The 57671-nt window shown below is 69.4% G+C and carries 48 protein-coding genes (2 of these 48 cut by a window edge); 19 read left to right on the top strand and 29 right to left on the bottom strand.

Going from position 1 to position 57671, the window contains the following annotated elements:
• The 3 genes from ABB55_RS21980 to ABB55_RS21970 all read right to left on the bottom strand — a co-directional run.
• Window positions 1–2172: the 5' portion of an efflux RND transporter permease subunit gene (locus ABB55_RS21980; RefSeq protein ID WP_083463840.1), read on the bottom strand. It extends 1089 nt beyond the left edge of the window; only the first 2172 of its 3261 coding nucleotides appear in the window; its start codon is at window positions 2170–2172; its stop codon lies beyond the left edge, outside the window.
• A 111-nt stretch (window positions 2173–2283) separates the two neighbouring features.
• On the bottom strand, window positions 2284–3399 hold the full coding sequence (locus ABB55_RS21975) for an efflux RND transporter periplasmic adaptor subunit (protein ID WP_054360729.1): 1116 nt from the start codon (window positions 3397–3399) through the stop codon (window positions 2284–2286).
• A gap of 69 nt (window positions 3400–3468) precedes the next feature.
• Entirely contained in the window at window positions 3469–4068 is a 600-nt protein-coding gene (locus ABB55_RS21970; RefSeq protein WP_054360728.1) for a TetR/AcrR family transcriptional regulator, read from the bottom strand.
• Between the two features lie 214 nt (window positions 4069–4282).
• Here ABB55_RS21970 and ABB55_RS21965 point away from each other — a divergent pair, with 214 nt between their 5' ends.
• Entirely contained in the window at window positions 4283–4990 is a 708-nt protein-coding gene (locus ABB55_RS21965) for a class II aldolase/adducin family protein (RefSeq protein WP_054360727.1), read from the top strand.
• 214 nt (window positions 4991–5204) lie between these two features.
• Here ABB55_RS21965 and ABB55_RS29955 read toward each other — a convergent pair whose 3' ends face one another.
• Entirely contained in the window at window positions 5205–5936 is a 732-nt protein-coding gene (locus ABB55_RS29955) for a hypothetical protein (RefSeq protein WP_152982135.1), read from the bottom strand.
• 180 nt (window positions 5937–6116) lie between these two features.
• Complete coding sequence (fdhF, locus tag ABB55_RS21955) at window positions 6117–8888, bottom strand: formate dehydrogenase subunit alpha (protein ID WP_054360725.1); 2772 nt, start codon at window positions 8886–8888, stop codon at window positions 6117–6119.
• Window positions 8889–8973: 85 nt separating this feature from the next.
• On the opposite strand from fdhF, the gene ABB55_RS21950 reads away from it, so the two are divergent.
• Both ABB55_RS21950 and ABB55_RS21945 read left to right on the top strand, forming a co-directional pair.
• Window positions 8974–9303 (top strand): type II toxin-antitoxin system RelE/ParE family toxin, encoded by a 330-nt coding sequence (locus tag ABB55_RS21950; RefSeq protein WP_054360724.1) that lies wholly within the window; start codon window positions 8974–8976, stop codon window positions 9301–9303.
• Entirely contained in the window at window positions 9296–9640 is a 345-nt protein-coding gene (locus tag ABB55_RS21945) for a hypothetical protein (RefSeq protein ID WP_054360723.1), read from the top strand. Before ABB55_RS21950 ends, ABB55_RS21945 begins: the two co-directional genes overlap by 8 nt.
• Before the next feature lie 65 nt (window positions 9641–9705).
• On the opposite strand, the gene ABB55_RS21940 is transcribed toward ABB55_RS21945, so the two are convergent.
• Window positions 9706–11289, bottom strand: a complete 1584-nt coding sequence (locus ABB55_RS21940; RefSeq protein WP_200912131.1) for an NAD(P)H-dependent oxidoreductase subunit E — start codon at window positions 11287–11289, stop codon at window positions 9706–9708.
• A gap of 424 nt (window positions 11290–11713) precedes the next feature.
• Window positions 11714–12481, bottom strand: coding sequence for an SDR family NAD(P)-dependent oxidoreductase (locus ABB55_RS21935; RefSeq protein ID WP_054360722.1), 768 nt, complete (start codon window positions 12479–12481; stop codon window positions 11714–11716).
• Between the two features lie 251 nt (window positions 12482–12732).
• Between ABB55_RS21935 and ABB55_RS21930 the strand changes: the two genes are divergently transcribed.
• On the top strand, window positions 12733–13332 hold the full coding sequence (locus ABB55_RS21930; RefSeq protein WP_054360721.1) for a HupE/UreJ family protein: 600 nt from the start codon (window positions 12733–12735) through the stop codon (window positions 13330–13332).
• A 33-nt stretch (window positions 13333–13365) separates the two neighbouring features.
• On the opposite strand, the gene ABB55_RS21925 is transcribed toward ABB55_RS21930, so the two are convergent.
• Window positions 13366–13770: a globin domain-containing protein gene (locus ABB55_RS21925; RefSeq protein WP_054360720.1), complete on the bottom strand. Its 405-nt coding sequence runs from the start codon at window positions 13768–13770 to the stop codon at window positions 13366–13368.
• Window positions 13771–14002: 232 nt separating this feature from the next.
• Between ABB55_RS21925 and ABB55_RS21920 the strand changes: the two genes are divergently transcribed.
• The 10 genes from ABB55_RS21920 (at window position 14003) to ABB55_RS21875 (ending at window position 27973) form a co-directional block, all read left to right on the top strand.
• A complete protein-coding gene (locus ABB55_RS21920; protein WP_152982134.1) occupies window positions 14003–15190 on the top strand; it encodes an ABC transporter substrate-binding protein in 1188 nt (395 codons plus the stop codon).
• A gap of 93 nt (window positions 15191–15283) precedes the next feature.
• Window positions 15284–16207, top strand: a complete 924-nt coding sequence (locus ABB55_RS21915) for a branched-chain amino acid ABC transporter permease (protein WP_054360719.1) — start codon at window positions 15284–15286, stop codon at window positions 16205–16207.
• 2 nt (window positions 16208–16209) lie between these two features.
• Window positions 16210–17196, top strand: coding sequence for a branched-chain amino acid ABC transporter permease (locus ABB55_RS21910; protein ID WP_054360718.1), 987 nt, complete (start codon window positions 16210–16212; stop codon window positions 17194–17196).
• Window positions 17189–17944 (top strand): ABC transporter ATP-binding protein, encoded by a 756-nt coding sequence (locus ABB55_RS21905; protein WP_054360717.1) that lies wholly within the window; start codon window positions 17189–17191, stop codon window positions 17942–17944. The genes ABB55_RS21910 and ABB55_RS21905 overlap by 8 nt, the downstream gene beginning before the upstream one ends.
• Window positions 17941–18651, top strand: coding sequence for an ABC transporter ATP-binding protein (locus ABB55_RS21900; RefSeq protein ID WP_054360716.1), 711 nt, complete (start codon window positions 17941–17943; stop codon window positions 18649–18651). Before ABB55_RS21905 ends, ABB55_RS21900 begins: the two co-directional genes overlap by 4 nt.
• A 1192-nt stretch (window positions 18652–19843) precedes the next feature.
• Window positions 19844–21421 (top strand): Do family serine endopeptidase, encoded by a 1578-nt coding sequence (locus ABB55_RS21895; protein WP_054360715.1) that lies wholly within the window; start codon window positions 19844–19846, stop codon window positions 21419–21421.
• A gap of 288 nt (window positions 21422–21709) precedes the next feature.
• The gene (locus ABB55_RS21890; protein WP_054360714.1) at window positions 21710–22390 is read left to right on the top strand and encodes a response regulator transcription factor; all 681 of its coding nucleotides are present in this window, start codon (window positions 21710–21712) and stop codon (window positions 22388–22390) included.
• 12 nt (window positions 22391–22402) lie between these two features.
• Entirely contained in the window at window positions 22403–23815 is a 1413-nt protein-coding gene (locus ABB55_RS21885) for an ATP-binding protein (protein WP_054360713.1), read from the top strand.
• A 285-nt stretch (window positions 23816–24100) separates the two neighbouring features.
• Entirely contained in the window at window positions 24101–24835 is a 735-nt protein-coding gene (locus ABB55_RS21880) for a carbonic anhydrase (RefSeq protein WP_054360712.1), read from the top strand.
• Between the two features lie 156 nt (window positions 24836–24991).
• Complete coding sequence (locus ABB55_RS21875; protein ID WP_054362225.1) at window positions 24992–27973, top strand: bifunctional [glutamine synthetase] adenylyltransferase/[glutamine synthetase]-adenylyl-L-tyrosine phosphorylase; 2982 nt, start codon at window positions 24992–24994, stop codon at window positions 27971–27973.
• A 93-nt stretch (window positions 27974–28066) separates the two neighbouring features.
• Here ABB55_RS21875 and ABB55_RS21870 read toward each other — a convergent pair whose 3' ends face one another.
• Window positions 28067–28897, bottom strand: coding sequence for a hypothetical protein (locus ABB55_RS21870; protein WP_054360711.1), 831 nt, complete (start codon window positions 28895–28897; stop codon window positions 28067–28069).
• Between the two features lie 242 nt (window positions 28898–29139).
• On the opposite strand from ABB55_RS21870, the gene ABB55_RS30495 reads away from it, so the two are divergent.
• Both ABB55_RS30495 and ABB55_RS21860 read left to right on the top strand, forming a co-directional pair.
• Window positions 29140–29775 (top strand): EF-hand domain-containing protein, encoded by a 636-nt coding sequence (locus ABB55_RS30495; RefSeq protein WP_160321290.1) that lies wholly within the window; start codon window positions 29140–29142, stop codon window positions 29773–29775.
• A 318-nt stretch (window positions 29776–30093) separates the two neighbouring features.
• Window positions 30094–30552, top strand: a complete 459-nt coding sequence (locus tag ABB55_RS21860; protein WP_160321289.1) for an EF-hand domain-containing protein — start codon at window positions 30094–30096, stop codon at window positions 30550–30552.
• Window positions 30553–30878: 326 nt separating this feature from the next.
• Here ABB55_RS21860 and ABB55_RS21855 read toward each other — a convergent pair whose 3' ends face one another.
• The 20 genes from ABB55_RS21855 to ABB55_RS21760 all read right to left on the bottom strand — a co-directional run bounded on the left by ABB55_RS21855 (window position 30879) and on the right by ABB55_RS21760 (window position 54796).
• Window positions 30879–33152: a PAS domain-containing sensor histidine kinase gene (locus ABB55_RS21855; RefSeq protein ID WP_244472097.1), complete on the bottom strand. Its 2274-nt coding sequence runs from the start codon at window positions 33150–33152 to the stop codon at window positions 30879–30881.
• Window positions 33153–33439: 287 nt separating this feature from the next.
• Entirely contained in the window at window positions 33440–36091 is a 2652-nt protein-coding gene (pepN, locus tag ABB55_RS21850) for an aminopeptidase N (protein WP_152982286.1), read from the bottom strand.
• A gap of 228 nt (window positions 36092–36319) precedes the next feature.
• Window positions 36320–36796 (bottom strand): cytochrome c-type biogenesis protein, encoded by a 477-nt coding sequence (locus tag ABB55_RS21845; RefSeq protein ID WP_244472096.1) that lies wholly within the window; start codon window positions 36794–36796, stop codon window positions 36320–36322.
• A 59-nt stretch (window positions 36797–36855) separates the two neighbouring features.
• Window positions 36856–38853, bottom strand: coding sequence for a heme lyase CcmF/NrfE family subunit (locus ABB55_RS21840; protein WP_054360706.1), 1998 nt, complete (start codon window positions 38851–38853; stop codon window positions 36856–36858).
• A gap of 96 nt (window positions 38854–38949) precedes the next feature.
• On the bottom strand, window positions 38950–39405 hold the full coding sequence (ccmE, locus tag ABB55_RS21835; RefSeq protein WP_054360705.1) for a cytochrome c maturation protein CcmE: 456 nt from the start codon (window positions 39403–39405) through the stop codon (window positions 38950–38952).
• A gap of 64 nt (window positions 39406–39469) precedes the next feature.
• The gene (ccmI, locus tag ABB55_RS21830) at window positions 39470–40669 is read right to left on the bottom strand and encodes a c-type cytochrome biogenesis protein CcmI (protein ID WP_054360704.1); all 1200 of its coding nucleotides are present in this window, start codon (window positions 40667–40669) and stop codon (window positions 39470–39472) included.
• A gap of 362 nt (window positions 40670–41031) precedes the next feature.
• Complete coding sequence (locus ABB55_RS21825) at window positions 41032–42456, bottom strand: hypothetical protein (RefSeq protein ID WP_152982133.1); 1425 nt, start codon at window positions 42454–42456, stop codon at window positions 41032–41034.
• Window positions 42457–42573: 117 nt separating this feature from the next.
• The gene (locus ABB55_RS21820; RefSeq protein ID WP_054360702.1) at window positions 42574–42978 is read right to left on the bottom strand and encodes an RT0821/Lpp0805 family surface protein; all 405 of its coding nucleotides are present in this window, start codon (window positions 42976–42978) and stop codon (window positions 42574–42576) included.
• A gap of 291 nt (window positions 42979–43269) precedes the next feature.
• The gene (locus tag ABB55_RS21815; RefSeq protein WP_054360701.1) at window positions 43270–44646 is read right to left on the bottom strand and encodes an ATP-binding protein; all 1377 of its coding nucleotides are present in this window, start codon (window positions 44644–44646) and stop codon (window positions 43270–43272) included.
• A complete protein-coding gene (locus tag ABB55_RS21810; protein WP_054360700.1) occupies window positions 44636–45307 on the bottom strand; it encodes a response regulator transcription factor in 672 nt (223 codons plus the stop codon). The genes ABB55_RS21815 and ABB55_RS21810 overlap by 11 nt, the downstream gene beginning before the upstream one ends.
• Window positions 45308–45345: 38 nt before the next feature.
• Window positions 45346–45681 (bottom strand): PepSY domain-containing protein, encoded by a 336-nt coding sequence (locus ABB55_RS29940; RefSeq protein ID WP_054360699.1) that lies wholly within the window; start codon window positions 45679–45681, stop codon window positions 45346–45348.
• A 154-nt stretch (window positions 45682–45835) separates the two neighbouring features.
• Window positions 45836–46096 carry a hypothetical protein gene (locus tag ABB55_RS29935; RefSeq protein ID WP_054360698.1) on the bottom strand — a complete coding sequence of 87 codons (261 nt, stop codon included), beginning with the start codon at window positions 46094–46096 and terminating at the stop codon, window positions 45836–45838.
• Window positions 46097–46226: 130 nt separating this feature from the next.
• Window positions 46227–46454 carry a hypothetical protein gene (locus tag ABB55_RS21795; protein WP_054360697.1) on the bottom strand — a complete coding sequence of 76 codons (228 nt, stop codon included), beginning with the start codon at window positions 46452–46454 and terminating at the stop codon, window positions 46227–46229.
• Between the two features lie 8 nt (window positions 46455–46462).
• Window positions 46463–47008 (bottom strand): TIGR02594 family protein, encoded by a 546-nt coding sequence (locus ABB55_RS21790; protein WP_054360696.1) that lies wholly within the window; start codon window positions 47006–47008, stop codon window positions 46463–46465.
• Between the two features lie 89 nt (window positions 47009–47097).
• Entirely contained in the window at window positions 47098–47445 is a 348-nt protein-coding gene (locus tag ABB55_RS21785; protein WP_054360695.1) for a hypothetical protein, read from the bottom strand.
• Window positions 47442–48671: a hypothetical protein gene (locus ABB55_RS21780; RefSeq protein ID WP_054360694.1), complete on the bottom strand. Its 1230-nt coding sequence runs from the start codon at window positions 48669–48671 to the stop codon at window positions 47442–47444. The genes ABB55_RS21785 and ABB55_RS21780 overlap by 4 nt, the downstream gene beginning before the upstream one ends.
• A 3-nt stretch (window positions 48672–48674) precedes the next feature.
• Window positions 48675–49283, bottom strand: a complete 609-nt coding sequence (locus tag ABB55_RS21775) for a hypothetical protein (protein WP_054360693.1) — start codon at window positions 49281–49283, stop codon at window positions 48675–48677.
• A gap of 37 nt (window positions 49284–49320) precedes the next feature.
• Entirely contained in the window at window positions 49321–50454 is a 1134-nt protein-coding gene (locus ABB55_RS30490; RefSeq protein WP_054360692.1) for a DUF2793 domain-containing protein, read from the bottom strand.
• Complete coding sequence (locus ABB55_RS21765) at window positions 50451–54356, bottom strand: baseplate multidomain protein megatron (protein WP_083463835.1); 3906 nt, start codon at window positions 54354–54356, stop codon at window positions 50451–50453. Before ABB55_RS21765 ends, ABB55_RS30490 begins: the two co-directional genes overlap by 4 nt.
• The gene (locus tag ABB55_RS21760; RefSeq protein WP_054360691.1) at window positions 54356–54796 is read right to left on the bottom strand and encodes an NlpC/P60 family protein; all 441 of its coding nucleotides are present in this window, start codon (window positions 54794–54796) and stop codon (window positions 54356–54358) included. Before ABB55_RS21760 ends, ABB55_RS21765 begins: the two co-directional genes overlap by 1 nt.
• 578 nt (window positions 54797–55374) lie before the next feature.
• On the opposite strand from ABB55_RS21760, the gene ABB55_RS21755 reads away from it, so the two are divergent.
• The 3 genes from ABB55_RS21755 to ABB55_RS21745 form a co-directional block, all read left to right on the top strand.
• Window positions 55375–56085: an outer membrane protein gene (locus ABB55_RS21755; RefSeq protein ID WP_054360690.1), complete on the top strand. Its 711-nt coding sequence runs from the start codon at window positions 55375–55377 to the stop codon at window positions 56083–56085.
• A 406-nt stretch (window positions 56086–56491) separates the two neighbouring features.
• Window positions 56492–57127, top strand: a complete 636-nt coding sequence (locus ABB55_RS21750; RefSeq protein WP_160321288.1) for a class I SAM-dependent methyltransferase — start codon at window positions 56492–56494, stop codon at window positions 57125–57127.
• A gap of 114 nt (window positions 57128–57241) precedes the next feature.
• Window positions 57242–57671: the 5' portion of a glycosyltransferase family 2 protein gene (locus ABB55_RS21745; RefSeq protein WP_160321287.1), read on the top strand. Its footprint extends 374 nt past the window's final position; the window shows 430 of its 804 coding nt (coding positions 1–430); the start codon lies at window positions 57242–57244; its stop codon lies beyond the right edge, outside the window.

Raw genomic sequence — 57671 nt, 5'->3', positions numbered from 1 at the left:
GGCACGATCCTGGTCGATCGACAGCTTCAGCGTCGGCACCGGCTCGAGCCAATCGTCATGGATGTTGGACACGCGCGGATCCTCGCGGAACGCCTCCTTGACGCGATCGGCGATCCGCCGCACCTCGGCCCTGTCGGGACCCGAGACGCGCATCTGCACGGCCCAGCCCACCGGCGGCCCGTTGAACAGGCGATCGACCTTGAAGCGCACCGACGGGAAGTCCTCGGCCAGCCAGGTCCGGGTCTTGGCGATCAGCCTTTCGCGGGCCGGCAGATCCTTGGCGACGATCAGCAGCTGGGCGAAGTTCGGATTGCGCAGTTGCTGGTCGAGCGGCAGGTAGAAGCGTGGGGCGCCCTCGCCGATGAAGCTGGCCACGTAGCTCTGATCCGGATCGGCGGTCAGCCGCTTCTCCAGGGCGGCCGCCTGGCGCTCGGTCTCGCCGATGCCGCTGCCTTCCGGCAGCCAGAGGTCGACCAGGAGTTCGAGCCGGGTCGATTCCGGGAAGAAGCTCTTCGGAATGAACTTGAAGCCGTAGAGACTGCCGGCGAAGACGAGGCCGGTCACCATCAGCACCACGATGCGGTGGCGCACCGCCCAGCCGATGCTCGCCTTGAGGCCGCGATAGAAGCGGCTGTCATAGACGTCGTGATGGCCGCCCTCCGGGTGCCGGCGCTCCTTGAGCACCAGGGTGCCGATCCAGGGCGTGAAATAGACCGCCGCGATCCACGAGGTGACCAGCGCGATGCCGACCACCCAGAACAGCGAGTTGACATATTCGCCCGCCGTCGACGCGGCGAAACCGACCGGGATGAACCCGGCCGTCGTGATCAGCGTGCCGGTCAGCATCGGGAAGGCGGTCGAGGTGTAGGCGAAGCTCGCCGCCGACAGCTTGTCCCGCCCCTCCTCCAGCTTGCGCTCCATCATCTCGACCGCGATCATGGCATCGTCGACCAAGAGGCCGAGCGCGATGATCAGGGCGCCGAGCGAAATGCGCTGCAGGTCGATGCCCATCTGGGACATGACCGCGAAGGTCGCCGCCAGAACGAGCGGGATGGTTACCGCGACCACGATGCCGGCGCGCCAGCCGATCGAGATGAAGGAGACGACCAACACGATCGCCAGCGCCTCGATCAGCGCCTCGGCGAATTCGTGGATCGAGCCCTCGACGACCGAAGCCTGATCGGAGATGCGGCCGAGCTTGACGCCGACCGGCAGGTTGGCCTCCACGCCCTTGAGGGCGACGTGCAGCGCCTCGCCGACCACGGTGACGTTCTGCCCCTTGGCCATCACCATGCCGAGCAGGACGGCATCCTCGCCGTTGAAGCGGAACTTGCGATCCGCCGGGTCGATCAACCCGCGGGAGACGGTGGCGATGTCGCCGAGCCGGACCACCTGGGAGCCGACAGAAAGGCGGAGCTCCGCGAGATCCTCGACCGTCACCAGGGTGCCGCCGACGGTCAGCCGCACCGAACGCTCCGCCGTCTCGACCCGTCCGGCCGGATCGATCGAGGTCTGGGCGGCCAGCGCGCTGGAGATCGCCGCCACCGTGAGGCCGCGTTCGGCCAGCGTCCGGGAGGCAATGTCGATATAGACGCGTTCGTCCTGCGCACCGAGGACTTGCGCCTTCTCGATGCCCGGAACGGTCAGCACGACGTCCCGCGCCCGCTTGGCGTAGTCCTCCAGCTCGGGCGCCGAGAAGCCGCGCCCGGTAAAGGCGTAGAGGGCGATATAGGTGTCGCCGAATTCGTCGTTGAAATAGGGGCCGAGCACGCCGGACGGCAGGTCTCCGGCGATGTCGCCGACCTTCTTGCGCACCTGATAGAAGGCGTCGCTCACGTCGCGGCCGGCGGCCGAGCCCTTGATGTTGACCATGATGACCGTGCTGCCGGCGCGCGTGTAGGTCTTCAGGGTCTCCAGGTTGGGGGTTTCCTGGAGCTTGCGTTCCAGCTTGTCGGTGACCTGGTTCTGCATCTCCTCCAGCGTCGCGCCCGGCCAGACCGCCTGCACCACCATCACCCGGAAGGTGAAGTCCGGATCCTCCTTCTGCCCCATGCGGACCATGGCCAGGATGCCGGCCACCAGCGTGATGACGAAGAAGAACCGCGTCAGCCCCGGATGCTCGATGGCCCAGCGCGACAGGTTGAATCCGGAACGGGGATCGGGACGGGCCATGGCGGCCTCCAGCAAACGTCAGGAGGGAGGGTGCGCCCTGCGGCCGGGCCGCAGGGCGAACGAAACGGGGGGCGAACGAAACGGGCAGCGATCCGGGCGGGTCGGGCCGGATCAGGGGGCGGCGTGCGCCGTGGCGATCTCGGAGCCGGCCAGCCTGATCTTGCGGCCTTCGGTCATGAATTGCGCGCCGGCGGTGACGACCAGGTCGCCCGCGCCGAGGCCCTCGACGATGCGCACGCCCGCCGGTGCGGTCGGTCCGATCGTGACGCGGCGCGCCGAAACGGTCTCGCTCGAGCGATCGACCACCCAGACCACGGTCCCGTCGGGGCGCTGCGCGAGCGCGGCGAGCGGGACGACGACGGCCGCCGGGCCGCTCGGCACCGACGCCGTGACGGTCGCGGTCTGGCCGAGACGCAGGCGCTCGTCCTCCGGCAGGGCGATGCGCACCGCGAAGGTCCGCGAGATGGCGTCGGCGCTGCCGGCGACCTCGCGGACGCGGCCGGTCTGGACCAGATCGGGCTCGGCCCAATATCGCACCTCGACCATGTCGCCCTTGCGGAAATGGCGGATGTCCTGCTCGGGCACGGCGATGCGCGCTTCCTTCTCGCCGTCGCGCGCGATGGTCACCACGGCGGCGCCGGCGGCCACGACCTGACCGGCCTCGCCGCGCACCTCGGTGACGATGCCGGGACCGTCGGCCTTCAGGTCGGCATAGCCGATCTGGTTGAGGGCCTGGTCGCGGGCCGAGCCGGCGCTGTCGAGCGCCGCGACGGCCTGATCGGTCTCCAGGCTCGCCTTGTCCAGTGCCGCCTTGGCGACATGGCCCTTCTCGAACAGGCTGCGATTGCGCTCCAGCGCGTCGCGGGCGACCTGCACCCGCGCCTTGGCGCCCTCGACCGCCGCCTCCGCGGCCTGCAGCGCCAGCCGCAGATCGGCGGGATCGAGCCGCGCGACCGTGGTGCCGGCTTCGACGCGGTCGCCGACATTGACCAGACGCGCGACGATCTTGCCGCCGACGCGGAAGCCCAGGCCCGCGCTGATGCGCGCCTCCACGGCCCCCGAATAGCTCAGGTGCCGCTCCGATGCCGCGGTCGAAACCACCATCGCCTTGACCGGGCGGATCGGATCGGGCGCCGCCGCCTGCTCCTTGCAGCCCGCGAGCAGAAGGGCGGCCGCCACGAGGGCCGGGACCGTAACGAGCGCCGACGAACGAATGATCGCTGACATATTCTGATTTTCCTCAGTCCGCGGACAAAAAAACACGCGGGCGCCCGGGGCGTCCGCGCGAGGGTCTGGTCAGGGCCGCAAGGCGCGCAGAATGAAGTCGGCCATCTCCTCGGGACCGGCACGGTCGGAATCCTGAAGACACTGCACGACCAGTTCCGGGTGGATATGGGTGACGAAGCACTGGTGGGTCCGTCGCGCGACCCGCACCGGATCGCCGGCCGCGAATTCGCCGCTTGCCATGCCCTCCGCGATCACCTCGGCGAAGACCGCGGTGGTCTCGTGGATGAAGCGCCGGACCACCTCCCACTGCTCATGGATGGCCACCGAGACCATCTCGTGCACCTTCTTCTCGTCGAGGAAGACTTCGACGGTCTGGTAATGATTGGCGAGCAGCAACGCCCGCACGCGTTCGGCCGGGGTGCCGGGTCCGCGCGCGATCGTGCGGCAGTGGGCGACGCGCGCCGACAGCATCCGGTCCGCGATCGCCTCGTTGATCGCCGCCTTGGAGGGAAAGAACCGGTAGACGTTGGCCGGCGACATGCCCAACTCGCGGGCGATGTCGGCGACCGTCGTCTTGGTATATCCATAGTGGCGGAACAGGCGCTCGGCCTCATCGAGGATTCGGGTCCTCGTATCGTGCCGGGCCTCGTCGATGGCATGCGCGGTCATGGGGCGTTCCAGATTGCAGCAATTGATTTCTGACGAATTTCAAAATTCATCACCCATATAGTCGACGGCTGGCGACCCGTCAATTCCCCGATGGCCGGACGGCATTGAGCGGGCCGGTGCGTTGGGCTAGAGCAGAGGGGATCGGCGCGATGCCGCGCGAAAACCCGCAGCGGCCAAAGATGGCAGCGCTTCCAACTCCACATCAGAGGCCTGCATGCCGACCAAGCACGATGTCGCCCTCCGCACCGAGATCATCGCCGTGGCCTGCGACATGGCCCGCACCGGGCTGACCTTCGGCACCGCCGGCAACATCTCGGTCCGCGTCGACGGCGGCTTCCTGGTGACGCCCTCGGGCATCCCCTACGAGAGGACGACGCCGGACCAGATCGTCTTCTGCGATCTCGACGGCGGCTACGAGGGCGAGTGGATGCCGTCGGTGGAATGGCGGCTGCACCGCGACATCTATCTGAATCTACCGGCCGCCCAAGCGGTGGTCCATGTCCACTCGCCCTATGCGACCGCCCTCTCCTGCTTGCGCATCGACATCCCGGCCTTCCACTACATGATCGGCAAGCAGGGCGGCCCGACGCTGCGCACCGCGCGCTACGCCACCTTCGGCACGGCCGAACTCTCCGACGCGATGATCGAGGCGCTCGCCGACGACCGCACCGCGTGCCTGCTCGCCAATCACGGCCAAATCGCCTACGGCAAGTCTCTCGCCCAGGCCTATTCGGTCGCCGGCGAGGTCGAATATCTGTGCCGCCAATACGCCATCGTCCGCACCCTCGGCACGCCCGTCATCCTCGACGACACCGAGATGACCGAGGTCATGCGCCGCTTCCGCACCTACGGCAAGCAACCCCGCGACTGCACCCCCGAGGAGGTCGCCATGATGGACCGTCCGGTCCGGCGGGATGGGTGAAACTCGGCTTGACGGCTAGTCTTCCAACAGAAACGTCAGGCGATCCCGCGCCAACATCTACTCCTTTCCACGGATTGAAACCGTCACAATCAGGCTAACCCTAAATAACCAGAAGGGAAAGACAGTACGCTATGATCGGAAACTCAACTCTTCACGGCAAGAGAAACGGACACCTTGGCGCTGTTCACGCAAGGCATCGCTATTGATTCACCCTTTATGTCAAAATGACTTTAGCAGCGTCAGTCGCTGTATCCGTGTTACCCTTAAACAGACCCTTTACGAAACTCGAGAACGAACCGACAATTCCACCCGCAAGTTCACTGACGGCCTTGTCGCCGATCTTCCCGGCGAGCTTCATAACAATTTCGGTCATGACGCCGGTCGCGCTCTTGTCAGCAATGATGCCGAATTCGACCAGTCTTGCCGCGACAGTTTCGGCAGAGTCTTTAGCCTCCGTGGCCATGAACTCGGCGAGAGCATCCGGAGAGAGGCATACAATTTCCGAATTGAATGACCCATCGACAGTGTGATGAATTTTTTGCAGTCGCGACGAAAAGTATTCGCGGACGAAGCGATTTGAAATCGTCAGCTTGATTGTCCTTCCATCTTTGCCGTCGCTTAAAAACTTAGCCGAAATGAGAATAGATACAATTTCGTCTACCAGTTCGGCGTCCGTTGGCTGGTTGCGCAGATACCACGCCTGAACCAAGGACTTCACCTTCGAAGGCGGCACCGTCAACAGCTTTGAAATTTCAAAGGCTTGAGCCTTCGGATCGACGATACCTGCCTTTATCATTAAATCGAAGACGAGAAGGTCAATTTCCGTCTTTGAGTGCGCCCCAAACGCCGGATTGGCATAGGTGCTCAGGAATTCGTCAGCAAAGGCTGCCGCAACTTGTGGAGTCGAGAAGAGTGAGCCTGATGGTCCTATCCGCTGGAGTGCCATCCGCGTCCTTCCCCGTTTCTGTTATTTCAGAATCTTTCAAAACCGAAATGACACTGAAATACATCGGTCGAATCAACCGTTGTACAGGGAAACTATACTACTGGTGACGGGGGATAAAGTCACGCCTCGGCCGCGGCCTTTGAGGATCTGAATCCCCCGCCAAAATACAAGGAGCCTCTCCTACTCCGCCGCTTCCCGCACCGAACGCTTGTCGACCCGGGCGGCGCAGTATTTGAACTCCGGGATCTTGCCGAAGGGGTCGAGCTGCGGGTTGGTCAGGAAGTTGGCGGCGGCCTCGTTGAAGCAGAAGGGGACGAAGACGAAGCCTTCCGGGCAGTCGCGGTCGGCGCGCAGCGTCAGTTCGATCTCGCCACGCCGGGTGGACACCTGCACGACCTCGCCGGCCCGCATCTCGCGACGGAGAATCTCGCGCGGGTTCATCAGCGCGACGGGCTCGGGCTCCAACGCGTCGAGCACGCCGGCACGCCGGGTCATCGAGCCGGTATGCCAGTGTTCGAGCATGCGCCCGGTCGAGAGCACCAGCGGGAACTCCACATCCGGCATCTCGTCGGGCGGCAGCACGTCGGCCGGTACGATCCGGGCGCGGCCGTCGCGGGTCGGGAAGCCTTGGGCGAAGATGATCTCGTTGCCGGGCCGGTCCGGCGCGTCGGCCGGATAGGTCACGCTCTCCTCGCGCATCACGCGGTCCCAGGAGATGTTCTTCAGCGACGGCATGGTCGAGGCCATCTCGGCGAACACGTCGGCGACGGTCTCGTAGGACCAGCCGACGCCGATGCGCCGGCCGATATCGTAGAGGATCTCCCAATCCTGCCGCGCCTCGCCCGGCAGGTTGAGCGCCGGGCGGCCCATCTGCACCTGACGGTTGGTGTTGGTGTAGGTGCCGAGCTTCTCGGCATGGGCCGAGGCGGGCAGGATCACGTCGGCATAGAGCGCGGTCTCGGTCAGGAAGATGTCCTGCACGACCAGATGGTCGAGCCGGCACAAGGCCGCCCGGGCATGGTTCTGGTCCGGATCCGACATGGCCGGGTTCTCGCCCTGCACATACATCGCCTTGATCTTGCCCTCATAGGCCTCGTCGATGATCTCGACCACGGTCAGGCCGCGCTTCGGATCGAGCGTGCGGCCCCACAGATCCTCGAAGCGGCCGCGCACGTCCGGGTTCTCGACCGACTGATAGTCCGGGAAGACCATCGGGATCAGGCCGGCATCGGAGGCGCCCTGGACGTTGTTCTGGCCGCGCAGCGGATGCAGGCCGGTGCCGGGCCGGCCGACATGGCCGGTGATCAGCGCCAGCGCGATCAGGCAGCGGGCATTGTCGGTGCCGTGGGTATGTTGCGAGACGCCCATGCCCCAGAAGATGATCGAGCGTTCCGAGGTCGCGTAGGTGCGCGCCACCTCGCGCAGCGTCGCGGCCGCGATGCCGCAGACCGGCTCCATCGCCTCGGGCGTGAAGTCGGCCACCTTGGCCTTCAGCGCCTCGAAGCCGTCGACATTGGCCTGGATATACTGCTCATCATAGAGCTTCTCGGTGACGATGACGTTCAGCATGGCGTTGAGCATCGCCACGTCGGCACCCGGCTTGAACTGCAGCGAACGCCAGGCGAAGCGCGACAGGCCCTGGCCGCGCGGGTCCATCACGACGATCTTCTTGCCGGCCTTGGCGGCCTGCTTGAAATAGGTGTTGGCGACCGGATGGTTCTGCTCGGGGCGCGCGCCGATGACGATGATGAAATCGGCATCCGCCGCCGCCATGAACGGCGCCGAGACCGCACCCGAGCCGACGCCCTCCATCAGCGCCGCGACCGAGGAGGCATGGCACAGCCGGGTGCAATGATCGACATTGTTGGAGCCGAAGCCGACCCGGACCAACTTCTGGAACAGATAGGCTTCCTCGTTGGTGCCCTTGGCCGAGCCGAAGCCGGCGAGCGCATGGGGACCATGGGTGTCGCGCGTGCGGGCGAGCCCGGAGGCCGCCCTCTCCAGCGCCTCCTCCCAGGTCGCCTCGCGGAAATGTGTCCAGGGATTGGCCGGATCCGGCAGGTTGTCGAGCGACTTGGCCACGCCCTCGCGGCGGATCAGCGGCTTCTTCAGGCGCTGCGGATGGCGCACATAGTCGAAGCCGAAGCGGCCCTTGACGCACAGCCGGTTCTCGTTAGACGGGCCGTCGCGGCCATCGACCTGGACGATCCGGTCGTCCTTGACGGCGACCTTGGTCTGGCAGCCGACGCCGCAATAGGGGCAGACGGAATTGACGACCTTGTCGGCCCAGACGGTACGCGTCTTGGCCTCGGCATCCATCAGGCTCTTCTCGAAGAGCGCACCGGTCGGGCAGGCCTGGACGCATTCGCCGCAGGCCACGCAGGTGCTGTCGCCCATCGGATCGTTGATGTCGAAGACCGGCTTCATGGCGTGGCCGCGGCCCGCCATGCCGATCACGTCATTGACCTGGACCTCGCGGCAGGCGCGTACGCACAGGCCGCAGGAGATGCAGGCATCGAGATTGACCGCGATCGCCGGATGCGACACGTCCGCGGCGGGCGCGTGGCCGGCCGGATAGCGCGAGGCTTCGACGCCCATCGCGTCGACCCATTTCCAGAACGAGGAATCCGGGTCGCGGTGGCCCTCGCGGGCCGGCTGGTCGGCGAGCAGGAGCTCGAACACCATCTCGCGCGACTTCTTGGCCCGTTCGGAGGCGGTCTTGACCACCATGCCGGGCGCCGGCATGCGCACGCAGGAGGCGGCCAGCACGCGCTCGCCCTCGATCTCGACCACGCAGGCCCGGCAGTTGCCGTCGGCCCGATAGCCCGGTTCCGGCAGCCAGCACAGATGCGGGATCTCGGTTCCGACGCGCTCGGCCACCTGCCAGATCGTCTCGCCCGGCCGCGCCTCGACTTCACGTCCGTCGAGGGTGAAGGTGATGGTGTCGGTCATGGGTGTCTCCCGCCCTTGCATTCAAGGATTGTGACGCAGGTTGTTGTGGTTGCAGCCGCCGGGCGGCCGGATATAGCGTTGCGCGATGGAGATTCTGTTCTTTGTCGACGAGGACGGCCGCAAGCCTTTCGCGATTTGGCGGCGTGGACTCGACCCGGCCGCCCGAATTCGCGTCGACCGGATGTTGGAGCGTCTCGCCTCAGGCAATCTCGCCAGCCTGAAGGGCGTCGGCGCGGGCGTTCTGGAAGCCCGGATCGACTGGGGACCCGGCTATCGGCTATATATGGGGCGCGACGGCGAGAGGCTGCTGATCCTGCTCGAAGGCGGAACCAAATCGCGCCAATCCGACGATATCGCGACCGCGAAGAAGCGATGGGCGATGTACAAGCGCCAGAAGGGACAAGGCGATGATTAGCACCCATTCCGTCTGGCCCGAGCTCGAAGCCGATGTCGGCGCCGATCCCACCTATCGCGACCTGATGATCGCCGAAGCCGGAACTGCCTTCCTGGAAGGAGAGTTCGAGGTCGCCCGCGGCCTCTTGCGTACCGTTGTCCGGGGCGCGTTCGGATACGACAGCGTGGCCGCCGCGGCGAGCCTGCCGCGAGCAAAACTGGTCCGCGCCCTGCGCCGCTCCGAACCGGCGTCCGCCGCCACCGTGCGGGTCGTTCTGACGGCCGTCAGCCGCCTGGCGGGCATTCGGCTGCAGGTCGAACCGGCCCGGCTCGAAGAGGCCGCGCAAGCCGCCGAATAGCCCCGCACGCACCTGCGCATGCGCCCGCCCCCGCGCGCCGGCCGGGCGGCCCTGGTGCCGGGCGCTCACTTCCCGGCGCCCGCGAAATAGGTCAGCCAGTGGTTGACCGGGTTGGAGGCGGCCTGGCCGAGGCCGCAGATCGAGGCATCGCGCATGACCTGCATCAGGTCGCGGATCGCGCTCTCCTCGACCGGCGCGCCGCTCTTCAGGAGCGCGACCATCTTCTCGCTGCCGACCCGGCACGGCGTGCACTGGCCGCAGCTCTCCTCCTTGAAGAAGGACATCAGGTTCAGCGCCGCCGCCTTGATGTCGTCCTGGTCGGACAGGATCACCACCGCGTGCGAGCCGACGAAGCCACCGAATTTCTCGAAGGTGCCGAAATCGAGCGGCAGGTCGCCCATCTCGGCCGGGAAGATGCCGCCCGAGGCGCCGCCCGGCAGGAAGCCCGCAAAGGCATGACCGTCGAGCATGCCGCCGCAATGCTGGTCGATCAGTTCGCGCACCGAGATGCCGGCCGGCGCGACCTTCACGCCCGGCTGGCGCACGCGGCCGGAGACCGAATAGGACCGGAAGCCCTTGTGGCCTTCCTTGCCTTGCGACGAGAACCAGACCGCGCCCTTCTCGACGATGTCGCGCAGCCAGTAGAGCGTCTCGACATTGTGGTTCAGCGTCGGCCGGCCGAACAGGCCGACCTCGGCGATATAGGGCGGCCGGTGGCGCGGCATGCCGCGCTTGCCCTCGATCGATTCGAGCATCGCCGACTCTTCGCCGCAGATATAGGCCCCCGCGCCGCGGCGCAGTTCGATCGGCGCATGGGCGGCGAGACCGGACAATTCGACGGCGGCGATCTCCTTGGCGAGGATGTCGAGCACGGTCGGATATTCGTCGCGCATGTAGATGTAGATGCGCTCGGCCCCGACCGCCCAGGCGGCGATCAGCGCGCCCTCGATCATCCGGTGCGGGTCGGTTTCGAGATAGTGGCGGTCCTTGAAGGTGCCGGGCTCGCCCTCGTCGCCGTTGACGGTCATCAGGCGCGGGCCCTTGTAGCCGCGCACGAACTGCCACTTGCGGCCGGCCGGGAAGCCGGCGCCGCCGAGGCCGCGCAGGCCCGCATCCGACAGGATCGCGATCAACTCCTCCGGGGTATGCCCGCCCTTCAGACAGGCCTCGAGCAGCCGATAGCCGCCATCGGCGCGGTAGTCGTGGAAGCTGCGGTAATGGGGCACCTCCGGCGCGGTGCGACCGGCCTCGACCGCCGCGGTCACGGTCTCGACGCTGGCATGGCCGAAGGCATGGCGGCCGACCATCACGGCCGGCGCCTCGGCGCAGCGGCCCATGCACGGCGCATGCACGACGCGCACCTCGGCCGCATCGAGCCCCGACTTCAGCGCCGCGGTCAGCGCCTCCGCGCCGGCCAGCGCGCAGGACAGGGAATCGCAGACCCGGATGGTCAGCTTGGCCGGGGCGGGCTCGCCTTCGCGGACCACGTCGAAATGGTGATAGAAGCTCGCCACCTCGAAGACCTCGGCCTGGGCGAGGCGCATTTCGTGGGCGAGCGCGTTGAGATGGCGCGCATGCAGGCAGCCGAACATGTCCTGGATCAGATGCAGATGCTCGATCAGCAGGTCGCGCCGGCGCGGCCGATCCATCAGCAGCGCGCGCACCTCCGCCAGGGCCAGTTCGTCGATCGGCCGGCCCTTGGGCTTGGAGATGTCGCGTCCCTTGCCCGGGCCGCCCGTGATCTTGCGCTGGATGTTCAAGGTTTCCCCCTCAGCGTCTCGTTCTTGGTTGCCGGCCGCCGCGACCGGACCGGACGAACCGGGCCGGCATCGGCCGCCGACGCCCGGGACGCGCCGGACGCGGCGTCCACGACCGAACGATCGGCCCGAGATGCGGCCAGAACAAGATGGCCCGCATCCGGACCCTCCGGCGTGGCGCAGGGAAAATAGCCCCTGGCTATGCCCCGCGCGCCTGGAATTATGATCATTCCAGCGATGAGCGGGAGTTATGGCTGAGGAAACGGAAAGGCCGCCGGACGGAGCCCGGCGGCCTGTCTTCGCGTGGCGATGGCGATCAGCGCGGCGCGAGCCGGATCGCCCCGTCGAGGCGGATCGTCTCGCCGTTGAGCATCGGATTCTCGATGATCGAACGCACCATGGCGGCATATTCCGACGGCCGGCCGAGGCGCGAGGGGAACGGCGTCTGGCGGCCGAGGCTGTCCTGGACCTCCTGCGGCAGGCCCTTGAGCATCGGCGTCTCGAAGAGACCCGGCGCAATCGTCATGACTCGAATGCCGAGGGGCGCGAGGTCGCGCGCGACCGGCAGGGTCAGGCCGACCAGGCCTGCCTTCGAGGCCGAATAGGCCGCCTGGCCGATCTGGCCGTCGAAGGCGGCGACGGAGGCGGTCGCGATCATCACCCCGCGCTCGGCATTCTCGCCGACCGGGTCGAGCGCCGCCATGCCGGTCGCCGCATGCGCCATGGCCCGGAAGGCGCCGGTCAGGTTGATGGCGATGGCCTTCTCGAACAGGCCCATCGGGTGCGGCGCCCCCTTGGCGGTGGTCTTCGCACCCGGCGCGATGCCCGCGCAGGCGACAAGCAGGCGCTCGGGCCCGTGCGCGGCGCGCGCGGCCGCGAAGCCCGCCACCATGCTGGCCTCGTCGGTCACGTCGACCGCACAGAAGATGCCGCCGATCTCGGCCGCCAGGGCCTCGCCCTTCGCCTGGTCGAGATCGAACAGCGCGACCTTGACGCCGCCGGCGGCCAGCATCCTGGCGGTCGCCTCGCCCAGGCCGGAGGCGCCACCGGTGACGACCGCGGCCTTGATCTCGTCGAGACGCATGGATTTCTCTCCCTGATTTGACTTGTCGAGCCTGAAGCGGAGAAACCGCCCGGCGGTCGGCCTTGTCAATGACCCGCTCGTTGGAGAGTCCGAAAGCCGTTCCGGCACCGACGATGCCCGCCCCGCCTACAAAAGAGGCAGCGGACGCCCCGCGAAGGGGCATGACCGGAGCGCCGGATCGAGGCTAGCATGACGCGGATTCCCTATGCCGGGGCTCTTCGCATCCGCCGCCCCTCGTCGAGGTCGTCGCCATGAAACTCGTCTCCCGCTCCCTCTCCGCCGCCGGCCTCGCGCTCGCCGCCCTGCCGGTTCTCGCCACGGCGGCTTCCGCCCATCCGGGCCATGAAGTGGTGGCGAATTTCTCCAGTGGCCTGGCGCATCCCGTCCACGGGGCCGACCATGTCCTCGCCATGGTGGCGGTCGGCCTGCTGGCCGCGCGCTTCGGCGGACGCACGCTGGTCCTGCTGCCGGCCGCCTTCGTCACGGCCATGCTGGCCGGCGGCCTCGCCGGCGTCGTCCTGGGCGGCCTGCCCGCGGTCGAGCCGGGCATCCTGGCCTCGATCGTCGTGCTCGGCCTCGCGGCGGGCGTCGGCGGGCTGGTACCGGCCGGCGCGGCCCTGGCGATCACGGCCGTCTTCGCGGTGTTCCACGGCGCCGCCCACGGCATGGAGATGCCGGCTTCCGGCCCGGCCGCGGCCTATTTCGCCGGCTTCGCCCTGGCGACCGCGCTGCTGCATGCCGCCGGCATCGGGCTCGGCCTGCTGGCCTCGCGCCTGGGCCGGCTGGCCTCGAGCGCCGCCGGCCTGTCGGTCGCGGCGGCCGGCATCGCGATGGCGGCGGGTCTGCTCTGAACGCCGGCCGGGATCAGGCTGCCGCGACCGGGATCAGGCCGCGGCCTGCAGCATGGCGGCGGACAGGCGGCGGTAGAAGGCCTGCCAGGCGGCGGCGGTCTGCGGCGTGAAGGCGGCTCCGAAATGCCGGCCGAGCGCCCAGAGCAACGCCTCCTCGACCAGCGCATAGTCGGCGCTGCCGGCCCCGAGCGCGGCATGCTGGCGCCCGAGCGCCGCGAGTTCCGCCTCGAGGACCGACGGATTGTCGATCATCTGAACCGCAGCGTCGATCATGTCGGCGAACTTGCGGTTCTGCGCGCTCATGTCGTCGGGAAACACGGCCCGGATCCGCGGGGCGATCGCGAACAGGCGCATGTAGAAATTGTTCACGACCGGGATCGGATCGGGCCTGAGGCTTTCGAGGCTGGCCCGCACGAGGGCGGCGTCGTCACGGGTCACGGGGCGGTCTCCGGCTTTCCGCAGCGGCGTCTTGATAGAGGCTGCGACGACGGATCGCCAGCCCAAGCGTTGGGCAGTCCGCGCAGTTGTTTTAATCTTGAAATTTTGAAGGCTGGAGTTAATCTGCCTTCACGAACGGCCGGCACGGGAGGTGCGCAGGCCGCGAATTCGGATAATGTCCGCCGGGAGCCGCCCGGTCAGGCGGCAGTCATCCGTTTGGGAGTGCCAGACCATGAAACTGAAACTGGCGGCTACGGTCGCGCTCGGTGCCCTGCTCGCGTCCGGCGGGGTTGTGCTCGGCACCTCCGCGGCTTCGGCCGACCCGGTCAAGATCGGGCTCGTCTCCACCCTGTCCGGTCCGTCCGCGGCGCTCGGCGTGCATATGCGCGACGGCTTCCAGCTCGCCGTGAAGGAACTCGGCGGCAAGCTCGGCGGGCAGCCGACCGAAGTCGTGGTGGTCGATGACGAGCTGAAGCCCGACGTCGCGGTGACCAAGGTCAAGGCGCTCCTGGAGCGCGACAAGGTCGACGTGGTCGCCGGGGTGGTCTTCTCCAACGTGATGATGGCCGTCGCCAAGCCGGTCTTCGATGCCGAGACCTTCCTGATCTCCGGCAATGCCGGCCCCTCGCCGCTCGCCGGCAAGGCCTGCTCGCCCTTCTTCTTCTCGGCCTCCTATCAGAACGACCAGAACCACGAGGTCATGGGCAAGTTCGCCCAGGACAAGGGCTACAAGCGCGTCATCCTGATGACGCCGAACTACCAGGCCGGCAAGGATTCGATGGCCGGCTTCAAGCGCCACTTCAAGGGCGAGGTGGTCGACGAGATCTTCACCCAGCTCGGCCAGCTCGACTTCTCCGCCGAGCTCGCCAAGATCGCCGCCGCCAAGCCGGATGCGATCTTCACCTTCATGCCCGGCGGCATGGGCGTGAACCTGGTCAAGCAATATGCCCAGGCCGGGCTGGCCGGACAGATTCCGTTCCTGTCGGCCTTCACCATCGACGAGACCACCCTGCCGGCGATCCAGGACGCCTCGATCGGCCTGTTCTCCGGCGCCGAATGGGCACCGAGCCTCGACACGGCCGAGAACAAGGCCTTCGTGGCGGCCTATGAGAAGGAATATGGCGTGGTGCCGTCGCTCTATGCGGCGCAGGGCTACGACGCCGCCAAGCTGATCGACGGCGCCTTGAAGGCGACCGGCGGCAAGGTCTCCGACAAGACCGCCTTCCGCAAGGCGCTGGCGGCCGCCCCCTTCAAGTCGATCCGCGGCGACTTCAAGTTCAACACCAACGGCTTCCCGGTCCAGGACTTCTATGTCGTCAAGGCGGTGAAGCGCGCCGACGGCAAGTTCGCCACCGAGGTCGTCGCCAAGGTGTTCGACGACGCCAAGGACGCCTATGCGGGCGACTGCCCGCTGAAGTGACCCGCCCGCCGGTCAGTCCGGCGTCTCCCTCCGGACGGGCGGCGTTCGGCCGCCGTCCGCCCGGTTCCGGTCGGTCGCATTGAGGTTCAGCGGATGAACACCACCCTCCTCCTCGTCCAGACCCTGAACGGGCTGCAGCTCGGGGTGATCCTGTTCCTGGTCGCGGCCGGGCTGACGCTGGTCTTCGGCGTCATGGACTTCATCAACCTCGCCCACGGCGTCCAGTACATGCTCGGCGCCTATCTGACCGCGACCGCGGTCGCCTGGACCGACCATTTCGGGCTCGGCCTGGCGCTCGGCATGCTGGCCACGCTGGCGGCCGGCTTCGTCCTGGAGATCCTGGTCTATCGTCACCTGACCGGGCGCGACCATCTGGAACAGGTGCTCGCCACCTTCGGGCTGATCCTGTTCATGACCGAGGGCGTCAAGATGGTGTTCGGCGCTTCGCCGATCGCCATGCGGACGCCCGAAATCCTGTCCGGCTCGGTCGTGCTGATGCCGGGCCTGCTCTATCCGGTCTGGCGCATCGCCATCATCGCCTCCGGGCTCGGCGTGGCGCTGCTGCTCTGGCTCCTGGTCGCGCGCACTCGGATCGGCATGCTGGTCCGCGCCGGCTCGACCCATGCGCCGATCGTCTCCGCGCTCGGCGTCGACATCGACCGGCTGTTCATGATCGTGTTCGCCTTCGGGGCGATGCTGGCCGGCTTTGCCGGCTCGATGGCCGCGCCGATCCTGTCGGTCGAACCGAACATGGGCGACGGCGTGCTGATCCTGGCCTTCGTGGTGATCGTGATCGGCGGCATCGGCTCGATCCGCGGCGCCTTCCTGGCCGCCCTGCTGGTCGGGCTGGTCGACACGCTCGGCCGGGCCTTCATGACCGACATCCTGAAACTGTTCTTCGCCAATTCCTCCGCCGCCAAGGCCGGGCCCGCGCTCGCCTCCATGCTGATCTACGTGGTCATGGCGCTGATCCTGTTCTTCCGGCCGCAGGGCCTGTTTCCGGCGGAGCGCCGCTGACCATGGCCACCGCGCCCGCCGCCAACGACAATGCCCGCCCGAGCCGTCTCGGACCGTTCCTGCGCTCGCCGGCCTTCGGGCTGGTGCTGGTCGCCCTGCTGGCGGCCGCGCCCGCGGCCGCTGTCCTGCTCGGCCAGCCCTTCTGGCTGACCATGGCGACCCGCGTCGCCATCTTCGCGCTGGCCGCCCTGTCGCTCTCCTTCATCCTCGGCCAGGGCGGGCTGGTCAGCTTCGGCCATGCCGCGCCCTTCGGCATCGGCGCCTATGCGGTGCTGATCCTGGCCGATCTCGGCTTCACCGATGCGCTCGTCGCCTTCCCCGTGGCCTTCCTGGCGGGCGCGCTGTTCTCCGGCGTGACCGGGACGGTCGCGCTCAGGACGCGCGGCGTCTATTTCATCATGATCACGCTGGCGCTCGCCCAGATGGCCTTCTTCACCTTCACCAGCCTGTCGGCCTATGGCGGCGACGACGGCATGACGCTGTGGGCGCGCTCCACCGTCGCCGGGCAGAAATGGCTGAAGAACGATCTTACCTTCGCCTATCTGGCGATCGGCCTGCTGGCCCTGTTCCTGGTCCTCGGCAACCGCGTGCTGGCCTCCCGCTTCGGGCGCGTGTTCCGCGGCCTGAAGGAGAACGAGAGCCGGCTCGCCGCGCTCGGCTACGACGCCTATCCGGTCCGCCTGGTCGCCTATGCGCTGGCCGGCGGCGTCGCCGCGGTCGCCGGGGCGCTGCTCGCCAACCAGACCGAATTCGTCTCGCCGGCCTATATGGCCTGGCAGCGCTCGGGCGACCTGATCGTGATGGTCGTGCTCGGCGGGCTCGGCCCGCTGCACGGCGCCATCGTCGGCGCGGCCGTGGTGCTGGTCGTCGAGGAGACGCTGTCGCATCTGACCGAGCACTGGAAGATCATCTTCGGCCCGCTCCTGATCCTGATCGTGCTCCTGCGCGGCGGCCTCATCGCCCGCATCCTGGGAGGCCGCCGTGGCTGACCCGATCCTCAAGCTCGACGATCTCTCCAAGAATTTCGGCGCCCTGCCGGTCACCCGCCACGTCTCGCTGGAGGTGCTGCCCGGCGAGATCCATGCCGTGATCGGCCCGAACGGCGCCGGCAAGACGACGCTGATCAACCAGATCTCGGGCGTCCTGAAGCCCGACCGCGGCCGGGTCCTGTTCGCCGGCCAGGACGTGACCCGTCTCGGCGTCGCCGCCCGGGCGCGGCTCGGCCTCGCCCGCATCTTCCAGATCTCCAGCGTGGTCGCCGGCTTCTCGGCGCAGGAGAATGTGGCGCTCGCCGCCCAGGCCAAGGCCGGCTCCTCGTTCCGCTTCCTGAAGCCCGCTCGGGCCGACCGGGCGATCGAGGACAAGGCCGCCGAGAGCCTCGCCGCCGTCGGCCTCGCCCGGCGCGCCGACGTGGCCGCCGCGCTCCTCTCGCACGGCGAGAAACGCGCGCTGGAACTGGCCATGGCGCTCGTCCAGGCGCCGCGCCTCGTGCTGCTCGACGAGCCGATGGCCGGCACCGGCAAGGCCGAAACCGAGCGGCTGACCGAGCTTCTCGCCGGCCTGCGCGGCCGCCTGCCGATGCTCCTGATCGAGCACGACATGGCCACCGTCTTCGCGCTCGCCGACCGGATCACCGTGCTGGTCGAAGGCGCGGTCGCGGCGAGCGGGTCGCCCGAGGCCATCCGCAACGACCCGGTCGTCCGCCGGGCCTATCTCGGCGAGGACGCCCACGCATGACCGCCCCCCTCCTCCGCATCGAGGCGCTCGAAGCCGGCTACGGCGCCGCGCAGGTCCTGTTCGGCGTCACGCTCGACATCGAGGCCGGCTCGGTCACGACGCTGATCGGCCGCAACGGCATGGGCAAGACGACCACCATCCGCACCGTCTTCGGCCTGATCCGGCCCAAGGCCGGCCGCGTCCAGGTCGAGGGCCGCGATCTCGCCGGCGCGCCGCCCTACCGCATCGCCCAGGCCGGGCTCGGCTATGTGCCGGAAGGCCGCCACATCTTTCCGCGCCTCGGCGTGGAGGAGAACCTGACCGCCACCGCCGCCAGCCGGCAGGGCCGCTCGGCCTGGACGCTGGAGCGGGTCTACCAGTTCTTCCCGCGCCTGAAGGAACGGCGCGGCAATCTCGGCACTCAGCTGTCGGGCGGCGAACAGCAGATGCTGGCGATCGGCCGCGCGCTGATGACCAACCCGAAGCTGCTCGTGCTCGACGAGGCGACCGAAGGCCTCGCCCCGGTGGTGCGCGCCGAGATCTGGCAGGTGCTCGAAGCCCTCAAGCGCGAGGGCCTCGCCATCCTGGTGGTCGACAAGAATCTCGAAGCCCTCGCCCGCCTCGCCGACCGCCACGCCATCCTGGAGAAGGGCGAAATCGTCTGGACCGGCACCACCCCCGACCTGAAGGCTCCCGGCGGCCCGATCGAACGCTACCTCGCATTCTGATTTTTCGCCCGGCGCTCCGGCCGGGAGTGTGCTGCACTCCGGTCGGGAATGCGCGGACCCAAAATGCGCCGCGAAATAGCGCATTCATCCCCAGATCCGCAGGCGCCCCCGGATCTCTTCCAAGCCTGAGGGCACCCCCGATCATTCCCGGGCCTGTGGCCACGCGACGATCTCCCGGCCGCATCCCCGGACAAGGCCCGAAGGGCCGCCGATCCGGGGCCTACTCGCCTCGCAACGGCATCAAGATCGGCAGTCCGATCAATAGCTTGTCGCATGTGGCAAGCAGAGTAGGTCCCGGCTCTCCGCTGTCGCTGCGGCCGGGAATGCGGTGCGAGATGGTGCGTCCATCACCGGATCGGCGGACGCCCCCGGATCTCTTCCACAGGCACCCCCGATCTCTTCCGCGGGCGCCCCCCGGATCTCGTCCGCGACCACCCTCTATCTTCTCCGCGGGCGCCCCCCAATCTCCCAGCCGCATCCCCGGACAAGGCCCGAAGGGCCGCCGATCCGGGGCCTACTCGCCTCGCGGCGGCATCAAGATCGCGTGTGGCGACAAGCACTTGCGACGCGTCGCCAGCAGAGTGGGTCCCGGCTCTCCGCTACGCTCCGGCCGGGAATGCGCTGCGAGATGGCGCATCCATCCCCAGATCCGCGGGCGCCCCTCGATCTCTTCCACTGACGCCCCCCGATCTCTTCCGCGGGCGCCCCCGATCTCCCGGTCGCATCCCCGGACAAGGCCCGAAGGGCCGCCGATCCGGGGCCTACTCACCGCGCAGCGGCATCAAGATCGCGTGTGGCGACAAGCACTTGCGGCGCGTCGCCAGCAGAGTGGGTCCCGGCTCTCCGATACGCTGCGGCCGGGAATGCGCTGCGAGATCGCGCATCCATCCCCAGATCCGCGGACGCCTCTCGATCTCGGCCGCGGACGCCTCTCGATCTCTGCCGCGGGCGCCCCTCGATCTCTTCCACAGGCACCCCCGATCTCTCCCACAGGCACCCCCATCTCTCCCGCGACCGCCCCCGATCTCTCGGCCGCATCCCCGGACAAGGCCCACCAGCGCGCGTCCGCAATATTACGAATAATTAATCCGCTCGACAGGGCACGTTTAGGTCCGTTCGGCGATTGTCCAGTCCATCGACGGCGCGCTTCCGCAGCCCGCCGTTCACCGAAACACTGGACGGAGCTCACTCCATGACCCTCGAAGACGTGAAGAAGGCCGGCAGTCTGATCGCGGCACGGCGCAAGACGCTGCTGGCCGGCGTCCTGTCGCTCGGTCTCGTCGGCACGCTGGCCGCCGAGAGCCTGTTCGTCGGGACGCCCGCCGCCAAGGCGCAGACCGTCACGGCGCCCGGCGTGCCGCAGAACGGGCATGCGATCAACACCTTCTCGTTCGCCGACGTGGTCGACCGTGTCGGCCCCGCGGTCGTCTCGATCCGCGTCAAGGCCGACCAGCCGCGCCAGTTCATGAGCGACATCTTCCCGGACGTGCCCGAAGGCAGCCCGCTCGAGCGCTTCTTCCGCGAATGGCAGGATCGCGGCGGCCCCAACGGCGGCCCGGGCGAACGCGGCAACCGGCGCGGCGAAGGCCCGCGCGGCAACAACGCCCCGGTCACCTCGCAGGGCTCGGGCTTCATCATCGCCCCGGAAGGCAAGATCGTCACCAACTTCCATGTCGTGAAGGGCGCCCGCGAGGTCACCGTGGTGACCACCGACGGCAGCGAATACCGCGCCACGGTGCTCGGCTCGGACGAGAAGACCGACGTGGCGCTGGTCCAGATCGACGAGAAGGGCAAGACCTTCCCGACCGTACCCTTCGCCCGCAACGAGATCCGCGTCGGCGACTGGGTGCTGGCGGTCGGCAATCCGTTCGGCCTCGGCGGTTCGGTCACCGCCGGCATCATCTCGGCCCGCGGCCGCGAGATCGGCGCCGGTCCCTATGACGACTTCCTGCAGATCGACGCGCCGATCAACCGCGGCAATTCCGGCGGCCCGACCTTCAACCTCGCCGGCGAGGTGGTCGGCATGAACACGGCGATTTTCTCGCCCTCGGGCGGCTCGGTCGGCATCGGCTTCGCCATCCCGACCTCCACGGTCGAGCGGGTGATCGCCCAGTTGGAGAAGAACGGCCAGGTCGTCCGCGGCTGGCTCGGCGTGCAGATCCAGGGCATCAACCGCGACATCGCCGACAGCCTCGGCATGAAGCAGGCGCGCGGTGCGCTGGTCGCCGAGCCGCAGGCCGACAGCCCGGCCGCCAAGGCCGGCATCAAGTCCGGCGACGTGATCCTGGCCGTCGAAGGCAAGCCGGTGCGCAACCCGCGCGATCTGGCCCGCACCGTGGCCGGCTACGATCCGGGTTCGACCGTCCGCGTGACGCTGCTGCGCGCCGGCAAGGAACAGGACGTGTCGGTGGTGCTCGGCAAGCTGCCGAACGAGCAGCGGCGCGCGGATGCCGGTCGCAGCGGCGATGACGGCGTCCCGGGCTCGACCTCGCTGGCCGATCTCGGCGTGATGGTCTCGCCGGCCTCCGAGGTCGGCCAGGGCGACCGCGGCGTGGCCGTGGTGCGCGTCGACCCGGCCGGTCCCGCGGCGAGCCGCGGCATCGAGGTCGGCGATCTGATCCTGGATATCCAGGGCACGCCGGTCGCCACCGCGCGCGATCTCGGCAGCGCGATCAGCAAGGCCCGCGCCGACGGCCGCCGCAGCGTCCTCGCCCGCGTCGTCAAGAACGGCGAGACCCGCTTCGTGCCGCTGCCGCTCGCCTCGTCCTGATCCGTCCCTTCCCTCGGAGCCGCCGCACATCCTCCCCCGTGTGCTGCGGCGGCCCCACCCGGAAGCCCGTTCCCCGCCCCACCCCCGTGTGGGGTCGCCCTTCCCCTCGGGCCACCCCACCCGATGGGCTTCCGGCCGCGCCAGAGCGGCGTCCGACGCGCCTCCCCGCGCCGGGCGCCGCTCTCGGCGCTTCCATCGCGCGGCCCTGCGCCCCGCCGGCCCGCAATCCCGCCATCCGGCGCCTTGCACGACCTGACGGCGGCCCTCCTCCGGCTGTATGATCGAGCCATGCGGATTCTCATCATCGAAGACGATCGCGAGGCGGCCCAGTATCTTCTGAAGGCGCTTCGCGAAGCCGGCCATGTGCCGGATCACGCGGCCGACGGCGACGACGGCTGGCATATGGCGTCGGGCGGCGGCTACGACGTGCTGGTGGTCGACCGGATGCTGCCGAAGCGCGACGGCCTGTCGATCGTCGAGGCCCTGCGGGCGGACCACGACGAGACGCCGGTCCTGATCCTCTCGGCGCTCGGTCAGGTCGACGACCGGGTCAAAGGCCTGCGCGCCGGCGGCGACGACTATCTCGCCAAGCCCTATGCCTTCACCGAACTGCTCGCCCGGGTCGAGGCGCTCGGGCGGCGCCGGCGGCCCGGCGAGGCGGAAACGACGCTCCGGGTCGGCGATCTGGTGCTCGACCGGCTGTCGCATTCTGTCACCCGCGCCGGCCAGGACGTGCCGCTGCAGCCGCGCGAGTTCCGGCTGCTCGAATATCTGATGAAGCATGCCGGCCAGGTGGTCACCCGCACGATGCTCTTGGAGAATGTCTGGGACTATCATTTCGATCCCCAGACCAACGTCATCGACGTGCACATGTCGCGGCTGCGCGCCAAGGTCGACAAGGGACAGGAGCGGTCGCTGCTGCACACCGTGCGCGGCGCCGGCTACATGATCCGCGATCCTGCGCGCTGAGGACGGAACGCCATGGTCTCCGCCCTCGGCCGCTTCCTTCGGACGACCGCGTTCCGGCTGACCCTGGTCTATCTCGTCGTGTTCTCGATCGTGACCGTGTTCCTGATCGGTTACGTCACCCGGACCACGAACGAGTTGCTGACACGCCAGCTGCGCGAGGCGATCGACCAGGAAGTCGCCGAGCTGGACGAACAGTATCAGGCCGGCGGGCTGCGGCGGCTCCTGACGGCCATCGACCAGAAGAGCCGGGCGCCCGGCGCGGGCCTCTACCTGCTGGCGGACTTCTCCGGCAATCCGGTCGTCGGCAACATCGCCGACATCCCGCCCGCCATCCTGGACGATGCCGCGGAGACGGCGCATCCGATCCGCTACGCCCGCTTCGACGGCGACCGCAAGCAGAACCATGTCGCGCTGGTCCGCGTGCTGCAGTTCGACGGCGGGTTCCGGGCCCTGGTCGGCCGCGACATCGGCGAGCGCGACCGGTTTCGCGACCTGTTCGGCCGCTCGTTCCGGGTCGTGATGGGCGTCATGGTGGTGCTGGCCCTGGTCACCTGGTGGTTCGTGTCGCGCCGGGTGCTGCGCCGGATCGATCAGGTCACGGCGACCTCGGCGCGCATCGTCGCCGGCGACCTGACGGACCGTCTGCCGGTGACCGGGTCGGGCGACGAGTTCGACCGGCTGGCGCTCGCCGTCAACGACATGCTCGGCCGCATCGACGATTTGATGAAAGGTCTGAAGGAGGTTTCCGACAACATCGCCCACGACCTCAAGACGCCGCTGACGCGCATGCGCAACCGCGTCGACGAGGCGCTCGGCGGCGAGCCCGACCCGGCCCGCTACCGGTCGGCGCTCGAGGCGACGATCGAGGAATCCGATGCCCTGATCCGCACCTTCAACGCGCTTCTGATGATCGCGCGGGTCGAGTCCGGCGGGCAGCCGGCCGAGACCGCCACCGTCGATCTGGCCGGGATCGCCCGCGAGGTCGCCGAATTCTACGAGCCGGTCGCCGAGGAGGACGGCGTGCGCATCGAGGTCGACGCCGAACTGGCGGCACCGGTCCTCGGCAGCCGCGAACTGATCGCCCAGGCGCTCGGCAACCTGATCGACAATGCCCTGAAATACGGCCGCGTCGAAGGTCGCGCCGCGGTCATCCGCGTCGCCGTCGCCCGCGACGGCGCGTCCGCGGTGGCAACCGTCGCCGACAACGGGACGGGTGTCGCGGAGGGCGAGCGCGAGCGCGTGCTGTCGCGCTTCGTCCGACTGGAGGCGAGCCGCTCGAAGCCCGGATCGGGGCTGGGACTGTCGCTGGTCGCCGCCGTGATGCGCCACCACCGCGGCAGCATGGTGCTCGGAGATGCCGGTCCGGGACTGAAAGTCGACCTGCACTTCCCGGCGGTCGAGGGGCCGATCTCCAATAAGGGTTAGTCCGTATCCGCCGTCAGCTTTTGGTCATCTCTCCAAGTTGATAGCTGCATAAATTTATATATTGCGAAGGATAGGCTTGTAAAAATCTCGAATTCGCACCCATTCGAGCCGCCGCCGCTTAAATTTTTAATCGCACTCCATTACAGTTCCCCAGCGCTTCCTCTGAAGCAATCGTCCCCTGCCGACACGGCTGAATGGGAGAGATGCTTTGGTGTCAGGGAGATGAGGCGGTCGGTCCGGGGGTTCGGCAATCGGGGCGCCTAGGGAAGCGGGACGGGGGAAACCATGTGCGAAAACTGCAAGACCGGACTTGATCGTCGTTCCTTCCTGACGCTGGCCGGCTTCGGCGCGGCGGCTCTTGCGACCGGACTGACGGCGACCGGGCTGACCATGTCCCAGGCGCGCGCCGCGGGCGGGCCGACCACGACGCTGACCGCCGACCAGGCGCTCGCCAAGCTCAAGGAAGGCAACGAGCGCTACGTCGCCAATGCGCAGCTCTGCGCCGCCGACCTGACCCATCAGCGCGAGCATGTCTCGCACGGCCAGGCGCCCTGGGCGACGGTCATCTCCTGCGCCGACAGCCGCGTGCCGCCGGAACTGCTGTTCGGCGGCCTCGGCCTCGGCGAACTGTTCGTCTGCCGCAACGCCGGCAACGTGGTCGATATCGACGTGCTCGGCACGATCGAATATGGCGCGGCCGTGCTCGGCTCGCCGCTGATCGTCGTCATGGGCCATTCGAGCTGCGGCGCCGTCGCCGCCGCCTGCGACGTGGTCGCCAAGAACGCCACCTATCCCGGCTCGATCGGCCAGATGATCGAGCCGATCGTGCCCGCGGCGCTCGCCGTCAAGGACAAGGGCGGCGACTTCGTCGACGCCACCGTGCGCGAGAGCGCCAAGCGCTCCGCCGCGCGCCTGCCGTCGCGCAGCCCGGTCGTCTCCGACCTGGTCGCCAAGGGCAAGGTCAAGGTCGTCGCCGCCCGCTACGACCTCGAATCGGGCAAGGTCGAATTCCTCGCCTGACCGACGCGCCTCCGCTCATGCAACGGCCCGTTCCGGCACGCCGGGGCGGGCCGTTTGCGTCGCGCCGGCGCCCCGACTTGACCGCGCCGCGGCGGCGGTCCCTCATCCTCCTCCAAGCCGCCCGACGGGCGGGAACAAGAAGACCGGGGGATGATCATGACGAAGACCGCATCGGCGGGCGCCAAGGGCGGGACGGACCGCCGGCTGCTGGCACGGATCGCGACGGTCTTCGCCCCTGATTCCAAGAAGTCCGGCAAGCTGGCGCTCGACCGCGTCCGGTCGCGCGCGGCCGACGAGGCCGACGGCGCGGTCCTGACGGCCCTGATCGAGGCCGACCCGCGTGTCGCCACCTTTCTGACCGGCGTCTTCGGCTCGTCGCCCTACCTGACCGATCTCGCCGCACGCGATCCCGCCCGGCTCGGCCGCATCCTGACCGCCGAACCGGAGCGGCTGATCGACGATCTGGTCGCCGCGGCGCGCACGGCACGCGCCGAGGACGAGGCCGCCCTGATGGCCCGCCTGCGCCGTCTGAAGCAGGAGACGGCGCTCGCGCTCGCGCTCGCCGATCTGGCCGGCGCGCTGCCGACGCTGGCCGTCACCGAGGGTCTGACCCGCTTCGCCGATGCCTGCCTGTCGGCCGCGGTCGACCATGCCCTGCGCGAGGCGGCCGGCCGCAGCAAGATCACGCTGATCGATCCGGACGAGCCGGCGCGCGGGTCCGGCCTGATCCTGCTCGCCATGGGCAAGCAGGGCGCCTATGAGCTCAACTACTCCTCCGATGTCGACCTGATCGTCTTCTTCGACCATGCCCGCGTGCGCGACCGGCTCGCCGATCCGGACGAGGCCGTCGACCTCTTCGTGCGCATCACCAAGCGCATGGTCAGGATCATGCAGGAGCGCACCGCGGACGGCTACGTGTTCCGCGTCGACCTGCGCCTCAGGCCCGATCCGGGCGCGACGCCGATCGCCATGTCGGTCGATGCCGCCCTGCAATATTACGAGAGCATGGGCCAGAACTGGGAGCGCGCGGCGCTGATCAAGGCCCGCCCCTGTGCCGGCGACATCGCGGCCGGCGAGGCCTTCCTGAACGAGATCCGCCCCTATATCTGGCGCAAGTATTTCGACTATGCCGCCATCGCCGACGTGCATTCGATCAAGCGGCAGATCCACGCGCATCGGGGCCATGGCGACATCGCCGTGGAGGGTCACAACGTCAAGCTCGGCCGCGGCGGCATCCGCGAGATCGAGTTCTTCGTGCAGACCCAGCAGTTGATCGCCGGCGGCCGCAATCCGCGCCTGCGCGGGCGCGCGACGCTCGCCATGCTCGACGAACTGGTCGATCTCGGCTGGATCGGTGCCCGCGTGCGCGACGAGCTGGCCGAGGCCTATCTGTTCCTGCGCGCGGTCGAGCACCGCATCCAGATGGTCGCCGACGAGCAGACCCACACCCTGCCGGAGACGGCGGAGGGGGTCGGCCGCATCGCCCGGATGATGGGCTTCCGCAACCGCGCCGACTTCGCCGCCGCCCTGCGCCAGCGGCTGGCCTGCGTTCAGGGCCACTATGCCCATCTGTTCGAGAGCGCGCCGGAGCTCTCCTCGGGCCGCGGCAATCTCGTCTTCACCGGCGACGACGACGATCCCGGCACGATCGAGACCCTGTCGCGGCTCGGCTATGCCCGCCCCTCGGAAGTGACCGCCGCCATCCGGGCCTGGCATTTCGGGCGCTATGCCGCGACCCGCTCCACCGTCGCGCGCGAGCGGCTGACCGAACTGACGCCGGCCCTGGTCGAGGCGCTGGCCGCCACCGCCAATGCCGATGCGGCCTTCCTGGCCTTCGACCGCTTCGTGGCGCGCCTGCCGGCCGGCATCCAGATCTTCTCGATCCTGGTGTCCAATCCGCGCCTGCTGTCCCTGTTCGCCGTCATCATGGGGTCCGCGCCGAAGCTCGCCGAGACCCTGTCGCGCCGCCCGCGCGTCATCGACGCCGTGCTCGAGCCGGCCTTCTTCGACGTGGTGCCGCACGAGGCGGAACTGAAGCGCCGGCTCGAACAGTCCTTCGCCGAGGCCGCATCCTACGAGGACCTGCTCGACCGTGCGCGCATCTTCGCCCAGGAGCAGATGTTCCTGATCGGCGTGCGCATCCTGACCGGCACCCTGTCGATCGGCCAGGCCGGCGTCGCCTACGCGACCCTGGCCGGGCTCCTGGTCGCCGCGGTGCTCGGCCATGTCGAGACCGAGATGGCGCGCGTGCACGGGCGCATCGCCGGCGGTTCGGCGGCGGTGGTCGCCATGGGCAAGCTCGGCGGGCGCGAGATGACGGCCGCCTCCGATCTCGACCTGATCCTGGTCTACGATTTCGAGACCGACGCCGACATGTCCGACGGTCCGAAACCCCTGATGGCCGGACAGTATTATGCCCGTCTGACCCAGCGCCTGATCGCCGCCCTGTCGGCCCCGACCGCCGAAGGGGCCATCTACGCGGTCGATTTCCGCCTGCGCCCATCCGGCAACAAGGGGCCGGTGGCGACCAGCCTCGCCGCCTTCCGCGACTATCAGGCCCGGGAGGCGTGGACCTGGGAGCGGATGGCGCTGACCCGGGCCCGGGTCGTCGCCGGCCCGCCGGCCTTCGCCGCCGTGGTCGAAGGCGCCATCCGCGAGGCCCTCGCCCGCCCGCTCGACCCGGACAGGCTGCGCGCGGACGTGGCCGAGATGCGCGGCCTGATCGAGGCCGAGAAGAAGACGCGCGACATCTGGGACATCAAGCAGCATGCCGGCGGCCTGGTCGATCTCGAATTCATCGCCCAGTATCTGATGCTCCTGCATGGCCCGGCCGAGCCGGCGCTGTTTGCGACCAGCACGGCGGTCGCGCTGGAGCGCCTGGCCGCCCGGGGCCACCTTGCGCCCGACGATGCCGAGGTGCTGACATCGGCCCTGCGGCTCTATCAGGCGCTCACGCAATGGCTGCGCCTCGCCCAGGACGGCGCCTTCGATCCGAAGACGGCGCCGGGCGGTCTCGTCGACCTGATCGCACGCGCCGGAGAGGCGCCCGACCTGCGCGTGCTCGCCGCGCGCCTGCAGGATACCGAGGCGGCGGTGCGCGGCTGTTTCGAGCGCATCATCGGCCGCCCGCGTGCGTGACCGGGAGGCCGGGCGGCCGGCCGCATCGCGGCCCCCTGCCGGATCGCACCGCCGTGCCCGGGGAACCGGCCGACGAGCCGGGCCCGCACCGGGTCAGCCGCGCCCGGCACCGCGCCAGCGCGGCCACCGCAAGGCCCGTCGGATCGCCGCCACCCAGACCGGCGCGGCGACCTCTTCGTCGAAATGGTGGTCGAGCGGGTCGCGCGCCCGGAAGCGGTCGGCGACCAGACCGGTCGCCGGATCGGTCCAGGCGGCGGTCAGATCCAGAAAGTCGATGCCGCGCAGGCGGCACCCCTCCCCGACGGCCTGATTGAAGCGCCGCGTCAGCGCGGTCCGCTCGCGCAGGGTGGCGGTGATGTCCCGGCGCATGATCGAATGCGCACGGTGATGGTCGCTCCCCTCCACGGTCGGCAGGGGCGCCGCCAGGACCAGGATCCTGCGGTATCCGGCGGCCAGGACCTCATCCAGGAAGGACAGATAGACGGTGACCGACCGGGTCAGTTCGTCGGCGGGATCCGTCCCGGCCGCGGCCGCGCGCAGCCAGACGGCCGAATTGCAGTCGACCTCGCCGAGCAGGAAGACCGGCACCACGCGCGGCGCCGGCGGCAACAGCGCCTCCAGGTATTTCAGTCGAGCGCCCGTGGCGGAGCGTGGATTGCCGAGGCCGCGCGCCGTCGCGCCGGCGACCAGGACGCACCGGGCATGCCGCGTGCCGAACAGTCCCGCCTTGTAGCCCTTCCAGATCGGAGCCAGATGGCTGTCGCCGCAGAACAGGAGCGACGCCTGCAGCGGCAGCAGCCACCGCGCCAGCGCCCGTTTCCAGGCGCCCCGTTGCCCGGGTCTCCAACGCCGACGCGCCGCCCTGCCAAAGGCCTTTCGATCGTCTCCCGGCTCGTCGTCCTGACCGGCGGCTGCGTCTGGCATCGATGGCTCCGTCATTTTCCGAACCGGAGGTTTACGCAACGGCGCGATCGCTCCTTGTTTCCATTGATATTTCAAAAGCGGTTTGCCAGAAAACGCCAGTTACTAAATTAACGAACCGTAATATTGCAGAGAGCATCGCGTAAGGTCAGTGTCCCTAATCTCAGCCTCGACGCTGAGGCTCCGACCGGGAGCCGGCCAGCAGGCCGCCGAAGGGGCGGCAAATGTTTGAATTGGAGGACACCGTGAGAACCTGGGCAAAAGTGCTAATCGGCGCGGGATTGGCCGCGACCGCCGCCGGCGGGATTGCCTACGCGCAAGGTCAGTTCGGCCAGTTCGGTCCGGGCATGATGCGCGGCGCCAAGATGGAGCGCATGTTCGATCGCCTCGACACCGACAAGGACGGGGTCGTGACGATCCAGGAGGCCCTGGCGCTGCCCGATCTGAAATTCGACGATGCCGATACCAACAAGGACGGCTTCGTCGACCGGACCGAGATCGATGCTGCCATCCGCAAGATGATGGTCGACCGGGTGATCGCCCGCTTCGATGTCGACGGCGACGGCAAGGTGTCGAAGGAGGAGGCCGAGAAGCCGTTCAAGAAGCGCTTCGCCATCTTCGACCGCAACGACGACGGCAAGGTCACCAAGGACGAACTGCGCCTCGCCGGCCCGGGCTTCGGCCCTGGCGACGGCTTCGGGCCCGGCCCGGGCGGCTGGGGTCACCACGGCGGCGGCCATCATGGCTGGGGCGGCCCCGGCTGGGGTCCTGGTCCCGCCTGGGGTCCGGGTCCGGGCGCCGGACCGGGTCCGTGGGGCGCCGCGCCCGGCGGATGGGGTCACGGTGGCTGGGGTCACGGCGGCTGGGGCTACGGCAACTGAGCCGAGCCGGGCCGCGTGACGGGCCCGAAACGAAGCGGACCGCCCGTCGGCGGGCGGTCCCGATCGGGTCGATCCGCGTCCCATGCGGAACCCTGCCGCCCGTGACGGGTTATTCTACAGAACCGAAAGGATCCGGTCGAACTTCCGCCCACAATGCCGTCGAGACTGAGCTCGACTGGACGGGCGCCAAGGATTCGCCGAAGTGCCTTCAGTTCGGATAGAACCATCGTGGCGAGACCAGGCCCGCCTGATTGGCCGGTCCGCGACGCGTTTGAGATATGCCGGGCCGTCAGGCGGCCGGAGCAGGGAGTCACCCGCATGAATAGGATTTCGGCATTTGTGGTGTCGGCGGCCGTTCTCGCCGGCCTCGGCTCCGGCGCGGCGCTCGCCGCGACGGGCACCAAGAAGACCCCCGAAGTGAAGGTGGAGCGTCTGCTCGCCCGCTACGATACCGACAAGGACGGCATCGTGACGCTCGACGAGGTCCGCCAGCGCGTCAAGCTCGCCTTCGACAAGGCCGATGCCGATCACGACGGCAAGCTGACCAAGGCCGAGTATGACGCGGCCCGCCCGAAGGCGAGCCAGGCCAAGCGCGAGAAGACCTTCAACAAGCTCGACGCCAACCATGACGGCGCGATCACCCTCGAGGAGATCGAGGCGAAGACCACGCACCGCTTCGCCAAGTTCGACCTCAACCACGACGGCAAGGTCACGCGCGACGAGGCCCTGACCCGCCTGACCGAAAAGGCCGCCAAGAAGGCCAAGAAGGCCGGCTGATCGCCGCCCCGACCGACGATGGACTGACGAGATACGGCAGGGCGCCTTTCGGGGCGCCCTCAGATTGCTGAAGAACGCGTCGGAACGCGATCAGATGCGGGTCGTTTCAACTCTGTCATCCCCGGGCTTGTCCCGGAGATCCAGACTTTCCAAAGACTTAGCCATCGCACTGGATCCCCGGGACAAGCCCGGGGATGACAGAATGGCGGGTTCGGAGTGATTTTCAGCAGCCTGAGGGCGCCTTTCGGGGCGCCCTTTTCGTTTGGGTCCCGCCAAATCGCCCAGAATCAGCCGGGCGCGACGGGGATTGCCGGGGCGACCCGGGATCACGCCGCGCGGCGGTCCCGGCGCACCGCCGGCGCCTTGGGCAGGCGCAGCGACACGATCGTGCCGACGCCGACGGTCGACGAGATCTTCATCGCGCCGCCATGCAGTTCGACCAGCGAGCGCGCGATCGCCAGGCCGAGGCCCGAGCCCTTGTGGGTCTTGGTGAACTGGTTGGCCACCTGGACGAAGGGTCGGCCGAGCTTGCGCACCTCGTCGCGCGGAATGCCGATGCCGGTATCCTGGATCGACATGGTGATCGCGCCCGAGACCGCGCGCACCTTGATGGCGACGCGCCCCCCGGCCGGCGTGAACTTCACCGCATTGGACAGGAGGTTCATCAGGATCTGCTTGATCGCCCGGTGGTCGGCCGTGAAGGTGATGCCGGGCTCGATCTCGGTCTCGACCGCGATCCGCTTGTCCTCGGCGAGCGGCAGCAGGACGCGGGTGGAGTCCTCCACGATCTCGTCGAGCCGGATCTCCTGCGGCTCCAGCGCCAGCGCGCCGGCCTCGATGCGCGACATGTCGAGAATGTCGTTGATGACGCGCAGCAGGAAGGTGCCGCTCTCGTGGATGTCGCGGGAATACTCGACGAACTTGTTCGGTCCGAAGGCGCCGTTGACGCCCTGCGTCATGATGTCGGAGAAGCCGATGATGGCGTTCAGCGGCGTGCGCAGTTCGTGGCTCATATTGGCCAGGAAGTCGGACTTGATCTTGTTCGCCTCCTCGGCCCGCGCCTTCTCGCCGGCATATTTCTCGGCCATCTCGACCAGTTCCTGCGCCTGACGCTCCAGGGCCTGGCGCGACTGGCGCAGATCCGAGACGGTGCCCATCAGGCGGCGCTCGCTGTCGGTCAGCCGCTCCTCATGGCGCTTCAGCTGGGTGATGTCGGTGCCGACCGAGACGAAGCCGCCGTCCTTGGTGCGCCGCTCGTTGATCTGCAGCCAACGCCCGTCCTCGATCTGGGCCTCGTAGGTGCGCGAGCCGTCCTCGGGCGGGCCGTCGGCCGGGATCGGCGTATGCACCACCGGCTGGCGCGCCGACAGCATCACGTCCGAATAGGGCGTTCCGGGCTGGACGGCCGCATCGGCGAGATTGTGCAATTGCTGGTACTTGCTGTTGCACATGACCAGGCGGTTGTCGGCATCCCAGAGCACGAAGGCTTCCGAGATGGTCTCGATGGCATCGCGCAGGCGCAGATCCGCGGTCGCGCTGCGCTCGGCGATCTGCCGCTGCTCGGTCACGTCGGTGGCGATGCCGATCAGATGGCGCGCGCCGGTCTCCGGGCGCTCCACCACCTCGGCGCGGATGCGGAACCACAGCCACTGGCCGTCCGAACGGCGCATCCTGACGACCGTATCGACCGTGTCCGTCTCGCCGCTGCGCAGGCGGCGCGCGAGGGCGACGATGTCGATGTCGTCGGGGTGCAGCAGCCTCGCCATGTCGGCAAAGCCGATGATCCCGGTCTCCGAGCGCCAGTCGAGCATCTCGAACATGGACGAGGCCCAGAAGATGCGATCCTGCGACAGGTCCCAGTCCCACAGGCCGCAGCGGCCGCGCCGGAAGGCGGTCTCGGCGCGGGCCGTGGTGTCGCGATGCAGACCGTCGGTCGCGGCCGCCCGTTCGATCTGGGCGAAATAGGCGTAGGTCAGCACCAAGAGGATCAGCGCCATGCAGGTGAACATGACCACGTTCGAGCCGAGGCTGGCGCGCCAGTCCGCGAAGACCGCCTCGAAGGTCTCAATCACCGCGACCGAGCCGAGCTTCGGGTCCAGATGGGCGACGGCCGCGAAGGCGGTCTCGCCGGTCGCGAGCTTCAGTTCCATGACGCCGGCGCGCGTGCCGAACGTGGTCAGCGGCTGGGCGGCACCGAAGATGTCGATCAGCGAGCGCCCCTCGAAGCGCGCGGCGCGCGGCACGCTCGCCAGCACCCGCCCGGCGGCGTCGGCCAAGAGCACGATGCGGCGTTCGGGATCGGCGCTCGGCGGCGCCGCCTCGGCGACCGCCGTCCGCAGCGCGGTCGCGGGGCCGACCGCGACGATCGGGTTTTCCGGCCGCGCAAGCGCAGCCGACACGGTCGCGGCGATCAGGCCGGTCTCGTCGCGCGCGAAGGTGTGGCGGATCTGATACTCGTCGAACAGACCGGCCGCCCGCACGATCGCCACATAGGCGATGAACAGAATGATCAGAACCGGAATGGATCGCTTCAGGATCGGCTCAGCCTTGAGGAGTTGGTAGTAGGCCGGACCCGCCAGGAGACGGATATGTCCGGCCAATCGCAAATCTCGCCCGAACATTACGGTCATCCGTGAACGAATCCACAACGATGCCTGGGCAGCCCCCGCCCACGCCATGGAATGGCCCTTCGATGCTTGTGATTGTTATTTCGAAGACTTCGGAACGACCTTCGAATCACCCCGATTTGAATCCAGCCGCACCCGCTTGTCCAGCCTCGTTAGCACCTTTTTAACCATTGTGGCGGGGCCGAGTCTTTCCGGTCACGCCGCGGTACGCCGCTGCCGCCCGGGCGGCGTTCCGCCTGCCTTTTCAATATGTTGGCTGGCTATTGCAGGCAGCGTGCGGCAATGTCGGCGACATCGCGGGACAGGCCCGGAGCGGCGGCCACCCGCTTCAGTTCGACCTCCGCCTGCGCCCGCCGCCGACCCTCCAGCGCCCGCCACGAGCGGAAGGCCGAAAGGAGGCGCGCGGCGACCTGCGGGTTGCGCTTGTCCATGTCCAGGACCATATCGGCGACGAAGCCGAAGCCGGCGCCGTCGGCCCGGGCGAACTGGGTCTGGTTGCCGGTGGCGAAGGTGGTGACCAGCGCCCGGAACCGGTTCGGATTGGTGAAGGAGAAGGCCGGATGCCCGGTCAGCGCCCGCACCCGGTCGAGCGTGGCGGCCACCGGCGCCATGGCCTGGACGACGAACCACTTGTCGATCACCAGGCTGTCGCCCTCGAAGCGCCGGTAGAAGTCCGCCAGCATCGCGCCCGCGGCCGACGAGCCGTTCAGGACCAGGGCCGACAGGGCGGCATAGCGATCGGTCATGTTGTCGGCCGCCTCGTAATGGGCGACGACGCGTGCCTCGGCGGCCGGCCCGCCGACCAGCAGCAGAAGCTCCAGCGCCATGTTGCGCAGCGACCGGCGGCCGGCCGAGGCCGCATCGGGCGCATAGGCGCCGGACGACGCCAGCCCGTCATAGAGCCCGGCGAGGACATCCTCGGCCCCGGTCGCAATCGCCCGGCGCAGGGTCTCGCGGGCCGCATAGACGCGATCCGGATCGACCTCGGAGCCGATTTCGCGCGCAATGTCCGCCTCGCCGGGCACGCCGAGCACCAGCGCGCGGAAGGCATGGTCGAGCCGGTCGTCGCCGGCGATCTGCCGATAGGCGTCGATCAGGCGGGCGTCGATCGCCATCGCGCGACCGTCGCCGAGCGCCTTGCTGCCTTCGACCAGGGTCCGGGTCGCCAGCGTCTGGGCCGCCTGCCAGCGGTTGAACGGGTCGGCATCGTGGGCGAGCAGGAACAGCTGGTCGTCGGTGTCGAGATTGACCGACAGCTTGACCGGCGCGGAGAAGCCGCGCAGCAGCGAGGGGACCGGGCGGGCGCCGACGCCGCTGACCACCACCTCGTGGCGCGGCTCGGTCAGCAGCATCACGTCGCCGGCGACCGCGACGCCTTCGATCGCGCCATGATCCATGTCCTCGCCATTCGGCCCGACCAGGCCGAAGCGGACCGGGATCGCCATCGGTTCCTTGGCGGCCTGGCCCGGGCTCGGCGGGCAGGTCTGCTCGAAGGTCAGCCGCAGGGTCTTGGCGGCGGGATCGTAGGCCGTCGAGACGGCGAGTTCCGGCGTGCCGGCTTGCCGGTACCAGAGCATGAACTGGGTCAGGTCGCGCCCGGTCGCGTCGGCGAAGGCGGCCAGGAAATCCTCGATCGTGGCCGCATCGCCGTCATGGCGTTCGAAATACAGATCCATGCCGGCCCGGAACCCGTCCGGCCCAAGCATGGTCTTCAGCATGCGCACCACCTCGGCGCCCTTCTCGTACACGGTCGCCGTATAGAAGTTGTTGATCTCGCGATAGGTTTCCGGGCGCACGGGATGCGCCAGCGGACCGGCATCCTCGGGGAACTGGTGGCTCTTGAGGAGCTTCACGTCCATGATCCGCTTGACCGCGCGCGAGCGCTGGTCGGACGAGAATTCCTGGTCGCGGAAGACCGTCAGGCCCTCCTTGAGGCAGAGCTGAAACCAGTTCCGGCAGGTGATCCGGTTGCCGGTCCAGTTGTGGAAATACTCGTGCGCGATCACGCCCTCGATATGGGAATAGTCCGCATCGGTCGCGGTCTCGCGCGCCGCCAGCACGTATTTGTCGTTGAAGACGTTGAGGCCCTTGTTTTCCATGGCCCCCATATTGAAGTCGCTGACCGCGACGATCATGAAGATGTCGAGATCGTATTCGAGCCCGAACGCCTCCTCGTCCCATTTCATCGAGCGCTTCAGCGAATCCATCGCGTAAGCCGCGCGCTCGACCTTGCCGTGCTCGACATAGATCTCGAGCGCCACGTCGCGCCCCGACCGGGTCACGAAGCGGTCGCGCAGCACGTCGAAATCGCCGCCGACCAGGGCGAACAGATAGCTCGGCTTGGGATGCGGATCGTGCCAGACGGCATAGTGCCGGTCGGTGCCGGGAATGTCGCCGCCCTCGATCCGGTTGCCGTTGGCGAGCAGATAGGGCGCCTCGGCCTTGCGCGCCTCAATGCGGGTCCGGTAGACGGCGAGCACGTCGGGCCGGTCGAGGAAATAGGTGATCCGGCGGAAGCCCTCCGCCTCGCACTGGGTGCAGTAGTTGCCGCTGGTGCGGTAGAGGCCCATCAGCTTGGTGTTGAGCGCCGGTGCGATGCGGGTGACGATGCGCAGCGTGAAGGCGCCGGCCGGCGGATCGAGCAGGACCAGTTGCGACGGACCGGCCTCGTAGGCGTCGGGCTTCAGCCGCGCCCCGTCGACCTCGACCGCCACCAGTTCGAGTTCGTCGCCGTCGAGCGCCAGCGGCGTGCCCGGCGCGGTCCCGTCGCGCCGTTCCAGACGCAGGTCGGCGGTCACTTCGGTGGCTTCCGGATCGAGGCGGAAATCCAACGCCACCGTGCGGATCGCATAAAGCGTCGGCCGATAGTCCGCGAGGCGGACCGGCTCGATGCGCGGCGTGTTGGCAGACATGTCCATCATCGGGGCTCTCTGATCGGGGTCCGGCCGCGCCGTCGGTTCAGGCCGCGGTCCGAAGCATGTGAAGGCCCTTTTAGAACATGACCGCTCGGATCGGAAAGCCGTCACGCTCGCAAGGTATTGCACGGCCTGCAGCGTAGCCGCGTGCGGCCGGCACGCCTTGAACCATGTCATGGACCGGCCGAATCCCGGCCGCGGTTCCGCTGCTTCGCGTCCGCTGCGTCAGGATTTGTCGCGCAGGATCTCGGCGAGCTTGGCGCGCTCCGCCTCGGTCAATTCGCCGCCGACCGGTTCCCCGGCCGGAACGACCCGCCGGCGCAGGGCGCCGAGGACCAAGACGCCGGCGCCGATGCCCAGGACCGCGAAGGGCGTCACCCAGAGAAGCGCCGTCTCCCATTCGAAGCGCGGATTGAGCAGCACGAACTGGCCGTAGCGCGCGACCAGGAAGTCCTTCACGGCGGCATTGCTGTCGCCGGCGACCAGCCGCTCGCGCACCAGCACGCGCAGGTCCTTGGCGAGCGGCGCGTCCGAATCGTCGATCGACTGGTTCTGGCAGACCATGCAGCGCAGATCCGCCGAGATCGCCCGCGCGCGCTTCTCCAGCGCCGGGTCCTTCAGGATCTCGTCCGGCTGCACCGCCGCCGCCGGCACCGCCGCGAGGGCGAGGCCGATGCAGGCCGCGGCGAGGACCCCGGTCACGGCGCGAATTGCGGTCGTCGCCCGGATGCGGCACCCGGACCGGTCCCTCGGGGCCGGGCTCATTCCGCCGCTCCCACCGGGACGCGGCCGGCGAGGCGCGCGGGCACCGGGGCGCCGACGCGCAGGCGCCGGTCGGACAGCGAGACGAAGCCGCCGAGCGCCATCACGACGCAGCCGTACCAGATGAAATTCACGAAGGGCTTCCAGTAGATGCGCACCGCCATGCCGCCGTCGGTCTGGGCGTCGCCGAGCGAGATGTAGAGGTTCGACGCATAGAGGTCGAACTGGCCGATCGCCGCCTCGGTGGTCGGCATCTGGCGGGCCGGATAGAAGCGCTTGGCCGGCCGCAGCGTGGTCAGGAGGACGCCGCCGCGCGAGACGGCGAAGACCCCGGTCTGTTCCTGGAAGTTCGGCCCCTTGCGCGGCGCCGAGCCCTGGTACTGCACCGTCATGCCGGCGACCTCGACGGTGTCGTTCGGCTTCATGATCAGGATGTGCTCGGTCTTCCAGGCGCTTTCGGCGACGATGCCGACGACCGACAGGCCGACGCCGACATGGGCGATGGTCATGCCCCAGGCCGAGCGCGGCAGGCCGCGGGCGCGGCGCAGGCTGGTCCCGATCGGTTCGGCGAAGAGCCGGATGCGGAAGGCGAATTCGGCCAGCGCCCCGACCACCAGCCAGGCCGCGAGACCGAAGCCGAGCGCCGCGAGCACCGGCGCAACGCCGCGGCTGATCCAGCCGGTGATCGCCGCCACCACCAGCGCGACCACGAGCGCCACGGCAAGCCGTTCGGCGACCGCACCGAGATCGCCGCGCTTCCAGGCCAGGAACGGCCCGATCGGTACGACCAGCAGGAGGGGCACCACGATGATGCCGAAGACGACGTTGAAGAACGGCGCGCCGACCGAGATCTTGTCCCCGGTGACGGCCTCGAGCACCAGCGGATAGAGCGTGCCGACGAAGACCGCGAGGCAGGAGACGGTCAGGAACAGATTGTTGAAGACCAGCGCGCCCTCGCGGCTGATCGGCGCGAAGATGCCGCCCTGCGTCAGCGTCGAGCCGCGCCAGGCGAACAGCGCCAGCGAGCCGCCGATGAACAGCGTCAGGATCATCAGGATGAAGACGCCGCGCGCCGGATCGGTCGCGAAGGCATGGACCGAGGTCAGGACGCCGGAGCGGACCAGGAAGGTGCCGAGCAGCGACAGCGAGAAGGTCAGGATGGCGAGCAGGATGGTCCAGACCTTCAGCGCGTTGCGCTTCTCCATCACGATCGCGGAATGCAGCAGCGCCGTCCCCGACAGCCAGGGCATGAAGGACGCGTTCTCGACCGGGTCCCAGAACCACCAGCCGCCCCAGCCGAGCTCGTAATAGGCCCAGTAGGAACCCATCGCGATGCCGAGCGTCAGGAACACCCAGGCGGCCAGCGTCCAGGGCCGCACCCAGCGCGCCCAGGCCGCGTCGATGCGCCCGTCGATCAGCGCGGCGACCGCGAAGGCGAAGGAGATCGAGAAGCCGACATAGCCGAGATAGAGCAGCGGCGGATGGATCGCGAGGCCCCAGTCCTGCAGGATCGGGTTGAGGTCGCGGCCTTCCATCGGGGCCGGCGACAGGCGCTGGAACGGGTTCGAGGTGGCCAGGATGAAGAGCAGGAAGGCGCTGGCGATCCAGGCCTGCACGCCGAGCGCGTTGGCCTTCAGCGTCTCCGGCAGATTGCGCCCGAAGGCGGCGACCATCGCGCCGAACAGGGCCAGGATCAGCACCCAGAGCAGCATCGAGCCTTCGTGGTTGCCCCACACGCCGCTGATCTTGAACTGCAGCGGCTTGGCCGAGTGCGAATTCTCGAAGACGTTGGCGACCGAGAAGTCGGAGACGACCGCCGCCCAGGTCAGCGCGCCGAAGGCGAGGGCGACGAACAGGAACTGGGCGAGCGCGGCCGGGCCGGCCACCGCCATCAATTGCGCGTCGCGCGTCCGCGCGCCCCAGACCGGCAGGATCGATTGGACCAGCGCCAGCGCGAAGGCCAGCACCAGGGCGTAGTGTCCGATCTCGACGATCATCGTATCCGTCCGTTCTCTTCGCCCACCCGCCGTCCCCGCCGAACCGGCAGGGCCGCAGCATTCCTCATGCGCGCCGGCCGCGGCCGGCGAGGCCGATCACTTCGGCGCACCGGCGCCCTTGTCGCCCTGCCAGTGGCCTTGCGCCTTGAGGCTGTCGGCCACTTCCTTGGGCATGTAGTTCTCGTCGTGCTTGGCGAGCACATGGTCGGCGCGGAAGCTGCCCTCGCCGGTCATGCGCCCCTCGGCCACCACGCCCTGCCCCTCGCGGAACAGGTCCGGCAGAATGCCCGTATAGGTGACCGGAATCGAGACCGCCTTGTCGGTGATCTCGAAGCGGACGGTCGTCCCCTCCCCGCGCACCACCGATCCCTCCTTGACCAGGCCGCCCAGCCGGATCCGCTGCTCGGGCGGCAGGCGCTTGGCCATCACGTCGGACGGCGAGTTGAAGAAGGCGACCGAGTCGGACAGGGCCCAGAAGATCAGTCCGGCCGCGAGGGCGAGGACCGCTCCGGCGGTTCCGATCATGGTCAGGCGGCGCTGCTTGCGGGTCATGCTCCCCTCGGGGCTGTCGGCCGGACGGCGTCCGGCGGTGAATTGGAGCGTCGCAGCCGAAGGACTAGAGCGCCAGCCCCAATCCCTTGGAAAGATCGTCGATGCGGGCGAGGTCGTCGGCACTGGACTTGACGGCCTCGCGCGCCTTGAGGGCCGCGGCCCGCGCCTCGTCCTTGCGTCCGAGCACGGCCAGCGAGCGGATCAGGCGCGACCATTCGTCGACGCTGCCGCCGCCCTGGTCGAGCCGTTCGGACAATCGCGCGACCATGCCCTCGATCATGCGGGTGCGGTCTTCGGGCGCCATGCCGGCGGCGGCCGCCACGTCATCGGCGCTCGGTCCCGGCGCGGCGGCGGCCTTGTCGGGCGGCGCAGTGCCAGCCTGACCGGCAGGAGCCGGCTGGCCGGCAGGAGCCGGCTGGCCGGATGGGGGAAGTCCGCCGGCGATCTCGGCGGCGGCGAGTTCGCGCTGCGCGGTCGGCAGCCAGGGCGCGTCCGGCGCGGCGCCGGCGATCATCGTCCGCCAGGCCGCCACCGCCTCTGCGTGGCGGCCTTCCTGCGTCAGGGCGAGGTTCAGATACATCCGCGCCGCGACGAGACCGGGTTCGGCCGCGAGTGCCGCCTCGAAGGCCGCGCGCGCCTCCGCGGTGACGATGCCGCCGGCGACCACCGTCAGCGCCTCGCCGAGCCCGGACTGGCGCCGCGGCGAGGTGCCGAGCGTGCGGATCGCGTTGCGGAAGGCCTGGGCGGCATCGGCGGGCCGGTTCAGGCGCAGATAGACCGGGGCCAGGACCTCCCAGCCGCGTCCGTCCTCGGGATTCTGCATCAGGTGGGATTCGACCCGGGCGACCAGATTGTCGATGTCGGCCTGCTCCGGCCGCGCCGCCAGGCGCTCGGACAAGGGCTGGTCGGGCAGATCCGGGGCGCCGGTCGAGAGATAGACGCCGAGCGCCACCGCCGGCAGGCCGACCGCCGCCACGATCGCGCCGATCCGGCCGCGCCGGCCCGATCCGGCGCCGGCCGTGGCCTCGCCGCCGCGGGCGGCCTTCAGGATGCGGCGGGAGATCTCCGTCCGGCCCGCCTCGGCCTCGCGGAGGCCGATCACGCCGCGCTCGAGATCGCGGTCGATCTCGGCCAGCTGGTCCTTGTAGACGGCGAGGTCGCGATCGGCCGCCGACAGGCTCGTCTGGCGGGCGCGGGCCATCGGCCCCAGCACCGCCAGGGCGGCGATCGCGGTCATTGCCGCCAGGATGATCCAGAGCATCATGTCGTCCGGCCGTCCGCCTTTCGGAACCGTCGCGCGGAGGGCGCAGCGGGCTCCCATGGGTTCGGCGCAGAATCTTGCGGCCGGACGGACCGTCCCGCCGGATCCTGCGCTGATGCGACGCCGGGGCGGCATGACCGGCCCCTCCGGTCTCCTCCCCTCGCATTCCCGTCTCAGGTATCGTCGGAAACGCGGCGCTGCAATGGCCGAACTCCTACACGAGACCGGCTGACGCAGGTTTGACGGCGGTCAAATCCGCGTCAGGGCGTGGCCGCGCCGCAGCGGGCCCGATGTGCCGGTAGGATGTGCCCGCCAGGGCGGCCCGTCGGCTCGTTGGCCTGCCGGCCCGTCGGCCTGCCGGCCGGTCAGCCGAAGCGCGTCGCAGCCTTGGCGACGCCCTGCTCGCGCGACTTGCGCAGCACGGCCGCATAGTCCTCGCCGAAGACCAGGCCGTTCAGCTTGACCGCCCCGTCGACGGCGGCGATCAGCGCGGCACGGTCGACCGCCTGGTTGGACTTCAGGTCGGCGAAGAGCTTGCCGTTCAGGACTTCGAGCGTCTGCTCGACCTGCTTGCGCGTGCGCACGATCAGGTCGTTGAGCGCGAGATTGTCGGAGGCCAGCCGCGCCTCTCCGAGCAGCCGGACCGCGAATTCGGCATCCTCGAAGGTCGACACATCGAAGCCGCCACCGAATGAGCCGGCCAGCGATTCGACCCGGAGCGCACGCCGGATCAGGCCCGGTGCCGCCTCGATCTCCTTGCCGATCAGTTCCGACATGTCGCGCCGGGCCGCGCCGATGCGCTTGAACCAGTGCGGCACGGTCTCGATCTCGAAGGCGAATTGGAGATTGCGCAGGATATCGTGGAAGTCCCGGAGCGCCCCGCCGACCTTCATGCGCTCGCGCCGATCGGCGATCCGGCTGCGGACCAGCGTCACGTCGCGCTCCGCTTCCGACAGGGCGATGTCGATCATGCGCGCATAGCGGCTGCCGGCCAGGAGCCGGGCATCCTGGGTCGCCGCCAGCCGCAGCGCCAGCGGGCCGAGCAGCCAGGGGGCGGCGACGCGCGACAGGATCGCGGCGCCGACGAAGGCCGCGTCGATCTGGACCTGCTCGACCGCGGTGCGCACCACGGCGACCAGCTGCGCGGAATCGGTCGCCTCGGCGAGCCCGATGGTTTTCGGCAACTGCGCCGACAGGGTCAGGAACTGGCCGTCGCGCTGCAGCACGTAGATCACGTCGCGCAACTCGCGGGCGACCGTCTCGCCGCCGAGATGCACGGTCAGCTTCTGCCAGCCTTTGGGATCGGCCTCGGTCTCGCGCAGGCGCGTCAGCACCAGCGGCACCGCCGCTTTGCGGAAGCGCCGGGCGACCGGACCGGCATCGGCCGCCGGGTCGCCGGGATCGGCGGCGAGCGCCTCCTCCCATTCGCGCCGGGCGACGTCGCGGATGATCCAGGTCCAGATCGGCTCGATCGCCGAGCGCGCGATGCGCCCGGTCTGCTTGAGCGGCAGGACGGTATCGATGGTGATGGCCGCGAACGGCGCGAGGCCGGCGGCGTCGAGCCGCTCCCGCCAGCCCAACCCCGCGGCAACCGGCGCGGCCGGTGTCGCGGCGACAGGGTTCGGGGACGCAACCCGGGCGGCTTCGGGGAGATTGCCGATGGCCGCGATCACGGCTTCCGTGGCGAGGATCTCGTCGCCGCGCGCGCCGGCATTCTGCATGGCGCGCAGAATCAGGCTACGCGCTGCCGGCGACAGCGATTCCATGTAGGCCAGGACTTTGGACGTCACGAGCCCGTTGTCGGACATGTCTCTGGGGGCCTCGGCAGGACCTGGATTCTGCCCTAGCGTGACCAGAAACCGTTAAGAATATCCTTGCAGCGGGACACACTCGGAAACGGTCGGGAATTACTGCAGAGGCCGCCAGCTGCCGTCGGGCTGCCGGCACGCGGTCGAGCGGACCACCTCCTGCCTGGCCGCCGTCAGCACGACCTTATGGGTGTAGTCCCGGCAGGTATACTGGTTGACCGAATAGGCCGGCCCCGGCGTCACGCTGCCGGAATGGCCGTTCTGCGGGTTCTTCCACTCCCGCGCCGTGCCGGGCTGGCCATATTGCAGCGCGTCGTATTCGGCATCCGCCGAGAGCGCGCGATCCTTGTCGTCGAGCGCCCGCCCGGTCTCGCTGCCCAGCAATGCGCCGAGCGTCGCCCCGAGGCCGAACCGGTCGCCCGACGGCTTCTCGTCCGTGCCGCCGCCGCATCCGGCAAGCCAGACCGTCACCATCACCACGCCGGCGATACGAGCCGCAGCCATCGCCCTGACCCCTCGTTCAATCGATCCCGCCGACCGGCCGCGACCCTCATCGCAACCGATCCGGAACCTTCCCGTCACCTTGACCGACCTGCGCTCTGCATCGACCTTGTGGCTGAATTATGCAGCGCCGCCCACATCGGGCCATGCCCAGACGAATAGCACAAGTCCCGCGCACACCGACCGCCGATGCCGCGTCCGTGAGCCGGAAGCCATTGCGCTGATACAATTTTGCAACGCAGCACGACGCCTCCGCAGGCCGCCCGCGACCGCCCGCCGGAGCCCGGAACCGGCTCAGAGCGCCGGCAGGACCAGTTCGCAGCGCAGGCCGCCGAGCGGGCTGTCGAGCAGTTGGAAGCGCCCGCCATAGAGCACGGCGAGATCGGTGACGATCGACAGGCCGAGCCCCGTGCCGGGCACCGTCTCGTCCAGCCGCTGGCCGCGCTTGACCGCCTCGAGCCGCTTCTCCGGCGACAGGCCCGGCCCGTCGTCGTCGACCCAGATGGTCAGGAAGCGGCGGTCGTCGGCGCGCGGGTTGCCCTCGATGCGCGCGGTGACCGAGACGCGGCCGATGCACCACTTGGAGGCGTTGTCCATCAGGTTGCCGAGGGTCTCTTCGAGGTCCTGCCGCTCGCCGCGGAAGCGCAGGCCGGGCTGGATGTCGGTCTCGACGACCACGCCCTTGCGCTCGAAGATCTTGCGCATCGCCCGTGCCAGCCGCTCGACGACCGGCTCCACGTCGGTGACCGCGCCGATCACCCGGCGCTGCGCCGCCATGCGGGCGCGCTCCAGATGGGTGTCGATATATTCGCGCATCAGGCCGGCCTGCTCGGCGATGCGCGCGGCCAGCGTCCCCTCCGTCCCGCGCGCCTCGTTGGTGATCACCGAGAGCGGCGTCTTCAGCGCATGGGCGAGATTGCCGACATGGGTGCGCGCCCGCTCCATGGTCTCGCGGTTGGATTCGATCAGCGCGTTGAGTTCCTGCGCCAGCGGCTCGATTTCCGACGGGAAGGTGCCTTCCAGCCGTTCCGCCTCGCCGGAGCGGATGGCGAACAGCGCCCGGCGCATGCGCTCGATCGGGAACAGGCCGAGGCGGACCTGGAAATAGGTGGTGATGACGAGGCCGAAGCCGACCAGCGCCAGGATCAGCGCGGTCCGGGTCGAGAACACCGTGATGTCCTCGTTGAGATCGCCCGCATTGCCGGCGACGGCGAGCCGGAAGGCATTCTGCTCGTCGAAGGAGATCTCGCGCTCGATGATGCGCAGATCCTGCCCGTCCGGCCCCCGGATGTAGCCCTTGGCGGTGCGGTCGGTGCCCGGCACGATGCCGACATCGGAGGGCAGCACCAGCACGTCGCCGACCAGCGATTTCGACGCCACCACGACCTTGTTGTCGCCCGACCGGCGCACCACCCAGTACCAGCCCGACAGCGGCAGCTCGAAGCGCGGTTCGCCGACATTGTCCGGCTCGCGGAAGGACCCGGCCGTGTCCGACTGCGCCGCGATCGCCCCGACCAGGGTCTTCAGGTAGACGCCGAGCCGCTCGTCGAAGGCCCGTTCGGCCGAGCCGCGATAGACCGCGATCAGCACCGAACCGGCGGCGGCCAGAGACAGGGCACTCCAGATCGCGGCGAGGACGAACAGGCGGAGGGCGAGCGAGCTACCCTGCATCGCCCGTCAAACCCACCGTGTAGCCGAGGCCGCGTATGGTCTGGATGATGTCGACCCCGAGCTTCTTGCGCAGGCGCCCGATGAACACCTCGATCGTATTGGAATCGCGGTCGAAATCCTGATCGTAGAGATGCTCGACCAGTTCCGTCCGCGACACCACCCGGCCCTGGTGCAGCATCATGTAGCTGAGCAGCCGGTATTCGTGCGAGGTCAGCTTGACCAGATGGCCCGACACGGTGACGCGCCCCGATCGGGCATCGAGCCGGACCGGTCCGCATTCGATCTCGTTCGAGGCATGGCCGGCCGACCGGCGCACCAGGGCCCGGACCCGCGCCAGCACCTCTTCCATGTGGAAGGGCTTGGCCACGTAGTCGTCGGCGCCGGCATCGATGCCGGCGACCTTGTCGGACCAGCGGTCGCGCGCGGTCAGCAGCAGCACGGGCATCTTGCGCCCGTCCCGCCGCCATTGTTCCAGTACCGAGAGCCCGTCCATCTTGGGCAGGCCGATGTCGAGAATCACCGCGTCATAGGGCTCGGTATCGCCGAGGAAGTGCCCCTCCTCGCCGTCCCGGGCCTGATCGACCGCGTAACCCGCCTCCTTCAGCGCCTCGACGATCTGTGTGTTCAGATTGGCATCGTCTTCGACAACCAGCAGCCGCACGCCGTGCTCCCCTCGATAAACCCCGAGTCCGTCCGACTTCAGCGCTTATCGTACATGAATTGTCCGGAGCTGGCATCGAGAACCACTTTGCGCACCAAACCATCGCGGGTCAGCACGGTGACCCGGTAGGCGAGCTTGCCGGCATCCAGGCAAAGGTCGGCCTTGACGATATCGCCTTCGAGTTGGCGGCGGATTTCGGCGAGCTTGCGCGCCCGGCCCTCGAGCAGGGCCTCCTGCATCGCCCCGAAGGTCAGGCACTCGCCGACCTGCGTCTGCGCGACAACATCGCCCGGCGCGAAGGCGGCGAGCGCCGGCGCGAGCATGCCGCAGGCCGTAACGGCCGCAAGACAGAGGGAGGCGATTTTCCTGACCATGGGCGGAGATCTAGTCCGGCGGGACTGAACCGGGGATGAACGTCCGCCATACGGCATCTGCGGTCCGGACGCCAGCGCCCGGCGCCGCGGGAGGCATCGGGCCCGCAGCCCGCGATCCGGCGCGAACGCGGGATCGCGGGCCTGCGACCGCCGGTCATCCCGGCGGGCACAGCGCGGCGACCACGGCATTGTGCGCCTTGATCGCCCGGATGGTCTCGTCGGTGTCGGCCTGCGACCAGGCGATCGGCTCGGCGAGGCGGCAATAGACCGCCGACGGGCGCGTCGGGTCGGCGGCGCGGTCAGTCGCGACGGTTCCCGTCGCCGCGACGGTTTCCGTCGTCGGCGCGCAGGCGGTCGGGATCGTCGAGAGAACGAACAGCAGCGCGGCGCACCGCGCGGGCAAGATCGACGGCACGGATCATCTCCTCCATCCGGCGGGTGCAGTCCTCGGCGAGCGGATCGGCGCCGCCGCGCCGGCCCGCCCGGGCGAGGAGCGCGGCGGCGAGCGCGACCAGCGCGCGGGCCAGGGCGAGCCATCCCATGGCTCACCCGATCGCCTTGGTGGCGCGCACCCGGCCCCAGATGGCGAGGCCCGCGCCGGCGATCACGATCAGTCGGTCCCACACCTCGATCAGGCTGCCGATCAGGTCGAGCGCGGCGGCCTGGTCGGACGGCGCGATCGCGTAGCCGCCGAGGCCCGCGATCGAGGCCAGGATGGCGAGGAGCGCGCCCCAGACGGTGCGCGACTGCAGAAGGGTCTTGGTCTCGGTCATGGCGATCCTCAGGCTTCCTGGGTGGAGACGGCGAGGCCGGCGGGACGCGCGGCCGGCGCGGCATCGGCGACGAGGGCGACGCCGTCCGGCCAGCGGATGCCGATCGGCCGACCGGCTTCGTCGACGAGCAGGCGGGACTTGGCGATCGCGGCGCGGCTGACGCGGTTACCCTGGTTGCCGCCGAGGACGTGGTAGTGGGTCGCGTCCTCGCCCTCGTAGAGCCCGACATGGCCGCCGCCCTCGCGGGTGAAGACCAGCACGGCCCCCGGCACCGGCCGGTCCAGCCGGCGCCCCCAGATGCCCCAGCTGCGGGCGGCGAGCGGGTTCGGCAGCGGCGGCATCAGCCCGGCCTCGACCACCGCCCAGGCGACGGCGAGGCCGCACCAGGGAATGTCGTCGTCCTCGTAATAGGCGCCGATCCAGTCGAGCCGCGGATGCGCGGCCGCGACCTTGCGTGCCATGTCGAGGATGCGCGGGGTCGAGCCCGGGCCGGGCGTTTCGGCAAGGCCGATCGCGGCGGCGAGCCGGGCATGCCAAGGGGCGGCGGACGTCATGGGACACCTCCGGGAGAAGACGAACGGGATGGGTGGGGGGTGGTCGGTCGACTTGGGTCGGTCGGCTTCGGGCGGTCGGCTTCGGGCGGTCAGGCGAAGACGCAGGCCGGACTTGCCGGCGCGACCACCCTGCCGGCGAGCGGCGCCGGCAGCGGCCAGCCGTCGGGCGCGAGCAGGTTGACGTGGCAGCCCTCGGCCGGCGCCAGGATCGGCAGGCCGTCGGCGTCGAGCGCGCCGGTCGGCAGGGCGACGATGCCGGTGCCGAAGACGAGATCGGGATAGACCGGCCCGGAAGCGGTCATGACCAGCGGCGGCAGTACCGGGCCGGTCCCAGTCTCGGTGCCGGTCTCGGTTTCGGGCGCGACCGTCAGGCCGGCCGCGCCGAGCAGGGCCAGGGCTTCGGACCGGTCGGCGAAGCGCAGGAAGATCGTGTTCATGCCGCGAGCCTCGCCTGACTGGCGGCGCCGGCCGCCGAGGGCTGATCGGTCAGCGTCCAGCCGACCAGTTGGCGCAGCCGCAGGACCTGCCCGGCCGAAAGTCCGCTCGAGGCCCCGAGATAGACCGTCGTCGGCCACGCATTCGTCTGCGCCGCGGAGGCGGCCGTGCCGTTGACGGCGAGCCGTGCCCCCGAGGCGCCCCAGCCGGCGCACAGGCCGAGCGCGCCGGGAATGACATCCGTGCCGACCCCGAGCGCCAGCGCCGACGTCGCATTGAAGATCGCCACGCGGGTGTTCGGCGTATTGGTCGCCCGGATGAGATTGAGGCCGTCGCCCAGGCCGACGATCTGCTGCCCGGACTGCGCCACCGGGATGGTGCCGCGCCAGGCGATCCCGGCCGAGGCGCCCTGGATGGCCGCGGCCGCGCCGGCGGCGATCTGGCAGAGGTCGGTCGTGCGGGTGACCGCGGCCAGCGTGTCGCCCGGGATGATCGAGCCCTGCGACACCGCCTCGACGAGCTGCGGCAGGATGAAATGGACCACCGATCCGGCATTGGCCCCGATCTCCAGCACCGCGCCGGTGCCGGCCGGAATGACGTTGGCCGACCCGGTCCAGGCATAGGCGCTGCCGGCGACGGAGGCCGAGCCGGTTCCCCCGGTCAGGAACACGGAGGTGGCCGCTCCCGTCCGGCGCGCATAGACCCCGAAGGAATGCGCATTGGCGTTGCCGACCGCGCCGGAGACCTTGGCCCAGGCCGCGCCGCTGCCGGCGGAATTGTCCAGCCTGTAGACCGTCCCGGCGGTGCAGATCGCCGACAGACCGGCGGCCGCCAGGGCGGCGCTGTCGTCGACGACCGACAGGACCGCGGCGGCATCGCCGGTCTTGGTCAGGTTCGACGTGTCGAGCGGATTGTGCTTGCGCGCCGTGATCTTGTTGGTCGCCGCCCCCTCCAGCAGGAGTTCGGCCGCGCCGCTGCTCCAGTCGATCCGGGCTTCGTTGGCGGCGGCGGCCTTGAGGCTGCCGTCGGCATCGCAATAGGTCTTGCCGGCGCCGGAGGTGACGCCGAGCACCGCGGCGAGCGGCACGGCCGCGCCGCCGAGGACGCACCGGCGGCCGACGATATCGGCGAAGAAGGCCGGCGCGGCGCCGTCGAGCAGGTGCTCGGGCCGGCGCCACCAGGGCGCGGCACCGGCCAGGAGCCGGCGCGGGGGCAGCATCAGGCCCATGGCTCAGTCCACCGCGATGTTGGCCGACACGGCGGCGAGATCGGCGACCGAGCCGAGCGTCGGGGCGCCGCGCCAGACGAGCGCCAGCCAGATGTCCTGGCCGCCGGCGAGCTTGATCGAGCGGGCGAGCTGGTTGGCCTCGTAGAGCGTGCCGCCGCCGAGATTGGTGATGCGGGTCAGCGAGACGACGCCGATGACCTTGTCGAGGTCGGCGGCGGCGACCACCGCGGCGGCATTGTCGGTGACGGTCGAGGCGGCCGGGTCGGCGCGGAACAGGATCGCGTCGAGCGCCGCCGTCAGCCCGGCGGTCTTCAGCGCGACGGTCAGGTCCTGCAGGTAGCCCGAGCCTCCGGCGACCCGCAGCGCGCCTGCCAGCTGCATCTTGGCACCGAGCGCGTCGCCCGACGCATAGGCCGTGGTCGAGGTCGCCGGCAGGCTCGCCGGCGCGGCGCGGATGATCCGCCCGCCGACCTCGCCGAGATGGGCTTCGGAGGCCCCCCCGACGGTCGGCAGCGGGTCGCTGTTGGCGTCGATGACGACGGCCGGGACGGCGCGCCCGTCGGCGCGCACGAGGAGGCGTTGTCCGGTGACGGACTGGGTTTCGGTCGGCATGATGAGGGTCCTGCGGCGGGAGGAATGGGGGGCGGGATCAGAGGGCAGGCTGGGCGGGCTGGTCGAGCCGCGCGCCTTGTTCGAGCCGGTCGAGCCGGCCGGCGAGGTCCTGGACCGCCTTGACCAGGACGGGGACGAATTCGGCGTAGCGCAGCCCTTCCAGCCCGGTCTCGGCGTCGCGCACCCAGAGCGCGGCATCGCGCCCGTCGAGCGCGGCCGCGACCTCCTGGGCGATCAGGCCGAAATGCCGCCGCCGGCCCTCGCGCGGCACCGGCGGCGCGGCCGGATCGGCCGGATCGGCGACCTGCTCGGCGACGCGCCAGCGGTAGCTGACCGGCCGCAGCCGGCGCACGAAATCGAGCCCCAGATCGGCCTCGGCGATGTCGACCTTCTCGCGCCGGTCGGAGGTGTTGATGGTCGCGCTCGCGGCGTAGATCTGCGACCAGCGGGCGCTCGCCGTGCCGAGCGTGCGGGCATTGTCGGCATCCGGCCGCACCACGCGGGCGACGGTGTCGCCCGAGGCCGCGACGAGCTTCAGGGCCTCGGTCCAGCTCGCCCCGTCGGCGCTGACCTTCAGGCTGAAATCGTCGCTGCCGACGAGGCCGAGCTCGGCGCGGCCCGAATAGGCGGTCTGGAACAGGAGCGACAGCGTGTTGCCGGCGGCCTCCTTGGAGGCGGTCTGGCGCAGGTCGCCGGTGCCGCCCTCCCCGGTCGCCAGCGCGGCGAACAGCATGGTGTTGAGCTTGGCGGCGAGCGGATTGGTCGCATCCGCCGTGGTGCCGATGCCGAGCCGGGTCAGGTTCTGCAGCGCCGAGATCGCCCCGATCGCGCCGGAAACCGGGTCGACCCAGGCACTGCCGGTCCAGACCATGAGCCGCGCCTCGTCGGCGAGCCAGACGCGCAGGCCCGCGGCCGGCACCGTGAAGGTCCAGCCGCCGTCGACCCAGGTGGCGATCCGGCCGGCCTGGCCGGTCCAGGCACCGGTCGGACTGGCCGCGACGATGTAGCCGGCGCCCTCCGCCGGGCTCGCCGGCGGCGCCGCGAGATCGCGATCGAGGACCAGCGCCTGCACCAGCCGGTCGAGCGCGGCCAGGGCCTCGTTGTGGGTGACGTGCTTCTGCGCCTGGCCGGCTTCGATCAGCGGCAGGGCAAGACGGGCGGTCGCGGTCATGGGCGTCCCTCTTCGATCGGGATGGTGGCGTGTCGGGCAATGCCGGGGCCGAGCGCCGTGCCGATCTGGGCGACGCGCAGCGTCACCGCGACCGGGGTGGCGCCGACATCGGCGATCTGGGCGGCGGCGGTCCAAAGGAAGGATGGCGTCGCGATCTCGATCGTCCGGACCGCGACCGGACCGGCCAGGATCTCCAGCCGGTAGCGCTCGGTCTCCTCGCCGAGCGCCACGTCGGCCGCCGTCCAGGCATCGGCCCCGGCGAGCCGCGAGCGGCGGATCCAGGAGAGCGTCACATCCCCGGTGGCGCGGCTGCGCATCGCCTTCAGCCCGCACGGGCTCCAGGGCGTCAGCCCGCGTCCGCCGATCGCCGCCGTCACGGTGACATAGGCCGCGTCGTCATAGCCGCGCGGCTCGGGGCCGACCTTCAGCGTCACCGTGCCGCCGACATCGTCGCGCCCCGTCGGCAAGGCGACCACGCGGGCATCGAGCAGCACGAAGGCGCTGCCGGCGGGCGCCGTCGCCGCCCCGGCATCCTCCGAGCCGCCCTGTCCGCGCAGGAGCCGGGTCAGCCGGTAGCGGCCGGCGGCGACCAGTTCGGCGCGGGCGAATTGCAGGATTTCCCAGGTTCCGCCGTCATGGCGCACCGCCGCCAGATTGGCGCCGGCCAGCACCTCGTCCTCGGCATGGGCGGCAAGCGTGCCGGACTGGAGATCGACCAGCAGGCCCGACCCGTCGTCCCACAGCCCGAGCGGCCCGGGCGCCAGCGCCTCGGCGAGCGTGCCCATCGTCGCCGGCGCCTCGATGGTGCCGATCGCCGCGTAGCTGGCCGCGCCGGTCTTGCGCCAGATCGCCAGCGCGCCCGGCCAGGGCGAGACGGCGGCGGCGATGAAGGCGCGGTCCGGCCGGTCGTCGGCCGCCAGATGGGCGATGTCCAGCACATGGACGGTCGGCGCGCCCCAGGCGGCGGCATCCTCGGCATTGTCGAGCCGGCCGGAACTGCGCTGCGGGCTGTAGAGATCGCGGTCGACCCGGCGCGCCTCGATCGTCCGGACGCCGCCATCCTCGATCCGCTCGACGATCACATCCATCGTCCGGTCGCCGGCATCGAAAGCCAGGATGTCGCCCGGTTCGACCGCGATCCGGTCCGGACCGAGCGCGAAGCCGCAGCTTTCCCGGCCGGACCAGACATCCTGCAGCCAGGTTTCCGCCAGCCCGGCCGCCACGTCGACCGGCAGCACCACGGGCAGGTCGGCCCGCGTCTCGCGCCGGCTCGCCTCGGTCAGCCGGTGCGAGGCGACGGTGGTGCGCCGGAAGTCGCGCAAGGCATCCGACACCGTCACGTCGATGCCGCCCGGCAGGTCGCCGGCCTCGGCGCGCAACCGCTCGACGAGCGGCCGGTCGACGCGGTCGACCAGGTCGTCGCGGCCGAGGCTGCCGTCGCGCCGCCGCGCCCGGCCGGCGAAGCGCAGATGCGTGCCGGCATCGTGGGCGTCGACCTGGAAGGCGGCGAGCAGCGGTTCCAGCGCCTGACGCGGCGCCATCCGGTCGTCGATCACGAAGCCGTCGAGATGGCCCGGCACCGCCCTTGTGGCAACCGCCGTGAAGCCGGTATCGGCCAGCACGGCCCGGATCAGCCCGTCCAGACTGGTCCCGCCGAGCCGGCCGGTCAGCCAATGGCCGGTCGGCCAGGCGGCGGCATCGGCCCAGACCCCGGCGAGCGCCGGAAACTGCGGAAAGGGCCGCGCGTCCCAGGTCCAGAACTGCAGGCCGCCGGGATCGACCATGCGCCGCCCGTCGAGATCGGAGAGCGGATTGTGGGCGGCGTCGAAATCGGGATGATCCGGATCGAAGCGCGCCAGCACCGCCTCCAGCAGGCGGCGCTGGATCAGGTCGTCGCGGCCGCCGCGCGAGAAATGCGGCAGCCCGGCCTCGGTGGATTTCGCATCCGGGAACATGTTCGGCTGGTTGGCGCCGAGATCGACCGCCGGACAGCCGGTCTCGACCAGCCGGAACGGCTTCGACTGCGGCAGCCAGGCGGTCGGCGTGGCGCTCTCGACCCCGCCGGGGCGGTCGAAATGCGGGTTCGACCACCAGGATTTCAGGTCCTTGCTGCGAAACACCCAGGGCTTGCCGGCCGCCCCGTCGGTAATCGGCGTGCGCGTGCCGGTGAGCCGGTCCGCCGTCGAGGCATAGTACCAGTCGAAGCCCTCCCCGGCGCCGAAGCCGGCGGCGAGCGGGCCGAGATCGTGCGGCGTGTCGGCGGCGTCCGCATCCGGACCGCCGCCATGGCGCCAGTCGGCGAGCGGCCAATAGGCGTCGATGCCGACGAAATCGACATCCGGGCTCGCCCAGAACGGATCGAGATGGAAATGCACGTCGCCGGACCCGTCGGCCGGCTGGTGGCCGAACCATTCCGACCAGTCCGCCCCGTAGGAGACCGCCGTCGCGCTGCCGAGCACGGCCTTCACGTCCGTTGCCAGCGAGGTCAGCGCCGCCACGAACGGATAGGTTCCCGGCGCGGACCGGACGGTGCTCAAGCCGCGCAGTTCCGAGCCGATCAGGAAGGTGTCGACCCCGCCGGCGATCGCGGCGAGCGTCGCATAATGCAGGATCATGCGCCGGAACGACCATTCCGCCGGCCCGTCATAGACGACCGCCTCGTCGTCGGCGTCGAAATCGCCGACCGCCGCCGTCCCGACGAAGGCCGCGAGCTGGGCGGCCGCGGCCGCCGTGCCGTCCGGGCTGCCGATCTGGCCGGCGGCGGGATGGCAGGTGATCCGCCCGCGCCACGGATAGGCCGGCTGTTCCGCCGCGCCGGCCGGATCCGGCAATCCGTTGCCGGCCGGAATGTCCATGGTCAGGAAGGGATAGAGGCAGACCTTGAGCCCGCGCGCCCGGATCGCCCGGATCGCGGCGACGACCGAATCGTCCGACGGCGTGCCGCCGAAGGCCGCCTTCCCGTCGACCCGGCTGACCACCGGCGCATCGGCCCGCGTCAGCCCGGCGACCGACCAGACCCCGTTGCCGCCCTTGTCGGGGGCCTCCACGGCCGGCCGCACCTGGCAGAGGCCGGCGCGCAGATCGTCGCCGAACCACGACACCACCAGTGCGACCGTCTCGAGCTTCGGGCAGAGCGCCTGCAATTCGTCGAGCGAGGCTTCCAGATCGGTGACGCCGAGGCTCGAATGGGCATTCTCGCGCACCCACCCGGCAGGGCCGAGCCCGCCGAGCAGGCTGGCGGTGTGGTAGCCGAACTCGGTCGTGCCCGGGATCACCGTGACGGCGCGGATCAGCGGCTCCAGCCGGTCGACCACCCGGATCACCTCGAAGGCGAGCTGCGGGATGCGGTTGCCGAATTTCTTCAGCGCCATGCGCTCGAACACCGCCATCGCCACGCCGCGATAGGCCGGCGCCCCGCCCGGCTGGCGGGCCAGGATCAGCGGATCGGCCGCCTGGTCCTCGGCCCCGAAATGGAACCGGATGGCATAGTCCTGCTGGTCGAGTTCGATCCCGTCGGCCCAGATGCGGCCGATCCGATGCACCGGCCCCTCGCAGATCGCGACCGCGAAATTGGCGAAATAGCTGTAGGTGGTCAGCGTCGGCCCGCCCTTGCCGCCGGTCGACTGCTCGGTCGAGGTCTCCTCGTAGCGCGTCGCCCAGACGATCTCGCCGGTCAGGCGCACGCGGCCGTAGACGCGCGGGATCGCCTTGCCCTCGGTCGAGGTCTGGATGTCCAGATCCGACAGGCGCGGGCCCTTCATGTCGGGCAGCGTCGAGCGGATCAGCGCCCGGTCGATCAGCGCGCCGGCGATCGCGCCGAGCGCCCGGCCCGCAATCGCGCCGGCCGGCCCGAGCGAGGCGCCGAGCGTCTGCCCGGCGGCGGAAAGCAGGATGGTGGCCATCAGTCGGTCGCTCCCGGAAAGGCGAAGACATGGGCGACGTGCCGCCGCCACCAGGGCCCGAGCGGGCTCTCGACGACGGCCGCGCCCTCATAGGCGTGCAGGAAGGCGTCCGGCCCGGTCAGGATGCCGGCATGCTTGGCCGGCAGATGCGGCCGCCAGCGGATCAGGATCACGTCGCCGGCCCGCATCGCCGTCGCATCGACTGGCTCCAGATGGCGCGCGGCGGCCTCCGCGAAGGCTTCCCGCCCGCCGGCCTCCGCCCAGTCGCGCGCATAGGCCGGCGGCGCCTCCGGCTCCGGCCCGATCACCTCGCGCCACACCCCGCGGATGAGCCCGAGGCAATCCGCCCCGACGCCCTTCAGCGACGCCTGATGCCGATACGGCGTCCCGATCCACGACCGCGCCACCGCCACGATCCGCTGCCGCTGCACGACCGCCATCGAAATCCTCCGTTGCTATGTTGGGCCACGAGCACGGGACGATTCCGCGCTGCACAATGATTGTTGTCGGAAGCCGAACCGACAGATCGCGCGATCCGCCCGATCCCGCGCCCCTTCCCCTTCGCCCCCTGCCAAGGGGGAGAAGGTGGCCGAAGGCCGGATGAGGGGGAACGATGCTGCGACGCACACAAGAACAGAGAGTCGAGGGGAGCCCCGAAAGCAGCCGACTGGCGGGCCGTCCGACCACCAGCCCTGGCCGGACCTGGTGGCTGTCACCCAGAGGTCCTGCCAGAGGGGCTGCCACGGCACGTGACGGGTCATCCGGTGTCCACATATCGTGGCCAAGATCATTTCGTGATTTGGAATTGCTGTATTTCGATATTTATAAATACAGATATTTCCGTATTTTTCTGAACTTTGCTCAGAAACACAATCGCTGTTGTATTTTTGATAGACCGAATTAATTCGGTACGCCAGTGATCCGAAACCAGAGACACTCCGTTTGCTTGAAATCTTGGCGCTGTTATTTTCCTTGCCGTGGTGATTTCGTCTTTCTGTTAAGAAGAAGGGAATATGACATGAAGCAATACTGGATGGCGGCTTCCATGCTGCTGGCGATGGCGTCCGGTGCTGCCGCCGCCGATCTCGGTTCCAAGGCGCCGGTTGTCGTCGCGCCGGGCGCTTCCCCGATCGCGACCTGGACCGGCCTCTATCTCGGCGTCACGGCCGGTGGCGGATCGGCTGCAGTCGATCACACCGACGCGTATCTCGACTTTCAGGGCAAGAGTTCCGTCAAAGTCATGTCGTGGATGGCCGGCGGCACCGTCGGTTACAACTGGCAGGTCAAGTCGTTCGTCCTCGGCGCCGAAGCGGACTTGAGCTATTCCGGTTTCGATAAGAAATCGACGATGTACTATGGTGGTGTTTTGCTTCAATCCAAGATGAATTGGTTCGCAACCACTCGCCTGCGCGCCGGCGTCACCTTGGACAATGTCCTGATCTATGCCACGGGCGGCGCCGTGGTGGCGAATGTCGAGCACACCTCCGAGTGGAGCGCCTCCAACCTGTGCGGAAAGGCCAAAGACTACGTGTCTTGCGTGGACAAGAACCAGCTCGGCGCGACCTTCGGCGGCGGCATCGAGGCGATGTTGCTGCCGAACGTCAGCTTCAAGGCGGAATATCTGCGCCTTGAACTTCCCACGATCTCGACCACCGGCAAGGACGGCTACAAGCAGACCTGGAGCGACAGCGCCAATATCATCCGCGCGGGCGTGAACTACCGCTTCTGACGCGAACGATCGCGATCCGACATCGGCATCCTGCAGGTTCCGGATCGGATCGGCCGCGACACGGACATGCGAGCAGTCCCGGCGATCGGGACGGAGGGGTGGCCTCCGTCCCGATCGAATCGACGGGCCCCGAGCGGCATCGACCGGCGGGGCTTTCTTTTTTGGCAAGGCAGCTGCCACATGGCCGGCGCTTCGGCCAGCCTTGTGGATCGAGCGCATTCGCGCCGCCAGGCACCCGGCAGCCTCTCTTCCCCCCACTCTCGATGTCCACTAGGAAGAGGCGGTCGCACAGCCGAGGCGTGTCCGCGCGCGGCCCGGAGACGTCATCGGGCTCGCCTTGGATCCGAGGCAACCTCGACGGTTCCGCGCCGGCCGCTTCCGCCTTGCCGGGGGCAACGTCATCCCGTTGACGATCTGCGAGGGCCGATCGATGCCGTATAGCTCAATAGCCGGCAAGACCTGGATCGGTTCCAGAATCCCTGCGGCCGGAGCGGTACGTCGTGTCCTCGACATCGGCGTGGGCGTCGGTCGCTATTCCTCGCTTTTCAGAGAGCGGCATGCGGATGCCGAATGGGTCGGCGTCGAAATCTGGGCGCCCTATGTCGAGCAGTTCGGACTTGCGCAGAAATATGACCGGCTGATCATTGCCGACGCGCGCTGGGTCGATCTCGCGCGTCTCGGCCTGTTCGATGTGTGCTTCTGCGGCGATGTCCTCGAGCACATGTCGGCTTCGGACGCGCAAGAGCTTGTCGACCGGCTGCTCCCGCGCTGCCGGCTTCTCTTCATATCCATCCCCCTGGGCTTCTGCCCGCAGGGCTCGGTGTTCGACAACCCGTTCGAGCGCCATGTCGTCGAGGATTATTCCGACGAGCGCATCCGGGAGCACTTTCCGGCGGTCGTGGACGGCGCGGTCGAGACCCGCGGCGCCTGGACCATCGGCACCTACGCGCTGAGCCGGGACGGCGAGACGATCGCGGCCCTGCAGGCGCTCCGGGGGCACGACCGTTCCGAACCGCCCGGCGAGCGTCCGGGGCCGCCCTAATCGACGGCACCCGACAGGGGACATGCGGCCTGCCGCGCAGACCCGCACGCGCGCCGGGTGCGCGGCCGGCGGATGAATTCGGTAGCCTTGGTCTGAACCGTGACGGAGTCGTCGGTGGTTTCCGCGCTTGCCATTCTTTGCGCACGAAACGAGCGGGACCACGCTCTGCGCACCATCCGGCTTCTGATCGAAAGCAGGATCGACGTCGTTCTCATCGATCACGAGTCGACCGACGGCACCCGGGCCGCGGCGGCGGACCTTCTCGGCCGGGGCTTGCTGTCGATCGAACACCTGCCCTGGCGCGGGTCGTTTTCGCTGACCGACCAGCTGCGGATGAAGGCCGAACTCGGCCGGCAGGCGCCCCATGACTGGATCGTGCATGTCGACGCCGACGAATGGCTCTGCTCGCCGCATCCCGGCCAGTCCCTGCTGGAGGGAATTTCCGCCGCGGACGCAGCCGGAGCCAATGCGATCAATTTCGACGAGTTCGTGTTTGTGCCGACGGACCAGCAAAGCTTCGATGCGCGCACCTGCCACGAGGCGA

The sequence above is a fragment of the Prosthecodimorpha hirschii genome (assembly GCF_001305515.1).
GTDB lineage: Bacteria > Pseudomonadota > Alphaproteobacteria > Rhizobiales > Ancalomicrobiaceae > Prosthecodimorpha > Prosthecodimorpha hirschii.
The sequence above is the reverse complement of the archived record's forward strand: the minus strand, read 5'-3'. Positions and strand labels throughout refer to the sequence as shown.

Coding starts and splice junctions, on each gene's coding strand:
- ABB55_RS30490 (WP_054360692.1), bottom strand. CDS start 50,454: ATGACCGCGACCGCCCGTCTTGCCCTGCCGCTGATCGAAGCCGGCCAG.
- ABB55_RS21790 (WP_054360696.1), bottom strand. CDS start 47,008: ATGACGTCCGCCGCCCCTTGGCATGCCCGGCTCGCCGCCGCGATCGGC.
- ABB55_RS21895 (WP_054360715.1), top strand. CDS start 19,844: ATGACCCTCGAAGACGTGAAGAAGGCCGGCAGTCTGATCGCGGCACGG.
- ABB55_RS21795 (WP_054360697.1), bottom strand. CDS start 46,454: ATGACCGAGACCAAGACCCTTCTGCAGTCGCGCACCGTCTGGGGCGCG.
- ABB55_RS21915 (WP_054360719.1), top strand. CDS start 15,284: ATGAACACCACCCTCCTCCTCGTCCAGACCCTGAACGGGCTGCAGCTC.
- ABB55_RS21935 (WP_054360722.1), bottom strand. CDS start 12,481: ATGCGTCTCGACGAGATCAAGGCCGCGGTCGTCACCGGTGGCGCCTCC.
- fdhF (WP_054360725.1), bottom strand. CDS start 8,888: ATGACCGACACCATCACCTTCACCCTCGACGGACGTGAAGTCGAGGCG.
- ABB55_RS21950 (WP_054360724.1), top strand. CDS start 8,974: ATGGAGATTCTGTTCTTTGTCGACGAGGACGGCCGCAAGCCTTTCGCG.
- ABB55_RS21900 (WP_054360716.1), top strand. CDS start 17,941: ATGACCGCCCCCCTCCTCCGCATCGAGGCGCTCGAAGCCGGCTACGGC.
- ABB55_RS21875 (WP_054362225.1), top strand. CDS start 24,992: ATGACGAAGACCGCATCGGCGGGCGCCAAGGGCGGGACGGACCGCCGG.
- ABB55_RS21940 (WP_200912131.1), bottom strand. CDS start 11,289: ATGGATCGGCCGCGCCGGCGCGACCTGCTGATCGAGCATCTGCATCTG.
- ABB55_RS21840 (WP_054360706.1), bottom strand. CDS start 38,853: ATGATCGTCGAGATCGGACACTACGCCCTGGTGCTGGCCTTCGCGCTG.
- ABB55_RS21755 (WP_054360690.1), top strand. CDS start 55,375: ATGAAGCAATACTGGATGGCGGCTTCCATGCTGCTGGCGATGGCGTCC.
- ABB55_RS21920 (WP_152982134.1), top strand. CDS start 14,003: ATGAAACTGAAACTGGCGGCTACGGTCGCGCTCGGTGCCCTGCTCGCG.
- ABB55_RS21765 (WP_083463835.1), bottom strand. CDS start 54,356: ATGGCCACCATCCTGCTTTCCGCCGCCGGGCAGACGCTCGGCGCCTCG.
- ABB55_RS21965 (WP_054360727.1), top strand. CDS start 4,283: ATGCCGACCAAGCACGATGTCGCCCTCCGCACCGAGATCATCGCCGTG.
- ABB55_RS21975 (WP_054360729.1), bottom strand. CDS start 3,399: ATGTCAGCGATCATTCGTTCGTCGGCGCTCGTTACGGTCCCGGCCCTC.
- pepN (WP_152982286.1), bottom strand. CDS start 36,091: ATGTCTGCCAACACGCCGCGCATCGAGCCGGTCCGCCTCGCGGACTAT.
- ABB55_RS21945 (WP_054360723.1), top strand. CDS start 9,296: ATGATTAGCACCCATTCCGTCTGGCCCGAGCTCGAAGCCGATGTCGGC.
- ABB55_RS21820 (WP_054360702.1), bottom strand. CDS start 42,978: ATGGCTGCGGCTCGTATCGCCGGCGTGGTGATGGTGACGGTCTGGCTT.
- ABB55_RS21780 (WP_054360694.1), bottom strand. CDS start 48,671: ATGGGCCTGATGCTGCCCCCGCGCCGGCTCCTGGCCGGTGCCGCGCCC.
- ABB55_RS21890 (WP_054360714.1), top strand. CDS start 21,710: ATGCGGATTCTCATCATCGAAGACGATCGCGAGGCGGCCCAGTATCTT.
- ccmI (WP_054360704.1), bottom strand. CDS start 40,669: ATGATGCTCTGGATCATCCTGGCGGCAATGACCGCGATCGCCGCCCTG.
- ABB55_RS21970 (WP_054360728.1), bottom strand. CDS start 4,068: ATGACCGCGCATGCCATCGACGAGGCCCGGCACGATACGAGGACCCGA.
- ccmE (WP_054360705.1), bottom strand. CDS start 39,405: ATGACCCGCAAGCAGCGCCGCCTGACCATGATCGGAACCGCCGGAGCG.
- ABB55_RS21870 (WP_054360711.1), bottom strand. CDS start 28,897: ATGCCAGACGCAGCCGCCGGTCAGGACGACGAGCCGGGAGACGATCGA.
- ABB55_RS21760 (WP_054360691.1), bottom strand. CDS start 54,796: ATGGCGGTCGTGCAGCGGCAGCGGATCGTGGCGGTGGCGCGGTCGTGG.
- ABB55_RS21775 (WP_054360693.1), bottom strand. CDS start 49,283: ATGCCGACCGAAACCCAGTCCGTCACCGGACAACGCCTCCTCGTGCGC.
- ABB55_RS21885 (WP_054360713.1), top strand. CDS start 22,403: ATGGTCTCCGCCCTCGGCCGCTTCCTTCGGACGACCGCGTTCCGGCTG.
- ABB55_RS21785 (WP_054360695.1), bottom strand. CDS start 47,445: ATGAACACGATCTTCCTGCGCTTCGCCGACCGGTCCGAAGCCCTGGCC.
- ABB55_RS21930 (WP_054360721.1), top strand. CDS start 12,733: ATGAAACTCGTCTCCCGCTCCCTCTCCGCCGCCGGCCTCGCGCTCGCC.
- ABB55_RS21860 (WP_160321289.1), top strand. CDS start 30,094: ATGAATAGGATTTCGGCATTTGTGGTGTCGGCGGCCGTTCTCGCCGGC.
- ABB55_RS21910 (WP_054360718.1), top strand. CDS start 16,210: ATGGCCACCGCGCCCGCCGCCAACGACAATGCCCGCCCGAGCCGTCTC.
- ABB55_RS21815 (WP_054360701.1), bottom strand. CDS start 44,646: ATGCAGGGTAGCTCGCTCGCCCTCCGCCTGTTCGTCCTCGCCGCGATC.
- ABB55_RS29955 (WP_152982135.1), bottom strand. CDS start 5,936: ATGGCACTCCAGCGGATAGGACCATCAGGCTCACTCTTCTCGACTCCA.
- ABB55_RS21880 (WP_054360712.1), top strand. CDS start 24,101: ATGTGCGAAAACTGCAAGACCGGACTTGATCGTCGTTCCTTCCTGACG.
- ABB55_RS29940 (WP_054360699.1), bottom strand. CDS start 45,681: ATGGTCAGGAAAATCGCCTCCCTCTGTCTTGCGGCCGTTACGGCCTGC.